The sequence below is a fragment of the Streptomyces camponoticapitis genome (assembly GCF_014646115.1).
GTDB lineage: Bacteria > Actinomycetota > Actinomycetes > Streptomycetales > Streptomycetaceae > Streptomyces > Streptomyces camponoticapitis.
This window is the reverse complement of sequence record NZ_BMMV01000016.1, coordinates 57,672-114,190: the sequence shown is the minus strand read 5'-3', so window position 1 is coordinate 114,190 and position 56,519 is coordinate 57,672. Positions and strand designations below refer to the sequence as shown.

The 56,519-nt window shown below is 71.4% G+C and carries 49 protein-coding genes, 1 tRNA gene, 1 pseudogene and 1 riboswitch (2 of these 52 cut by a window edge); of the genes and pseudogenes, 27 read left to right on the top strand and 24 right to left on the bottom strand.

Features of this window, described 5'->3' with window-relative positions:
* Positions 1-438 carry the 5' portion of a hypothetical protein gene (locus IEY79_RS23430; RefSeq protein WP_189109537.1) on the bottom strand. Its footprint begins 120 nt before the window's first position, so the window shows 438 of its 558 coding nt (coding positions 1-438); its start codon is at positions 436-438; the stop codon falls past the left edge of the window.
* 111 nt (positions 439-549) lie between these two features.
* On the opposite strand from IEY79_RS23430, the gene IEY79_RS23425 reads away from it, so the two are divergent.
* From IEY79_RS23425 to IEY79_RS23380, 10 genes are all read left to right on the top strand, one after another.
* Positions 550-1,239: a TetR/AcrR family transcriptional regulator gene (locus IEY79_RS23425; protein ID WP_189109536.1), complete on the top strand. Its 690-nt coding sequence runs from the start codon at positions 550-552 to the stop codon at positions 1,237-1,239.
* Positions 1,240-1,365: 126 nt separating this feature from the next.
* Positions 1,366-2,619: a cytochrome P450 family protein gene (locus IEY79_RS23420; RefSeq protein ID WP_189109535.1), complete on the top strand. Its 1,254-nt coding sequence runs from the start codon at positions 1,366-1,368 to the stop codon at positions 2,617-2,619.
* 140 nt (positions 2,620-2,759) lie between these two features.
* Positions 2,760-3,713: a LysM peptidoglycan-binding domain-containing protein gene (locus tag IEY79_RS23415; RefSeq protein WP_189109534.1), complete on the top strand. Its 954-nt coding sequence runs from the start codon at positions 2,760-2,762 to the stop codon at positions 3,711-3,713.
* A gap of 258 nt (positions 3,714-3,971) precedes the next feature.
* Positions 3,972-4,148, top strand: a riboswitch (cyclic di-AMP (ydaO/yuaA leader).
* Positions 4,149-4,151: 3 nt separating this feature from the next.
* Positions 4,152-4,835, top strand: a complete 684-nt coding sequence (locus tag IEY79_RS23410; protein ID WP_189109533.1) for a LysM peptidoglycan-binding domain-containing protein — start codon at positions 4,152-4,154, stop codon at positions 4,833-4,835.
* 314 nt (positions 4,836-5,149) lie between these two features.
* On the top strand, positions 5,150-6,436 hold the full coding sequence (gene eno / locus IEY79_RS23405; protein ID WP_189109532.1) for a phosphopyruvate hydratase: 1,287 nt from the start codon (positions 5,150-5,152) through the stop codon (positions 6,434-6,436).
* Between the two features lie 155 nt (positions 6,437-6,591).
* Positions 6,592-7,065, top strand: a complete 474-nt coding sequence (locus IEY79_RS23400) for an FtsB family cell division protein (RefSeq protein WP_189109531.1) — start codon at positions 6,592-6,594, stop codon at positions 7,063-7,065.
* Positions 7,066-7,089: 24 nt separating this feature from the next.
* A complete protein-coding gene (locus IEY79_RS23395; RefSeq protein ID WP_189109530.1) occupies positions 7,090-7,689 on the top strand; it encodes a DUF501 domain-containing protein in 600 nt (199 codons plus the stop codon).
* Positions 7,686-8,612 (top strand): Ppx/GppA phosphatase family protein, encoded by a 927-nt coding sequence (locus IEY79_RS23390; RefSeq protein WP_189109529.1) that lies wholly within the window; start codon positions 7,686-7,688, stop codon positions 8,610-8,612. The genes IEY79_RS23395 and IEY79_RS23390 overlap by 4 nt, the downstream gene beginning before the upstream one ends.
* A gap of 436 nt (positions 8,613-9,048) precedes the next feature.
* Positions 9,049-10,488 (top strand): NAD(P)/FAD-dependent oxidoreductase, encoded by a 1,440-nt coding sequence (locus IEY79_RS23385; protein ID WP_229701064.1) that lies wholly within the window; start codon positions 9,049-9,051, stop codon positions 10,486-10,488.
* Between the two features lie 271 nt (positions 10,489-10,759).
* Positions 10,760-12,052 (top strand): class I SAM-dependent methyltransferase, encoded by a 1,293-nt coding sequence (locus tag IEY79_RS23380; RefSeq protein WP_189109528.1) that lies wholly within the window; start codon positions 10,760-10,762, stop codon positions 12,050-12,052.
* A 128-nt stretch (positions 12,053-12,180) separates the two neighbouring features.
* Here IEY79_RS23380 and IEY79_RS23375 read toward each other — a convergent pair whose 3' ends face one another.
* Together IEY79_RS23375 and IEY79_RS23370 are read right to left on the bottom strand one after the other, a co-directional pair.
* Entirely contained in the window at positions 12,181-14,721 is a 2,541-nt protein-coding gene (locus tag IEY79_RS23375) for an ABC transporter permease (RefSeq protein WP_189109527.1), read from the bottom strand.
* Positions 14,722-14,919: 198 nt separating this feature from the next.
* Complete coding sequence (locus IEY79_RS23370; RefSeq protein WP_373292606.1) at positions 14,920-15,681, bottom strand: ABC transporter ATP-binding protein; 762 nt, start codon at positions 15,679-15,681, stop codon at positions 14,920-14,922.
* 436 nt (positions 15,682-16,117) lie between these two features.
* Here IEY79_RS23370 and IEY79_RS23365 point away from each other — a divergent pair.
* Positions 16,118-16,201: transfer RNA gene (locus IEY79_RS23365), tRNA-Leu, on the top strand.
* A gap of 445 nt (positions 16,202-16,646) precedes the next feature.
* Positions 16,647-17,528 (top strand): Bax inhibitor-1/YccA family protein, encoded by an 882-nt coding sequence (locus tag IEY79_RS23360; RefSeq protein ID WP_189109525.1) that lies wholly within the window; start codon positions 16,647-16,649, stop codon positions 17,526-17,528.
* A gap of 94 nt (positions 17,529-17,622) precedes the next feature.
* Here the strand turns inward: IEY79_RS23360 and IEY79_RS23355 are convergent, their stop codons facing one another.
* A complete protein-coding gene (locus tag IEY79_RS23355; protein WP_189109524.1) occupies positions 17,623-17,853 on the bottom strand; it encodes a DUF4287 domain-containing protein in 231 nt (76 codons plus the stop codon).
* 102 nt (positions 17,854-17,955) lie between these two features.
* Between IEY79_RS23355 and IEY79_RS23350 the strand changes: the two genes are divergently transcribed.
* A complete protein-coding gene (locus tag IEY79_RS23350; protein ID WP_189109523.1) occupies positions 17,956-18,300 on the top strand; it encodes a hypothetical protein in 345 nt (114 codons plus the stop codon).
* Here IEY79_RS23350 and IEY79_RS23345 read toward each other — a convergent pair.
* From IEY79_RS23345 to IEY79_RS23335, 3 genes are all read right to left on the bottom strand, one after another.
* The gene (locus IEY79_RS23345) at positions 18,284-19,366 is read right to left on the bottom strand and encodes a hypothetical protein (RefSeq protein ID WP_189109522.1); all 1,083 of its coding nucleotides are present in this window, start codon (positions 19,364-19,366) and stop codon (positions 18,284-18,286) included. The two genes, IEY79_RS23350 and IEY79_RS23345, sit on opposite strands and share 17 nt — an antisense overlap.
* Positions 19,367-19,763: 397 nt before the next feature.
* Positions 19,764-20,981: an acetyl-CoA C-acetyltransferase gene (locus IEY79_RS23340; RefSeq protein WP_189109521.1), complete on the bottom strand. Its 1,218-nt coding sequence runs from the start codon at positions 20,979-20,981 to the stop codon at positions 19,764-19,766.
* A 187-nt stretch (positions 20,982-21,168) separates the two neighbouring features.
* Positions 21,169-22,182, bottom strand: a complete 1,014-nt coding sequence (locus IEY79_RS23335) for an SGNH/GDSL hydrolase family protein (RefSeq protein WP_189109615.1) — start codon at positions 22,180-22,182, stop codon at positions 21,169-21,171.
* A 171-nt stretch (positions 22,183-22,353) separates the two neighbouring features.
* Here IEY79_RS23335 and IEY79_RS23330 point away from each other — a divergent pair, with 171 nt between their 5' ends.
* Positions 22,354-23,751 carry a cystathionine beta-synthase gene (locus IEY79_RS23330; protein ID WP_189109520.1) on the top strand — a complete coding sequence of 466 codons (1,398 nt, stop codon included), beginning with the start codon at positions 22,354-22,356 and terminating at the stop codon, positions 23,749-23,751.
* 375 nt (positions 23,752-24,126) lie between these two features.
* Here the strand turns inward: IEY79_RS23330 and IEY79_RS23325 are convergent, their stop codons facing one another.
* A complete protein-coding gene (locus tag IEY79_RS23325; RefSeq protein ID WP_189109519.1) occupies positions 24,127-24,552 on the bottom strand; it encodes a hypothetical protein in 426 nt (141 codons plus the stop codon).
* A 274-nt stretch (positions 24,553-24,826) separates the two neighbouring features.
* On the opposite strand from IEY79_RS23325, the gene IEY79_RS23320 reads away from it, so the two are divergent.
* The 3 genes and pseudogenes from IEY79_RS23320 to IEY79_RS23310 all read left to right on the top strand — a co-directional run.
* Complete coding sequence (locus IEY79_RS23320; RefSeq protein ID WP_189109518.1) at positions 24,827-26,425, top strand: aromatic amino acid ammonia-lyase; 1,599 nt, start codon at positions 24,827-24,829, stop codon at positions 26,423-26,425.
* Complete coding sequence (locus IEY79_RS23315) at positions 26,422-27,258, top strand: MurR/RpiR family transcriptional regulator (protein ID WP_189109517.1); 837 nt, start codon at positions 26,422-26,424, stop codon at positions 27,256-27,258. Before IEY79_RS23320 ends, IEY79_RS23315 begins: the two co-directional genes overlap by 4 nt.
* A 109-nt stretch (positions 27,259-27,367) precedes the next feature.
* A pseudogene (locus tag IEY79_RS23310) lies at positions 27,368-27,901 on the top strand (hypothetical protein); the annotation flags it as partial.
* A gap of 151 nt (positions 27,902-28,052) precedes the next feature.
* Here IEY79_RS23310 and IEY79_RS23305 read toward each other — a convergent pair.
* The 6 genes from IEY79_RS23305 to IEY79_RS23280 form a co-directional block, all read right to left on the bottom strand.
* Positions 28,053-28,427, bottom strand: a complete 375-nt coding sequence (locus tag IEY79_RS23305; RefSeq protein ID WP_189109516.1) for a hypothetical protein — start codon at positions 28,425-28,427, stop codon at positions 28,053-28,055.
* A 63-nt stretch (positions 28,428-28,490) separates the two neighbouring features.
* Positions 28,491-29,003: a roadblock/LC7 domain-containing protein gene (locus IEY79_RS23300; RefSeq protein ID WP_229701063.1), complete on the bottom strand. Its 513-nt coding sequence runs from the start codon at positions 29,001-29,003 to the stop codon at positions 28,491-28,493.
* Positions 29,000-29,803 carry a transcriptional regulator gene (locus IEY79_RS23295; protein WP_189109515.1) on the bottom strand — a complete coding sequence of 268 codons (804 nt, stop codon included), beginning with the start codon at positions 29,801-29,803 and terminating at the stop codon, positions 29,000-29,002. The genes IEY79_RS23300 and IEY79_RS23295 overlap by 4 nt, the downstream gene beginning before the upstream one ends.
* A complete protein-coding gene (locus tag IEY79_RS23290; protein WP_189109514.1) occupies positions 29,800-30,210 on the bottom strand; it encodes a roadblock/LC7 domain-containing protein in 411 nt (136 codons plus the stop codon). The genes IEY79_RS23295 and IEY79_RS23290 overlap by 4 nt, the downstream gene beginning before the upstream one ends.
* A 269-nt stretch (positions 30,211-30,479) precedes the next feature.
* The gene (locus IEY79_RS23285; protein ID WP_189109513.1) at positions 30,480-31,880 is read right to left on the bottom strand and encodes an APC family permease; all 1,401 of its coding nucleotides are present in this window, start codon (positions 31,878-31,880) and stop codon (positions 30,480-30,482) included.
* 136 nt (positions 31,881-32,016) lie between these two features.
* Positions 32,017-33,453 carry a type III PLP-dependent enzyme domain-containing protein gene (locus tag IEY79_RS23280; RefSeq protein ID WP_189109512.1) on the bottom strand — a complete coding sequence of 479 codons (1,437 nt, stop codon included), beginning with the start codon at positions 33,451-33,453 and terminating at the stop codon, positions 32,017-32,019.
* Between the two features lie 116 nt (positions 33,454-33,569).
* Here IEY79_RS23280 and hutU point away from each other — a divergent pair, with 116 nt between their 5' ends.
* The 4 genes from hutU to hutI all read left to right on the top strand — a co-directional run bounded on the left by hutU (position 33,570) and on the right by hutI (position 39,212).
* Entirely contained in the window at positions 33,570-35,243 is a 1,674-nt protein-coding gene (hutU, locus tag IEY79_RS23275) for a urocanate hydratase (RefSeq protein ID WP_189109511.1), read from the top strand.
* A gap of 149 nt (positions 35,244-35,392) precedes the next feature.
* Entirely contained in the window at positions 35,393-36,583 is a 1,191-nt protein-coding gene (locus IEY79_RS23270) for an allantoate amidohydrolase (protein WP_189109613.1), read from the top strand.
* Complete coding sequence (locus IEY79_RS23265; RefSeq protein ID WP_373292605.1) at positions 36,526-37,941, top strand: formimidoylglutamate deiminase; 1,416 nt, start codon at positions 36,526-36,528, stop codon at positions 37,939-37,941. Before IEY79_RS23270 ends, IEY79_RS23265 begins: the two co-directional genes overlap by 58 nt.
* Positions 37,942-37,958: 17 nt before the next feature.
* Complete coding sequence (gene hutI, locus IEY79_RS23260; RefSeq protein ID WP_189109509.1) at positions 37,959-39,212, top strand: imidazolonepropionase; 1,254 nt, start codon at positions 37,959-37,961, stop codon at positions 39,210-39,212.
* Between the two features lie 87 nt (positions 39,213-39,299).
* On the opposite strand, the gene IEY79_RS23255 is transcribed toward hutI, so the two are convergent.
* The 7 genes from IEY79_RS23255 to IEY79_RS23225 form a co-directional block, all read right to left on the bottom strand.
* Entirely contained in the window at positions 39,300-40,568 is a 1,269-nt protein-coding gene (locus tag IEY79_RS23255; protein ID WP_189109508.1) for a family 16 glycosylhydrolase, read from the bottom strand.
* A 158-nt stretch (positions 40,569-40,726) separates the two neighbouring features.
* Entirely contained in the window at positions 40,727-42,001 is a 1,275-nt protein-coding gene (locus IEY79_RS23250; protein WP_229701062.1) for a cytochrome P450 family protein, read from the bottom strand.
* Between the two features lie 11 nt (positions 42,002-42,012).
* The gene (locus IEY79_RS23245) at positions 42,013-43,239 is read right to left on the bottom strand and encodes a cytochrome P450 (protein ID WP_189109612.1); all 1,227 of its coding nucleotides are present in this window, start codon (positions 43,237-43,239) and stop codon (positions 42,013-42,015) included.
* Positions 43,240-43,354: 115 nt separating this feature from the next.
* Complete coding sequence (locus IEY79_RS23240; RefSeq protein WP_189109507.1) at positions 43,355-44,065, bottom strand: GTP-binding protein; 711 nt, start codon at positions 44,063-44,065, stop codon at positions 43,355-43,357.
* Entirely contained in the window at positions 44,043-44,402 is a 360-nt protein-coding gene (locus IEY79_RS23235; RefSeq protein WP_189109506.1) for a DUF742 domain-containing protein, read from the bottom strand. The genes IEY79_RS23240 and IEY79_RS23235 overlap by 23 nt, the downstream gene beginning before the upstream one ends.
* Positions 44,399-44,845 (bottom strand): roadblock/LC7 domain-containing protein, encoded by a 447-nt coding sequence (locus IEY79_RS23230; RefSeq protein ID WP_189109610.1) that lies wholly within the window; start codon positions 44,843-44,845, stop codon positions 44,399-44,401. Before IEY79_RS23230 ends, IEY79_RS23235 begins: the two co-directional genes overlap by 4 nt.
* An 8-nt stretch (positions 44,846-44,853) precedes the next feature.
* Positions 44,854-46,344 (bottom strand): ATP-binding protein, encoded by a 1,491-nt coding sequence (locus IEY79_RS23225; protein WP_229701061.1) that lies wholly within the window; start codon positions 46,342-46,344, stop codon positions 44,854-44,856.
* 536 nt (positions 46,345-46,880) lie between these two features.
* Between IEY79_RS23225 and IEY79_RS23220 the strand changes: the two genes are divergently transcribed.
* From IEY79_RS23220 to IEY79_RS23195, 6 genes are all read left to right on the top strand, one after another.
* Positions 46,881-47,945 (top strand): GNAT family N-acetyltransferase, encoded by a 1,065-nt coding sequence (locus IEY79_RS23220; protein ID WP_189109608.1) that lies wholly within the window; start codon positions 46,881-46,883, stop codon positions 47,943-47,945.
* 59 nt (positions 47,946-48,004) lie between these two features.
* Complete coding sequence (locus tag IEY79_RS23215) at positions 48,005-49,351, top strand: glycosyltransferase family 2 protein (RefSeq protein WP_189109505.1); 1,347 nt, start codon at positions 48,005-48,007, stop codon at positions 49,349-49,351.
* Positions 49,348-50,148 carry a polysaccharide deacetylase family protein gene (locus IEY79_RS23210; RefSeq protein ID WP_229701060.1) on the top strand — a complete coding sequence of 267 codons (801 nt, stop codon included), beginning with the start codon at positions 49,348-49,350 and terminating at the stop codon, positions 50,146-50,148. Before IEY79_RS23215 ends, IEY79_RS23210 begins: the two co-directional genes overlap by 4 nt.
* A 149-nt stretch (positions 50,149-50,297) precedes the next feature.
* Positions 50,298-52,214 (top strand): hypothetical protein, encoded by a 1,917-nt coding sequence (locus IEY79_RS23205; protein WP_229701059.1) that lies wholly within the window; start codon positions 50,298-50,300, stop codon positions 52,212-52,214.
* On the top strand, positions 52,211-52,591 hold the full coding sequence (locus IEY79_RS23200; RefSeq protein WP_189109504.1) for a hypothetical protein: 381 nt from the start codon (positions 52,211-52,213) through the stop codon (positions 52,589-52,591). Before IEY79_RS23205 ends, IEY79_RS23200 begins: the two co-directional genes overlap by 4 nt.
* Positions 52,591-53,673 carry a glycoside hydrolase family 26 protein gene (locus IEY79_RS23195; RefSeq protein ID WP_189109503.1) on the top strand — a complete coding sequence of 361 codons (1,083 nt, stop codon included), beginning with the start codon at positions 52,591-52,593 and terminating at the stop codon, positions 53,671-53,673. The genes IEY79_RS23200 and IEY79_RS23195 overlap by 1 nt, the downstream gene beginning before the upstream one ends.
* 18 nt (positions 53,674-53,691) lie before the next feature.
* Here IEY79_RS23195 and IEY79_RS23190 read toward each other — a convergent pair whose 3' ends face one another.
* The 3 genes in view from IEY79_RS23190 to IEY79_RS23180 are tightly spaced (each overlapping or abutting the next) and all read right to left on the bottom strand, a layout consistent with a single transcriptional unit that may run on beyond the window.
* Positions 53,692-54,768 carry a serine hydrolase domain-containing protein gene (locus IEY79_RS23190; protein WP_189109502.1) on the bottom strand — a complete coding sequence of 359 codons (1,077 nt, stop codon included), beginning with the start codon at positions 54,766-54,768 and terminating at the stop codon, positions 53,692-53,694.
* A complete protein-coding gene (locus tag IEY79_RS23185; RefSeq protein ID WP_189109501.1) occupies positions 54,765-55,709 on the bottom strand; it encodes a DUF6895 family protein in 945 nt (314 codons plus the stop codon). The genes IEY79_RS23190 and IEY79_RS23185 overlap by 4 nt, the downstream gene beginning before the upstream one ends.
* Positions 55,706-56,519, bottom strand: partial view of a DUF6895 family protein gene (locus IEY79_RS23180; protein WP_229701058.1) — the 3' portion only. It continues 194 nt past the right edge of the window; only the last 814 of its 1,008 coding nucleotides appear in the window; its start codon lies beyond the right edge, outside the window; it ends in the stop codon at positions 55,706-55,708. The genes IEY79_RS23185 and IEY79_RS23180 overlap by 4 nt, the downstream gene beginning before the upstream one ends.

Here is a 56,519-nt window from a genome sequence, read left to right as displayed (position 1 = left end):
GAAGCTCGCACCGGCCGGCACCGAGATGCCGCCGCTGAGGATCATGGCCCACTGGCCGCCCATCGGCCGGCGCGCGACACCCACGAAGAGCTGGACCAGACCGGAGACGATCGCCCACGCGCCCCAGACGCGCAGTACGTCGGCGACGCCCGAGGCGCCGGCGACCGCGATGCCGGCGGCGGCGAGCGAGCTGATGGCGATGTTGGCGTACAGGCCCTTGACCGGCCGGTCGGTGCGCGCCGACCTGGCATCGACGACGGCCGCGACCACGTCGAAGGCCGGGTAGAGGAACAGCAGCAGCCTCGCCCCGACGGTGAGGTCCGGGCCGGACACCAGCAGGAGCCCCGCCCACGCGGCGGCGAAGACGAAGCGGGCGACGTACAGCCGACGCAGGACGGGTGTGGCGTCGAGCTGCGTGGCGGAGGCGGTGGATGCCATGGGTTCTCCCTGAGGGTGAGGTAGAGAGAACGTTCTCTCTGTTGCTGGGGAGTCTGGCACACGCCTTCCCCGAAAGACAAGAGAGAGCGTTCTACCCCTACACTGGGGGGCATGGCACAGACGGAAGTCGGCACAGGAACCGGCAGGCGAGTCTCCGAGGCCCGCGAGCGGCTTCTGAGGACCGCCGGGCAGCTCTTCTACACGGAGGGCATCCACACGGTGGGCGTCGACCGTCTGGTCGCCGAGGCGAAGGTCACCAACGCCACCTTCTACCGCCACTTCCGCGGCAAGGACGACCTGGCCGTCGCCTACATCGAAAGCGTCGACCAGGCGATCCGCACCCAGATCGGCACCCTGACGGCGGCGGACGTGCCGACCGACAGCATCCTGCGGGGCATCGGAGCGTCCCTGGTCGAGCAGATCCGCTCGCCCGGTTACCGCGGCTGCGCCTTCCTCAACGCGGCGGCGGAGTTCCCCGACCCCGACCACCCGGTCCACGGCGCCGTCGTGCGACACCGCGAGTGGTTCCTCCGGACGATCACCGGACTGTTCGCCGAGATCACGGCCGCGGAGGCCGAGCACGCCGGACGGCACTTCGTCATGCTCCGCGACGGCGCGATGAGCGCGGGCTACCTCGGCGACCCCGTCCTGGCCGGCGAGACCCTGCTGCGCGGCATCGACGGACTGCTGCGTATCCACGCCGCCCGCGGGGTCGACGAACGCGCCCCCTCCGCGCCCGCCCGGACGACCCCGACGCCCACGCCGCTCGCCGACATCGAGTGCTCACCGCCCGGCACGTGACCACGCCCGAGGTCACCGCCTGGCGCGGCCCCCGGTTCCCGGACCGTGAGTGCCTGTGGGCCGAGATCTGCCCGGCCGGGCCGGACGGCCCGCGGGGCCGCTGAACCTGCCGGTTACTGTCGGGGCATGCACGACCTGCCCTCCGACACCCCCGCTCCCTCCCTCTTCACCTGGGAGTTCGCCACCGACCCCTACCCCGCCTACGCCTGGCTGCGTGAGCACGCGCCCGTGCACCGGACCCGGCTGCCGAGCGGGGTCGACGCGTGGCTGGTGACGCGGTACGCGGACGCCAGGCGTGCGCTCGCCGACCCGCGGCTGTCGAAGAACCCCGTGCACCACGCCGAACAGCCGCATGCCAAGGGGAAGACGGGGATCCCGGGGGAGCGCCGGGCGGAGTTGATGACGCATCTGCTGAACATCGATCCGCCCGACCACACCCGCCTGCGACGGCTCGTGTCGCAGGCGTTCACGCCCCGGCGGGTGGCCGAATTCGCACCCCGGGTGCAGGAGTTGACGGACGGGCTGATCGACGCATTCGCCGCGAAGGGGGAGGCCGACCTCATCCACGACTTCGCCTTCCCGCTTCCCATCTACGCGATCTGTGATCTGCTCGGCGTTCCCCGCGAGGACCAGGACGACTTCCGCGACTGGGCCGGGATGATGATCCGGCACGGCGGCGGGCCGCGGGGCGGGGTCGCGCGGTCGGTCAAGAGGATGCGGGGATATCTCGCCGAACTCATCCACCGCAAGAGGGACGACCCCGGTGACGATCTGATCTCCGGTCTGATCCGGGCGAGCGACGACGGCGAGCACCTCACCGAGAACGAGGCCGCCGCGATGGCGTTCATCCTTCTCTTCGCGGGGTTCGAGACGACCGTGAATCTCGTGGGGAACGGCGTGTACGCCCTGCTTCGTCATCCCGAGCAGCGCCGCCGCCTTCAGCGCTCCCTCGCCGCCGGCGAGACGGAGCTGCTCGCGACCGGGATCGAGGAACTGCTGCGCTACGACGGGCCGGTGGAGCTCGCCACCTGGCGCTACGCCACCGAGCCCGTCGAACTCGGCGGGCAGCGCGTCGCGGTGGGCGACCCCGTCCTCGTCGTACTCGCCGCCGCCGATCGCGACCCGGAACGGTTCGCCGACCCGGACCGGCTCGACCTGTCGCGGAGTGACAACAAACACCTCGGATACGGCCACGGCATCCACTACTGCCTCGGCGCGCCGCTCGCCCGGCTGGAGGGACAGACCGCGCTCGCCACCCTTCTGACGCGCCTGCCCGACTTGCGACTTGCGGTCGATCCATCCGATTTGCGGTGGCGTGGCGGGCTCATCATGCGTGGACTGCGCACGCTCCCGGTGCAGTTCACAGCGGTGCGTGACTGACTGATCGTCAGCACTGTGACTTTCACGTGATCTCCGCTGCATCGACTTGTGACAGGCGTTCGTGTGCGGCTACGTTCACGACGGTCCCAGCGGTCACGTGTTGGGATTCACGTTCCAGCAGTCTCACGGAAGGCAACCGCATGCGCTCCGGGAACGGCCGGCACCGTCGGCCCCGTCAGGCCCCCGCCCTTGTCGTCGCGGCAGGGGTGACAGGCTCGGCGATCGCCATCCCGCTGCTCGGCGCGACCGGCGCCAGTGCGGCCGACGCCTCCACCTGGGACCGCGTCGCCGAATGCGAGAGCGGCGGCATGTGGAGCGCCGACCTCGGCAACGGCTACTACGGCGGCCTCCAGATCTCCCAGGAGACCTGGGTGGACTTCGGCGGTACGGCGTACGCCCCCACCGCCGACCAGGCCAGCCGCAGCCAGCAGATAGCCGTCGCCGAGAAGATCCTCGCGGCGCAGGGCCCGAGCGCGTGGCCGACCTGCGCGCTGGTCACCGGGCTCACGGCGGACGCGGACGCGAAGGCCGACGCGGGCGCCGATTCGGCGGACGGCGAGGGCCGGGACGCCGGCGCGGACACGGCTCCGGACAGCGAGCCCGCCGACGAGTCCGCCGAGCCCGAGCCCGAGACGAGCGAAGAGGCCGTGCTGCCGCCCGCTCCCGAGTCGACGCCCTCTTCCGGGCAGTTCGGCCGCGACTCCGCGTCCGACGCCGGGGAGTCGAACACGGAGCCGAGCACGGAGGCGAGCGCGCAGCCCAGCACCGCCGCCACCGGCAAGGGCAAGCACCGCGGCGAGGCGGCCCCCGAGCCGAGCGAGCCGGCCGCGGCCGACGCCGAACCGGGCAAGGCCGACGACGAGCGCGAGAGCGGCCGTCACGCCTCACGCGGTGACAGCTCGGCGCGTGGTGACGCCGCCGCCGACGGCTCGTACACCGTCCGCGCCGGCGACAACCTGTGGGCCATCGCCGACGAGCTGAAGGTGGACGGCGGCTGGCCCGCGCTCTACCAGGCGAACCGCGAGGTCGTGGGCTCCGACGCGGACCTCATCGTGCCGGGCCAGACGCTCGATCTGACCGCGAAACAGGGGTAGTTAAGCGGGCTATGTCCGCATCTGCGTAAGTGAGACAAGCGTCTCTTCGCCCCAACTGATGCGATCTGCCCGGCAACTCACCCCCTTTCCGTTCCGACCTGCGTAAACAGAGGTTTCCTCGGGGCGGGATGGGCGAATCATCCCGGATGTTCCTTCTTTGAACATCCGGGATGTCTGTGTTTACGGTCTGAACCGCTCGCACCGCGGGCACCGTCGACCGTCACGCCGAATCCTGCCGTCGGTCGGGGGGAGTACTCGTCGCATCACGCGCCGAAGGCAGGAGCGGGGGACCCACAGGTAAGCGCCGGTCAGCACGGCCGGCTCGGGGTGGAGCCGTGCGCAGGGGGACGTGAAGACGTTCCCGGGTCGCACGGCCGGGCAACTCACTTGGCCCGAACCCGACAGCTCACCTCGCAGGCGTCGGTGAGGAGATCTCGCATGCTTTTTTCCAGCACGTCCGGCAAGGGCAAGCACCGTCGTCCGTCCAAGGCCGTCCGTTACGCCACGCTCGCCGGCATCACCGGTGCCGCTGTCGCGGCCCCGCTGATCGGCGCCACCTCCGCCTCCGCCGCCACCACCTCCGAGTGGGACGCCGTCGCCCAGTGCGAGTCCGGCGGCGACTGGTCGATCAACACCGGCAACGGCTACTACGGCGGACTCCAGTTCTCCGCCTCCACCTGGTCCGCGTACGGCGGCAGCGCCTTCGCGTCCAGCGCCGACCAGGCCTCGAAGTCCCAGCAGATCCAGATCGCCGAGAAGGTCCTGGCGGGCCAGGGCAAGGGTGCCTGGCCGAGCTGCGGCGTGGGCCTGTCCAACGCCTCGAACGACGCCGGCTCCGCCGGCTCCGCCCCGCAGGCCGCCCCCGAGCAGGCCCCGCAGGCCGCTCCGAAGGAGCGGTCCGCCCCGCGCGCCGCGCAGGAGCAGCCCGCCTCGCGCGGTGAGACGCGCGGTCCGGTCAAGAAGGGCGACGGCGAGTACAAGGTCAAGCCCGGCGACACCCTCTCCAAGATCGCCGAGACCAAGAAGGTCGAAGGTGGCTGGAAGAAGCTCTTCAAGCTGAACAAGGACATCGTCGAGAACGCCGACGAGATCTTCCCGGGTCAGCAGCTCCACCTGAGCTGACCCTTTCCCCCCTGAACCCCGGCACGGCGCGCCTCACTCCCCCCGGACGCGCCGGGCCGGGGTTCGGACGGTCCTCAGGCCGTGCGGCGGACCTGAGGCCATGGGCCGGACCACGCGGACCACGGACCACGTGGGCCGCGCCCGGCCCCCTCCCGCCCCCCACCCGACCCCTGGACATTCCAGGCCGAACGGGCATCGCGGACTCTTTTCGTCCCAGCGGGCGGGCATCTGCCGACCGCCGACCGGGAGCCGGTTAGGCTCATGCCGCAAGGCCGATGTGGCCCTGCACTCCAAGCGTCACATCCCAGAAGGAGATGCTCGTGCCGTCCATCGACGTCGTCGTAGCCCGGGAAATCCTTGACTCCCGAGGCAACCCAACGGTCGAGGTCGAGGTCGGCCTCGACGACGGCAGCACCGGCCGTGCTGCCGTCCCCTCCGGTGCGTCCACCGGTGCGTTCGAGGCCCTTGAGCTCCGCGACGGTGACCAGAACCGCTACCAGGGCAAGGGTGTCGAGAAGGCCGTCCTCGCCGTCATCGAGCAGATCGGCCCGGAGCTCGTCGGCTACGACGCCACCGAGCAGCGCCTGATCGACCAGGCGATGTTCGACCTGGACGCCACCCCCGACAAGTCCTCGCTCGGCGCCAACGCCATCCTCGGCGTCTCCCTGGCCGTGGCGCACGCCGCCTCCGAGGCCTCGGACCTGCCGCTGTTCCGCTACCTCGGCGGCCCGAACGCGCACCTCCTGCCCGTCCCGATGATGAACATCCTCAACGGCGGGTCGCACGCCGACTCGAACGTGGACATCCAGGAGTTCATGATCGCGCCGATCGGCGCCGAGTCGTTCTCCGAGGCCCTGCGCTGGGGCGCCGAGGTCTACCACACGCTGAAGAAGGTCCTGAAGGAGAAGGGGCTCTCCACCGGCCTCGGCGACGAGGGCGGCTTCGCGCCGAACCTGGAGTCCAACCGCGCCGCGCTCGACCTGATCCTCGTGGCCATCAAGGAAGCCGGCTACGCCCCGGGCAAGGACATCGCGCTCGCGCTCGACGTGGCGGCCTCCGAGTTCTACAAGGACGGCTCCTACGAGTTCGAGGGCAAGTCCCGCTCGGCCGCCGAGATGACCGAGTACTACGAGGAGCTCGTCGCCTCGTACCCGCTGGTCTCCATCGAGGACCCGCTCTTCGAGGACGACTGGGCCGGCTGGAAGGTCCTCAACGACAAGCTGGGCTCCAAGGTCCAGATCGTCGGCGACGACCTCTTCGTCACCAACCCCGAGCGCCTGGCCCGTGGCATCGAGGAGGGCTCGGCCAACGCCCTGCTCGTCAAGGTCAACCAGATCGGTTCGCTGACCGAGACCCTGGACGCCGTCGAGCTGGCGCAGCGCAGCGGCTTCAAGTGCATGATGTCCCACCGCTCCGGCGAGACCGAGGACGTCACGATCGCCGACCTCGCCGTCGCCACCAACTGCGGCCAGATCAAGACCGGCGCCCCGGCCCGCTCCGAGCGTGTCGCCAAGTACAACCAGCTGCTGCGTATCGAGGAGATCCTCGACGACGCGGCGGTGTACGCGGGCCGCAGCGCGTTCCCCCGCTTCAAGGACTGACCCGGGCAACCGGCCACCGGCCCAGCCGGCACCGCCAGTCGTGCGTACGTCCCCAGCCGCGGTCCCGTACCGTGTCCGGGGACGTACGCGCGTACAGAGGCAGTACGGCAGTGCAGAGGAACGGGGTACGCCGGGCCTCTGAGGGAGGCGGGACCATGGCCGCGAACCGGGACCGGTTCTCCACCGCGACCAAGATCAGGATTCTGGGCGAGCAGACCGCCGCCCGCGTCTACCGCTCGCAGACCCGCAGACAGGCCCGCCGCTCCCGGCTCACCGGACGCGCCGCCTTCCTGGTGCTCGTGGTCTGCTCGCTGATCGTGGCGCTCGCCTATCCGATGCGGCAGTACGTGTCGCAGCGGAGCGACATCGCGGAGCAGGAGCAGCTGACGCGCGAGGCCGCGAAGCGGGTCGAGGAGCTGCGGGACGAGAAGGCCCGACTCCAGGACGACGCGTACATCCAGCGGCTGGCGCGCGAGCATCTGCACTACGTGATGCCGGGGGAGACCGGCTACGTCATGGCCGACCCGCGGGCGGCCGAGGAGCACCGCACCGACCAGGGCGCGGCCGACCGGCCCTGGTACTCCAATCTTCTGGACGGCGTCGACAGCGCCGACCGGACGGACAGATAGACACCCAAGGAAACCGACGCAGGTATGCAAACGCCCCCTCCGCAGACCGAACGCACCGAACCCACCGAGGCGGACGTCGACGCGTTCAGGCAGCAGCTCGGCCGGCCCCCGCGCGGTCTGCGCGCCATCGCGCACCGCTGCCCCTGCGGGCAGCCCGACGTGGTGGAGACCGCCCCGCGGCTGCCGGACGGCACTCCCTTCCCGACGCTCTACTATCTGACCTGCCCGCGCGCGGCCTCGGCCATCGGCACGCTGGAGGCGAACGGTGTCATGAAGGAGATGACCGAACGCCTCGCCACCGACCCGGAGTTGGCCGCCGCGTACCGCAAGGCGCACGAGGACTACATCGCGCGGCGCGACGCCGTCGAGGTACTGGCGGGCTTCCCGAGCGCGGGCGGTATGCCGGACCGGGTGAAGTGCCTGCACGTGCTGGTCGGCCACTCGCTCGCGGCGGGCCCCGGAGTGAACCCGCTGGGGGACGAGGCGCTGGCGATGCTGCCCGAGTGGTGGCGCAAGGGCCCCTGTGTGATCCCGTTCACAAAGCCTGGAGAAGCCGCGCCCGCCGGCGACACCGAAGCCGACACCGCAGCCGCAACCGACGAGCACGCCGGGGGTACGGCATGACCAGGGTCGCGGCCGTCGACTGCGGGACGAACTCCATCCGCCTCCTCGTCGCCGACGCCGACCCCGCCACCGGCGAACTCGTCGATCTCGACCGCCGCATGACGATCGTGCGGCTCGGCCAGGACGTCGACCGGACGGGCCGGCTCGCCCCCGAGGCGCTGGAGCGCACCTTCGCGGCCTGCCGCGAGTACGCGGAGATCATCAAGGGCCACGGCGTGGACCGGACCCGCTTCGTGGCCACCTCCGCGTCGCGCGACGCCGAGAACCGCGACGACTTCGTCCGCGGCGTCCTCGGCATCCTCGGTGTCGAGCCCGAGGTGATCACCGGCGACCAGGAGGCGGAGTTCTCCTTCACCGGCGCCACCAAGGAGCTGACAGGCCGCACCGATCTGGCCGAGCCCTTCCTGGTCGTGGACATCGGAGGCGGCTCCACCGAGTTCGTCGTCGGGACCGACCGGGTCACGGCCGCGCGGTCGGTCGACATCGGCTGCGTACGGATGACGGAGCGGCACCGCCCGAGCAGTCCGGCGACCCTCGGCGAGATCACCGCCATACGCGGGGACATCGACGCCGCCCTCGACACGGTCGGGGAGAGCGTCCCGCTGGGCGACGCCCGTACGCTCGTCGGCCTCGCCGGGTCCGTGACCACGGTCGGGGCGATCGCGCTCGGCCTGACCGAGTACGACTCGGCGGCGATCCACCACTCCCGGATCCCGTTCGAGCGGGTCCAGGAGATCACCGGCATGCTGCTCACCGCCACGCACGACGAGCGCGCGGCGATCCCCGTGATGCATCCCGGGCGGGTCGACGTGATCGCGGCGGGCGCGCTGATCCTCCTGACGATCATGAAAAGGACCGGCGCGGAGGAGGTCGTCGTGAGCGAACACGACATTCTCGACGGCATCGCGTGGTCGATCGCCTGAGCGGGTGAACGGGGGTCGTCCTGGGGGTGTTCCCGGGCCGCCCCCGGAGCGCCTTTACGGGGGTTTTACGGGTGCTCTGCACCCCCTCCCTCACGCACCCCGGAACGAAGTTCGTGAAGTTCTTCACAAGGAAAAACGCCGGGTTGGGCGCACATCACTCCCCGGGGAGGCCCGACCCCGTTCCGACCCCCCTGCGCGGCCCGTCAACGGGTCGTTCCGGCGGCGTTGCGGGCGTATGAACCACCCGCTGGTCCACTCCCGCGAGATACCTCAAGGGCCAGCTCAGGGAGGGTGTGGAGTATCCCTCGGCGCCGTATGGTCCCGCTTCGGACAGATGATGTCGATCATGGGGGCCGCGCAGTGTAGCAGAGGTGGGGAAGGTGCTTGTGAAGGGGCTCACGAGCACCCCCTCCCAGGCAGGTGGATACTCGATGGCATGAGCACCACGGAGCGTCCCAGGATCCTTGTTGTAGGCGGAGGGTACGTAGGCCTGTACGCAGCTCGTCGCATTCTGAAGAAGATGCGCTACGGGGAGGCGACGGTCACTGTTGTCGACCCCCGCTCGTACATGACGTACCAGCCCTTCCTCCCCGAAGCCGCCGCCGGCAGCATCTCGCCCCGGCATGTCGTCGTACCGCTGCGACGTGTGCTGCCCAAGGCCGAGGTGCTCACCGGTCGGGTCACGACCATCGACCAGGACCGCAAGGTCGCCACCGTCTCGCCGCTCGTCGGTGAGGCCTACGAGCTGCCCTTCGACTACCTGATCGTCGCGCTCGGCGCCGTCTCCCGCACCTTCCCGATCCCCGGCCTCGCCGAGCAGGGCATCGGTATGAAGGGCATCGAGGAGGCGATCGGTCTCCGTAACCACGTGCTCGAACAGCTCGACAAGGCCGACTCCACGACCGACGAGGAGGTCCGCCGCAAGGCGCTGACCTTCGTCTTCGTCGGCGGTGGCTTCGCCGGCGCCGAGACCGTCGGGGAGATCGAGGACCTGGCGCGCGACGCCGCGAAGTACTACACGAGCGTCAAGCGCGAGGACATGCGCTTCCTGCTCGTCGACGTCGCCGACAAGATCCTTCCCGAGGTCGGCCCGAAGCTGGGCAGCTGGGGCAAGGAGCACCTGGAGAGCCGGGGCGTCGAGATCTATCTCAAGACCGGTATGGAGTCCTGCGTCGACGGCCACGTCGTGCTCGGCAACGGTCTGGAGGTCGACTCCAACACCATCGTGTGGACCGCGGGCGTCAAGCCCAACCCGGCGCTCGCCCGCTACGGTCTGCCGCTCGGCCCGCGTGGTCACGTCGACACCGACGCCAAGCTCCAGGTGCAGGGCACCGACTACATCTGGGCCGCCGGCGACAACGCCCAGATCCCGGACCTGGCCGCCCGCCGGGCCGGTGTCGAGAACGCCTGGTGCCCGCCCAACGCCCAGCACGCGCTGCGTCAGTCGAAGGTCCTCGGCGACAACGTGATCTCCGGGCTGCGGGGCTTCCCGCAGAAGGAGTACAGCCACGCCAACAAGGGCGCGGTCGCCGGTCTCGGCCTGCACAAGGGCGTCGCGATGGTCGTCGTCGGCAAGCTGAAGATCAAGTTCCGTGGCCGGCTGGCCTGGTACATGCACCGCGGCTACCACGGCATGGCGATGCCGACCTGGAACCGTAAGATCCGCGTCTTCGCCGACTGGACTCTCTCGGCGTTCCTCAAGCGCGAGGTCGTCTCCCTCGGCGCGATGGAGACACCGCGCGAGGAGTTCTACGAGGCGGCCAAGCCCGCCCCGGCGCGTCAGGCCGTCGCCCCGAAGACGGAGTCCGGCCCGGACCCGGAGTCGCAGCCGGGGGCCACGAAGGCCAAGGCCGGCACCAGCGTCAAGGCCTCCTGACCGCGCGCCGAGGCGCGTAGGCGCACGTACCGACCCGAAAGGGCCGCCCGCCATCCGTGGTGCGGGCGGCCCTTTCGCGTGCGCCCGGCGCTCAAGGTGGGTACGAGAAGGCACGCAAGGGTGCGCACCGGCTGATTTGGTCACAAAATACGTGGCAGGTGCAGCTATTTTTGCCCACCCATTGCGTGCTGTCGGGACTGCAACTCCGTCCCGGCGGTGTTTACGTATCTGTTGAGCATTTCTGGGATCCACCATCACGGAGGTGTGCGCCATGGCCGACGCCGCACTGCGGCTGACCACTCTTGCCGAGGAACTGCTGGGAGCCCCTCTCCCCGTACGTATCCGCGCCTGGGACGGCAGCGAGTCGGGCCCGCCCGGCGCGCCGACCCTCGTCGTCCGGCACCGCCGGGCCCTGCGCCGACTGCTGTGGAAGCCGGGAGAGATGGGACTCGCCCGCGCCTGGGTGGCCGGTGAGATGGACGTCGACGGTGATCTGTACGCCCTTCTCGACCGGATCGCCGGACTCCTCTGGGAACGCGGCGCCGAGGCGGAGGAGGGGGTGCACCCGCTGCGCGACCCGCGGATGCGCGCCGCCGGCAAGCGCCTCCTGGAGATCGCCGGCCCCTGGCCGCCGCCCCCGCCGCCTCCCGAGGAGGTACGGCGCAGAAGCGGCGCGCTGCACACCAAGCACCGGGACAGAGCCGCGATCAGCCACCACTACGACGTGGGCAACGACTTCTACGAGATGGTCCTCGGACCCTCCATGGTCTACTCCTGCGCCTACTTCGAGCACCCGGACTCCCCGCTGGAGGACGCGCAGCGCGACAAGCTCGACCTTGTCTGCCGCAAGCTCGGGCTGAAGGAGGGCGAGCGGCTGCTGGACGTCGGCTGCGGCTGGGGATCCATGGCCATGCACGCCGCGCGTGAGTACGGCGTCCAGGTCACCGGTGTCACGCTCTCCCGCGAGCAGGCCGCGTTCGCGCGCAAGCGCATCGCCGGCGAAGGCCTCACGGACCGGATCGAGATCAGGGTCCAGGACTACCGGGACGTCAGGGACGGCCCGTACGACGCCATCTCGTCGATCGGCATGGCCGAGCACGTCGGATCGGTGCGTTTCCGCGAGTACGCCGACGACCTCTTCGCCCTCCTCAAGCCGGGCGGCCGGCTGCTCAACCACCAGATCGGGCGCCGCCCCGAGAAGGACGAATCCAAGTACCGCATCGACGACTTCATCGACGCCTACGTCTTCCCCGACGGCGAACTGGCCCCGCTCGGCCGCACCGTCGGCACGCTGGAGGAGGCGGGCTTCGAGGCCAGGGACGTCGAATCCCTGCGCGAGCACTACGCTCTGACGCTCCGTCAGTGGGTGCGGAATCTGGAGCGGCACTGGCCCGAGGCGGTACGGGCCACCTCACCCGGCCGCGCCCGGGTCTGGCGCCTCTACATGGCCGCCTCGGCGCTCGCCTTCGAGCACAACAGGATCGGCGTCAACCAGATCCTGGCGGTGAAGCCCGCCGACTCCGGCGTCTCGGGTCTTCCGCTGCGCACCCGCAGCTGGCGCTGACACGAGTCACGGCGCACCCCGCCGCGCTCGCGACGCACGCGCTTCATCCATGCCGGCACGGCGAAGGGCCCCGCACCCGGGGGGGATGCGGGGCCCTGAGGCCGTGTCGCGCCGGCGCGGCGCCGGACTCACTCGGTCTTGATCGCCGTCAGCATGTTGAGCTTCGCCGCGCTGCGCGCCGGCCAGAGCGCGGCCAGCACACCCACGAGCCCCGCGAGGACCAGGAAGATCCCGATCCGCTCCCACGGCATGACCAGCGCGTACCCCGGGATCGACGAGCGGATCGTCTCGCCGATCGCCCAGGCCAGGAACGTGCCGAGCCCGACACCGATCACCGCGCCGAAGACCGAGATCACCACGGCCTCCAGCCGGATCATGCGCTTGACCCTGCGGCGGTCCAGGCCGATCGCCCGCAGCATGCCGATCTCCTGCTGACGCTCGAAGACCGACATCGCGAGGGTGTTGACGACACCGAGCACCGCGATGATCAGGGCCATCGCCAGCAGTCCGTACATCACGTTGAGCGCGGTGTTGATCATGCCGCCGAACATGTTCCTGATGTCCTGGCGGTCGTTCACGCTGATCGCCGGGTTGTCGCCCAGCGCGTCCACCAGGGCCTGCTTGTTGGCCTCGGTCATGCCGCCGTCCATCGCCACGTACACCTCGGGCGTGTGCGGGTCCGCCTCGTGCGGCCCCACCAGACCGGTGGAGATCATGACCGGTGAGATGAACTCGTTCTGCTCGTAGGTGGCGCCGACCTTCAGCCGCGCGGTCTTCTTGTCCTGGTACTCCACCGTGACGGTGTCGCCGGTCTTCCACCCGCGTGACTTGGCGGTCTCGGAGTCCACCGCGATCGCGTCACCGTTCAGCGTGCCCAGCGAACCGGTCACCGTCTTCACGGCGAGGACCCGCTCGATGTCGCCCGGGGTCACACCCGACGCGGAGGCTCCCTCGCCGTCGATCGTCAGCCAGGACGCGCGCTGCGGGGACGCCGCGCTGACACCCGGCGCCTTCTCCAGCGCCGTGACCGCCGACTCGTCGAGACCGCCGCCGCTGGCCATCGCGATCATGTAGTCGGCCTTGATGTTGTCCGTGGTCATCTTGTCGATGGCCTGGCCGAGCGTGACACCGATGGTGGTGAGGCCGGTGACCAGGGTGAGGCCGATGGCCAGCGCGGACGCGGTGGCGCCCGTACGGCGCGGGTTGCGCACCGAGTTCAGCCCCGCCAGCTTGCCCGCGACGCCGAACACCCGGTTCAGCAGCGGCTGTACGAGGGCGATGACCGGGCGCGACAGCAGCGGGATCAGCACGATGATGCCGACGAGCGAGAAGAAGGCACCGGCACCGATGATCAGCTTGCCGTCCTTCCCGACCGCGGCGCCCCCGATGATCCCCGCGGCGCCGATGAGCGTGAACACGGCGCCGATGGAGTTGCGCAGGACCAGCGACTTCATGGTGGCCACGGCGTGCACGCTGCTCATGGCCGCGACCGGCGGGATCTTCGCGGCCCGGCGGGACGGCAGCCAGGCGGCGATCAGGGTGATCACCACGCCGACACCGAAGGCGGCGGCGACGGCGACCGGGCTGATCACCAGCGGACCGGCGGGCACCTTCGCGCCGAACGAGCCCATGGCCGAGCGCAGTCCGACGGCGAGACCGACACCGAGGACGAAGCCGATGGCGGACGCGACGAGGCCCACGACCAGCGCCTCGGCCATCACCGAGCGCTTGACCTGGCGGCGCGAGGCGCCGACGGCGCGCAGCAGCGCCAGCTCCTTGGTGCGCTGGGCGACCAGCATGGTGAAGGTGTTGGAGATCAGGAAGATTCCGACGAAGAGCGCGATGGCCGCGAAGGCGAGCAGCATCTGGTTGATGCTGCTGAGCTCGTTCTCGATCTGCTTCGCCTGGTCGTCGGCGAGCTGCGTGCCGGTCTGGGCCTCGGCGTCCTCGGGCAGCAGCGGCTCGACCTTGCGGAGGATCTCCCGGTCGGAGGCGCCGGGCTCGGCGGAGACGGTCGCGTCCCGGAAGAAGCCCGGCTCCAGGTAGAGCTTCTGGGCGACGGAGGTCTCGAACAGCACCAGACTGCCGCCCGCGTTGACCGCGCCGTCCTCGGTGGTGAAGACACCGGACAGGTCGTACTCCTTCACCGGCCCGTTGGTGGCGACGCGCACGCGGTCGCCGACCTTGTACTCACCCCTGGACGCGGTGGACCTGTCGAGCGCGATCTGGCCGGCCTCCGTGGGGCCGGCGCCGTCGGTGAAGTCGTACGCGGCGTCCTTGCCGTCCGCGGCGGGGGCGAAGTTGGTGCCGGTGTTGGACCAGCCGTTGCCGATGAGCTTGCCGTCGGGGTCGGCCACGCCGGCGAAGCCGTCGACCCGGCCCGTGACGGTCCGGACGCCGTCGACGGCGGCGATCCGGTCCAGGGTCTTCGGACTGAGTCCGGGCTCCGGCTTCTTCCCGTCCGCCCCGGGCTCGTTGGTCTCGTAGGTGGAGACGGAGACGGCCACGTCCTTGTAGCTCTTGGCCGACTGCTTGTTGAAGGCGTTGCCGAGGGTGTCGGTGAAGACCAGGGTGCCGGAGACGAAGGCCACGCCGAGCATCACGGCGAGCACGGTCATCAGCAGCCGGGCCTTGTGCGCGAGCACGGTGCGCAGGGCGGTACGGAACATGGTGGGAGTCCAGACGAAGTGGGCAGGGCGAACGGACGGCTCGACCGGAGGCGTCGCGAGTGACGGACCGGGGGCCGGAGGACGGTGTGCCGGGTGGGCCGGAGAGCGGCAGGGCGGGACGTGCCGGGACGTCCTGGACGGACGTGCCGGGGGCGCGCGGGGCGGTGTGAGGGTGTCAGGGGCGCCGGGCGGCGGAGGTCAGCTCCTGCGGCCCTTGGCGTCGAAGGCCTTCATACGGTCGAGCACACCGTCGGCGGAGGGGTGCTGCATCTCGTCGACGATCCGGCCGTCCGCGAGGAAGATCACCCGGTCGGAGTAGGAGGCGGCCACCGGGTCGTGTGTGACCATGACGACGGTCTGGCCCAGCTCCCGTACGGAGTTGCGCATGAAGCCCAGCACCTCGGCGCCGGCCCGGGAGTCGAGGTTTCCGGTCGGCTCGTCGCCGAAGATGATCTCGGGACGGGAGGCCAGGGCGCGCGCCACCGCCACCCGCTGCTGCTGGCCGCCGGAGAGCGCGGTGGGACGGTGGTGGAGCCGGTCCTTGAGACCGATCATCGTGATCACGTTGTCGAGCCACTGCTTGTCGGGCTTACGGCCCGCGATGTCCATGGGCAGCGTGATGTTCTCCAGGGCCGTCAGGGTCGGCAGCAGGTTGAACGCCTGGAAGATGAAGCCGATCTTGTCCCGGCGGAGCTGGGTGAGCTGCTTGTCCTTGAGCTCGCCCAGCTCGGTGTCGCCGATGCGTACCGAGCCGCTGGTGAAGCTGTCCAGCCCGGCCACGCAGTGCATGAGGGTCGACTTGCCGGACCCGGACGGGCCCATGATCGCGGTGAACTCACCCTGCCGGAAGTCGACGGTGACCTGGTCGAGGGCGACCACCTGCGTCTCGCCCTGCCCGTAGACCTTGGACAAGCCGGAGGCATGGGCGGCCACGGCGCTGGCGCGGTGGAGGAGGGGCATGGTCGTCACGGGCGGGGCTCCTAGCGGGGAGGGTCTGGCGGATTGACTTCATCCTCTCCGCCGCACGGTCGCGGGTCGTCACCCCGCATGCCCGTTCCTGGGGCCATCTCGGGTCGGACCGGAAGGGCGCTCCGTCCTCCTCCGGTATGACGTCGACCCTGACTCAAGTACTCCCGTCATCTCCCGGTCGCACCGGCGACGCCTGTGTGGGATCCGTGTGCGGGGAGTGGCGAATAGTAGACAGAGAGCGGCGACTTTCCGTCATATCGCAAGGTCCGTATCAAGACCTTCGTCCTGCTTCCGGCATGTGCCGATGGCGTGTTACCAGGGCTGACACTCCCTCAGGTGCCAATAAAATCAGACAGGATCGGCTGAGTACTCGGCCGTCCGAGGGGTCCTCCCGGATAGGCTCGTGAGCCAACGCGGAGCCGCGTACGCCCGGATGGTGGAATGCAGACACGGCGAGCTTAAACCTCGCTGCCCCAATTGGGGCGTACCGGTTCAAGTCCGGTTCCGGGCACACTCTCTGAACGCGTGCTGACCTGCGAAGATCGATTCACCCCCAACTTTTTGCCTCTGGGGCACAATACTGCTGAAACGTGCCTGCAGGTTGCCATCTGCGACCAACTCTTCGCAGAAAGAGCACTCTTGACGAATAGTCAGCTGAAAAACGCGGTGAATCCCCAGCTCAAGCCCCATGATCACGTTGTCGAGTGCGCGTCAAACAGTTGATTCGAGACCTCCGGCGCCCCGCCGCCGAAGGAGTACCGCGGGGCCGTCGCGAGGGTCCCGGAGGGTCGCGGAACCGCCACCGGGCGGTGCCCCGGGCAGCCCTGGCGGCCCGGGGCCGGAACCCGTCGCGTCACGATCGAGGAAAGATCCTCCCAGGGCACTAGGGTGTTCCTTTTGCTCCCGCATTACTCTTGTGCCAAGGCCGCGCAGGGTGGCCGCCATGGAGGAGTGAGATGAGGAGCAGCAACCCGGTCTTCTCGCGACGGGGCTTCAGTCGCGACAACGGCCAAGCGGGCTTCAACGCGGCGCCGCAGGCCGGGGGCCCCGCCGTAGGCACGCAGAACCCGTACGCGACCAATCCGTACGCGGCCAACCCTTACGCCCCGCAGACGGACGGTCAGTACGGCGGCCCCCAGGCGCCCGCCCGCGCCGGGGTCATGACGATCGACGACGTGGTGACGCGCACCGCGTCCACGCTCGGTACGGTCGTCCTCACGGCTGTCCTGGCCTGGGTCCTGCTCCCGGTCGACGAGAGCAACCTCGGCAAGTCGTACGGCATCGCCATCGGCGCGGCCCTCGTGGCCCTGGTCCTCGCGCTGGTCCAGTCGTTCAAGCGCACGCCGGTCCCGGCGCTGATCCTGGGCTACGCCGCGTTCGAGGGCGTCTTCCTCGGCGTGATCAGCAGCGCGGCGAGCACGTACCTCTCGCCGGGCGTGGTCGTCCAGGCCGTGATGGGCACGATGGCGGTCTTCGCCGGTGTGCTGTTCGCGTACAAGATGCGCTGGATCCGCGTCACGCGCCGCTTCTACGGCTTCGTGATGGCCGCCGCGATGGGCTTCGTGCTCCTCATGGTCGCCAACCTGCTGTTCAGCGTCTTCGGCGGCGGTGACGGCCTCGGCTTCCGCAGCGGCGGCCTCGGCATCCTCTTCGGTGTGATCGGCATCATCCTCGGCGCGTGCTTCCTGGCGCTCGACTTCAAGCAGGTCGAGGACGGCGTCACGTACGGCGCGCCGCGCGAGGAGTCCTGGATGGCGGCCTTCGGCCTCACCATGACGCTCGTCTGGATCTACCTGGAGATGCTGCGGCTCTTCTCGATCCTGAGCGGCAACGACTAGGGCGCGTAACGGCTCGCACGACGAAGGGGTCCACGGGCGACAGCCCGTGGACCCCTTCGTCATCGGTGGTCGTCGTAGGTGGCGGCCGGTGTGGTCAGCCCAGACGGCGGGCGGCCCGCCTCAGGTCGTGCTCGTGGATGATCGCCTTGGCGTGCCCGTACGCGAGGTCGTGCTCGCCGCGGAGCCAGGCGACCTTCTCGTCGAAGCGGACGAGGGCGGGACCTTCGTCGACGGCGCGGAGCCAGTCGGAGATCTCGCGGCCGGTGCACTGTGGGATACGGGACAGCAGGTTGCGGTGGGTCTCTTCGGAGAAAACAAGGGACATCGGCGCCTCCGAGGGCAGCTCGCGCGTACTGGTCCTTCACGTCACCGTGCCTGAGCGTTCGCCCGTTGGCAACAGTTCGGGGGAGGCGCGTAGGGTCGCGGCGTGCTTGATACGACGCGTCTGACAGCCGCCGTGGACCGATTCGCCGACCGGCTGCGGGCGGCCCCGCAGAGCAGGTTGCAGCGCGGTGCCGCCGCCGAAGGGCTCGCTCTGGCCAGGGAATTGTCCGTACGTGCCCAGCGCATCGAGGACTCGGAGCGCGGCCCGGACGGCGGCCCGGACGAGCCGCCGAGAATCATGCCGGACGCCGGCGTCTTCGTTGTCGCCGATCAACTCACCGTCGCGGCGGGTGACTTGGCCGAGGCATTGAGAACGGCCCCGTCCGTTCCGGAACTGGACGAGGCCGTGCGGGCTGTCGAGCGGGCGGTGGCTAGAGCGAAGCTATGACCCGGTCGGCGAGGATGTAGATGTGGTCGTCGGCGGGGACGTCCTCGTCCTCCGTACCGGTGTTCTCCGCGCCCGTGCCGTCGCACGCGCCGGCGGGCACGCCGCACGAGAACGTGAGGGCGTACGCCCCCGAGATGCCCGAGCCGCCCAGCAGGAACGGCGTACCGCCGTCGCGCAGCGCTCCCGCGAGGCGCTCCGCGGTCTCGCGGTGGCCCGGGGTCATGCAGAGCGTCGTACCGTCCGTGAAGACGTACACGTCGAGCGTGCCCAGCGGGCCGGGGCGGACGTCGGCCAGCGCGGTACGGGCGTCGGCCAGCTCCTCCAGCCGCGCGACCGTGCGTTCGTGGTCGGTGACGACCGGCGTGCGGACCGGCACGAAGTCCGGGTGCGAGGGGTGCCTGCGGCGGGCGGCGGCCAGCTCCGGCGAGTCCTCGGCGAATTCACCGACCTCGCTGACCTCACTCACCTCGCTCAGCTCGGGCAGCCCGTCGAAGTTCCCGTACTCCCCGAGGTCCTCCAGGTCGTCGTACTCGCCGAGCTCCGCGGCGTCGGCGTTGTCGCCCAGGTCGGCGCGCTCGCGCAGCTCGGCGAGTTCCGCCAGCTCCGCGAGGTCGTCGTAGTCGTCGTCGGCGGCTCGGCGGGCGCGGTCGGCACGGTCGAGGGCGTCCAGGTCCAGCGCCTCCAGACCCACGAAGTCGGCCTGGCGCGGCACGTAGAACGGTCCGTCGTCGGGGCCGGGGCCGGTGAGGCCGCCCAGCAGCGACGGCGCGTCGCTCGCGTCGCGGGCCTCCTGCGCGGCCCAGAAGGCACGCGCCTCGGCCAGCTCCCGCTCGCGCTCCTCGGCCAGGGCCTCTGCCACCGCGAGCCGTATGTCCTCGGTGGACGCGGCGGCGGGTGCCGGTTCGCCGGAGCGTGCCTGCGGTACGGCGGCGCGGCCGCCCTGGTTGGCCAGGGACAGTTCGCCGCGCAGGGCGGAGACCTCTCGCCGCAGCCCGTGTGCGGCGTGCAGGGCGGCGACGCCCACGGCCGTGGCGGCGGCCGTGGTGAGCAGCAGGGCAATAGACATGGCGCTCACTGACTTACTCCCGGTCTTCAATGGTCCCCCGACTTCCTACATCAGCTTGTCGTGGGGGCGCGCACGTCGGCAGTGCATTACGTCATGAATTGGACAGGTCTTTCGACCTTACGATCAGCCCCATTACCGCCGCGACCAGCGTAAATGGGTCTCCCCCAGCAGGTAGGTCACATCCTGGGGGAGATTGAGTCACGACTGGAGCTCGACCGGGTTCAGCTCAGCCGCTCGGTCTCCGCGCGGGCAGGTGCGGCCCTCGTACCTCGGGCCGCCCCTACCCTCCGCTCCGGCTCAGCTCAGCCGCTCGGTCTCTTTGGTCGCGTTCGCTTCGCCACCGCTGCGGGCAGGTGCGGCCCTCGTACCTCGGGCCGCCCCTACCCTCCGCTCCGGCTCAGCTCAGCCGCTCGATGACCATCGCCATGCCCTGGCCACCGCCGACGCACATGGTCTCCAGGCCGAACTGCTTGTCGTGGAACTGGAGCCCGTTGATGAGCGTGCCCGTGATCCTCGCACCCGTCATACCGAAGGGGTGGCCGACGGCGATGGCGCCGCCGTTCACGTTCAGCTTGTCGAGGTCGACACCCAGGCCCTGGTAGGAGGGGATGACCTGAGCCGCGAACGCCTCGTTGATCTCCACCAGGTCGATGTCACCGATGCCCAGGCCCGCGCGGCCCAGCGCCTGCTTGCTGGCCTCGACCGGGCCGTACCCCATGATCTCCGGCGAGAGGGCGGAGACGCCGGTGGAGACGATCCGGGCCAGCGGGGTCAGCCCCAGCTCGCGCGCCTTGGTGTCCGACATGATCACGAGCGCCGCCGCGCCGTCGTTGAGTGGGCAGCAGTTGCCGGCCGTGACCAGTCCGTCCGGGCGGAAGACGGGCTTGAGGCCCTGGGTGCCCTCCAGGGTGATGCCGGCGCGGGGGCCGTCGTCCTTGGCGACCACCGTGCCGTCGGGGGTCGTGACGGGGGTGATCTCGCGCTCCCAGAAGCCGTTCTTGATGGCTTCCTCGGCGAGATTCTGCGACCGCACGCCGAACTCGTCCATCTCCAGGCGCGTGATGCCCTTGATCCGGGCCAGATTCTCGGCGGTCTGGCCCATCGCGATGTACGCGTCGGGGAGCAGACCGTCCTCGCGCGGGTCGTGCCAGCCCACGCCTTCGGAGGCCGCGACGGCGGCGGTACGGGCCTCGGCCTCGGCGAAGAGGGGGTTGTGGGCGGGCGCGCCGTCGCTGGAGCCGTTGACCGAGCGGGACACCATCTCGACACCGGCCGAGATGAAGACGTCGCCCTCGCCCGCCTTGATGGCGTGCAGCGCCATGCGGGAGGTCTGGAGCGAGGACGAGCAGTAGCGGGTGATGGTGCAGCCGGGCAGATGGTCCATCCCCATCTGTACGGCGACGATCCGGCCCAGGTTGTGGCCCTGCTCGCCGCCGGGGAGACCACAGCCGAGCATCAGGTCGTCGATGTCGTGCGGGTCGAGCTCGGGGACCTTGGCGAGCGCGGCCTGAATGATGGTCGCGGTCAGGTTGTCGGGCCGCAGCTCCTTCAGGGAGCCCTTGAAGGCCCGGCCGATGGGGGAGCGGGCGGCAGAGACGATCACGGCTTCGGGCATCACGGCTCCAGTGGCGGGTGCGGTACGGCGGGAGTGCCGTCTTGTGAAGTTACCCGCACGTACGGCGCGGGGTCACCCGGCCCGTCGTGTGACGAGGGCCGCAGTCCGATTTTCGCCCCCCGCCGGGCGCGGACCCGGGGCCGGTCCGCCGGCCGGGCACCTCGCGGTCGGCGCCCGGCGCGCACGGTCAGATGCGGTGGGCCCCTTCCTTCGAGGGCGGCGGGGGCGCGGCCGGTTCCGTCTGGGTCGGCTCCGCCTCCGGCAGACGCCGCCGCCTGCGGTGCTTGAGCAGGGCCCAGGGCGCGCGTGCCCCCGTGACCTCCGTGCCCGCCTCCGCCGCGGCCGCCGACGCCGCCTTCGCCACCGTCAGCATGTCCTCGTCGCGCGCCGAGTCCAGATGGTCCGTCTCCGGCCACAGGCCCAGCACGGCGCAGAGCGTCGGCAGGACGGCCATCGCCGCCGTCGCGTACCCCTCCGCCGACGGGTGGTAGTTGTCGGCGCCGAACATCTCGCGGGGGTTCGCCTCGAACTCCGGCCCCAGGAGGTCGCCGAGCGAGACCGTACGGCTGCCCTGTTCGACCGCCACGATCGTCTGGGCCGCCGCCAGCTGCCTGCTCACCCGGCGGGCCAGCCACCGCAGCGGCTGGTACACCGGCTCGATCGTCCCCAGGTCGGGACACGTGCCGACGACGACCTCCGAGCCCGCCGTCCGCAGCCGCCGTACCGCCGCCGCGAGATAGCGGACCGAGGCGGTCGCCGACATCCGATGGGTGACATCGTTCGCGCCGATTATGATCACGCAGACGTCCGGGGCCGGGAACGCGTCCGAGAGCAGCTGCGTCACCTGCCGTTCCAGATCGTCCGACTGGGCGCCCGGCAGCGCCACGTTCCGCAGGTCCACCGGGCGCTCCGCCACCGCCGCCAGGCCCGAGGCGAGAAGCGCCCCCGGAGTCTGGCCCGCCCGCCGCACGCCCTGCCCCGCCGCCGTGGAGTCGCCGAGGATGCCCATCCGCAGGGGGTCGGTGTGTCCGTACGCCAGCCCGTACCACCCGTTGCCCCGGGGCGGGATCGGCGCCCTCCCGCCGCCGACGGACCGCTTCGCCAGCTGGACCTCGGCCAGGACGAGCCCCACTCCGGCCGCACCGATCAGACCGACGCTCCCACCGCCGAAGGCGGCGCCCGCCGCGATCCGCCGTGCCACTCTCGCTCTTGACACAGTCGGGGTCACCTCCCTGTAGCCATTCACACCCTGTAGCTGTTCATACACAGCAATAAGACCAGCAAGAGGTAATTGCCCCGTAACGGCCGTGGCCCAATCTCTTACGCCTGCGCATACGCTGGCCGGACCATCACGGAGACCCCGGAGACAACGGTGCAATTCCACGACTCGATGATCAGTCTGGTTGGCAATACCCCGCTGCTGAAGCTGGGCAATGTGACCTCGGGCATTCAGGCGACAGTTCTTGCCAAGGTCGAATACTTCAATCCGGGCGGTTCGGTGAAGGACCGGATCGCCCTGCGCATGATCGAGGCCGCGGAGGAGAGCGGCGAACTCCGGCCCGGCGGCGCCATCGTCGAACCGACGAGCGGCAACACCGGCGTCGGGCTGGCGATCGTGGCCCAGCAGAAGGGCTACCACTGCATTTTTGTCTGCCCCGACAAAGTCTCCACGGACAAGATCAATGTGCTGCGGGCGTACGGCGCGGATGTCGTCGTCTGCCCCACGGCGGTCGACCCCGAGCACCCCGACTCGTACTACAACGTCTCCGACCGGCTGGTGCGCGAGACGCCGGGTGCCTGGAAGCCGGACCAGTACAGCAATCCGAACAACCCGCGCTCGCACTACGAGACCACCGGTCCCGAGCTGTGGGAGCAGACGGACGGGCGGATCACCCACTTCGTCACCGGCATCGGCACGGGCGGCACGATCAGCGGCACCGGCCGGTATCTGAAGGAGGTCAGCGAGGGACGCGTCAAGATCGTCGGCGCCGACCCCGAAGGCTCCGTCTACTCGGGCGGCTCGGGCCGCCCGTATCTGGTCGAGGGCGTCGGCGAGGACTTCTGGCCGAGCGCGTACGACCCGACCGTCACGGACGAGATCGTGGCCGTGTCCGACAAGGACTCCTTCCAGATGACGCGACGCCTCGCCAAGGAGGAGGGTCTGCTGGTCGGCGGCTCCTGCGGCATGGCTGTCGTGGCGGCGCTGCGGGTCGCCGAGGGGCTCGGCCCGGATGACGTGGTGGTCGTCCTGCTCCCCGACAGCGGCCGGGGCTACCTCAGCAAGATCTTCAACGACGAGTGGATGAACGACTACGGCTTCCTGGAGCAGGCCGGGGACGCCCCGCGCGTCGGTGACGTCCTGCGGTACAAGGAGGGCAGTCTCCTTCCCTCGCTCGTCCACATGCACCCCGAGGAGACGGTCGGTGAGGCGATCGAGGTCCTGCGCGAGTACGGCGTCTCGCAGATGCCGATCGTGAAGCCCGGCGCCGGTCACCCGGACGTGATGGCGGCCGAGGTCATCGGCTCCGTCGTGGAGCGCGACCTGCTCGACGCGCTCTTCGCCCGGCGCGCGTCGCTCGGAGATCCCCTGGACAAGCACATGTCGGGCCCGCTGCCGCAGGTCGGCTCGGGCGAGCCGGTGGCGGACCTGATGACCGCGCTGAGCGGTGCCAACGCCGCCGCCGCGGCGATCGTGCTGGTGGAGGGGAAGCCGACGGGTGTGGTGAGCCGGCAGGACCTGCTCGCGTTCCTCGCGAAGGACGCCAAGTAGGCGGTGCCCGAGCGGGCCCCGAACGGGCCCGCGACCCCCGCGACGGGTGCCCGGTCGGGCCCCCGCGGGCGGCTTCGTGAAAGTGGTACCGGCGTGACATCTACGCGCAGTACGCGCTTAACACGGCTCGGCCACAGTAGTTCTCGTCGGCGTCAGTGATCTCCGGAGCGGCTCCCGGACCCATGGACGCCACCGGGAAGCGGTGCCGGTACTGACCCGGCCCGGGACCCTCGCGGGGACCGCCGTCGTCCCGCCCTCCGGAAACGGGGGTGCGGCGGTCCCCGCCACATCTCTCTCCCGCGACGTTCCGCGACGTTCCACGACGTCACAGGACGGCCGGTCCGCCCGCGGACCGGCCGTCCCGCTGTCGCGGGGTCAGTCCTCCCAGTCGGAGGACTGCTTGGGCCGGTCGGTGCGCCGGCGTGACCAGGGCATCCCCCCGGACACATGAGCCACGTTCACGCCGACGATGCCGAGCCAGGCCACGCAGAGCCCGGCGAAGTCCGCCTGCACGACGGCGATCGCGGACAGCGGGATGGCGAGCACCAGCGAGATGATGCCGAAGCCGTACCGCTCGGCGAAAGACTCCTCCGTACTGCGCGGGCGGGCGCCGCGGGCGACGACCATCTGCTGTTCGGCGAGCTGACGCCGGACACGGCGATCGGTCGTGTGGTCGAGGCGCTGATCGAGCTTCTCCAGGAAGGACTCGATGAGCGCGGACTCGTACTCGGGCCCCAGCTCTCGGCGGGCCTGAAGGGTGGCGTCGAGCTCTTTCTTGAGCTCAGGGTCGCGGGCTTCCATGGCGACAACGGTACGAAGGCATGGGCCCCCGGTCAGTGGGGCTATCCCCCCTCTTTGCCTCCAGGGCACCTGACTCCTCGCCCCCACGGCCCCTGATCGCGGGTCGGGCCCCGTTCGTCACGCCTCCCGGCCGCAATGATCGCTAATCTCATGACATGAGCAATGGCCCCGTCCTGGAGACCCGGCGGTGCGCTCCCACGTGTCGTACGTTTCGTACGCCACGCGCGCCGGCGATCGGCTGAACGGATTGCCACGTTCCGAAGGGGTGCCCCATATGGCGGACCATGTGCCGTACGAGTCGCGGTACGACCTGCCGGACGACCCCGCCGCCGTACGGCCCGCCCTCGTCGTCCTCGACGGCCAGAGCCTCCCTGTCGCCGACATCGTCCGGCTGGCGGAGGGGACCGCCCGCCCCGTGCCCGGCACCGACGCCATGAAGCGCGTCGAGCAGTCCTGGCACACCGCGCGTGAACTCGCCGCCTCCGGCCGGGTCTACGGCCGCTCCACCGGCGTCGGCGCGAACCGTACCGAGGCCGTCCCCTCCGACGCCGCCGCCGACCACGGACTGCGTCTGCTGCGCAGCCACGCCGGCGCGATCGGCCGTCCCCTGCCCGCCCGCGAGGTCCGGGCCATGCTCGCCGTCCGGGCCAATCAGCTTCTCGCCGGGGGCGCCGGACTGCGCCCCACCGTCATCACCGCCCTCTGCGACGCCCTGACCGCCGGCGCGCACCCGGTCGTCAACGAGTTCGGCTCCGTCGGCACCGGCGACATCGCCGCCCTCTCGCAGCTGGGCCTCGCCCTCGTCGGAGAACACCCCTGGCAGGGCGGCCGGGCACCCGAGCCCCAGCCACTCGACAACAACGACGCCCTCGCCCTCATCAGCAGCAACGCCCTGACACTGGGTCAGGCCGCCCTCGCGCTGGACGAGTTGGGTCGGCTCATCGCCGCCACCGAACTCGTGGCCGGGCTCTCCCTGCTCGCCGTGGACGGCAGTTACGAGGCGTACGCCGAACCGGTCCACGCCGCGCGCCCGCACCCCGGTTCGTACGCCGTCGCCACCCGGATGCGGCACATCCTCGGCGCCCCCGAACGCCCCACCCCGCCGCTCGGCCGTATCCAGGACCCGTACGGCTTCCGCTGCGTCCCCCAGGTCCACGGACCGGCGCGGGACGCCGCCGGCGCACTGGAGAGCGCGCTCGCCGTCGAGATCAACTCCGCCGCCGAGAACCCACTGATCTGTCCGGGCACCGACGACGACCTGGTGCCCGCCGCGTACCACCACGGCGGCTTCTACCTCGCCCAACTCGCGCTGGCGCTGGACCACTTCAGACTCGCCGTCGTCCAGACCGCGAGGCTGTCCACCTCCCGGCTCTCCGCGCTGAACGAGCCCGCCTTCACCCGGCTGCGGCCCTTCCTCGCCGACTCCGAGCCCGCGAGCTCCGGCGTGATGATCCTGGAGTACGCGGCCGGGGCCGCCCTCGGTGACCTGCGCGCGTTCTCGGCCCCGGCCTCGCTCGGGCACGCGGTACTGTCCCGTGGCGTGGAGGAACAGGCCAGCTTCGCGTCGCTGGCCGCGCTCCAGACACTGCGGGCGTGCGAGCCGTACCGTCTCGTCGTCGGCTGCGAACTCGTCGCCGCCGTAAGGGCGTTGCGCCAGCGTGGCCTCAGGCCCGAGGCCGGTCTGCCCGTCGGCAGAGCCTTCGCCCTGGCCGAGTCCGTACTGGAGGCGGAGATCGCCGACCGGCCACTGACCGATGATGTGACGGCCGCGGCTCGGCTGCTCGACGAACTCGCCGCCACGGCCGACGACATGACACGTACGGGCCCGGTGGGTGGCACCGGCATGACAGGCACGACGAGGGGGATCGCGTGAGCGACAGTCCGGCCGCCCGGCTCCAGGAGCTCTTCGAGGGCCACCGGCTCACGCCCACCCAGCGGCGTATCGCGCACAGCATGGTGCGCCGGGCCGCCGACGCGCCGTTCCTGTCCAGCGTCGAGCTGGCGGAACTCGCCGGGGTCAGCCAGCCGTCGGTGACGCGGTTCGCCGTCGCGCTCGGCTTCGACGGCTACCCGGCGCTGCGCAAGCACCTGCGGGACGTCGCGCCCGCCGACCGGGGCGCGGGCGAGTCCGAGTACAACGAGTACCAGCAGGCCGTACACGCCGAGTTGGAGAACCTGCGGCAGCTGGCCGACCTGCTCGCCGACCCGGATCCCGTCGAGCGGGCGGGCCGCGTCCTGGCCGCGTCCACCCCGCTGCTCGTCCTCGGTCTGCGCGCCGCCTCCGCCCAGGCCAAGGGTTTCGCCTACTTCGCCGCCAAGGTCCATCCCGACATCCGGCTCCTCGACGAGGGCGGCACGATGCTCGCCGACCGGATCGACGCGGCGCGGCGCGCGGGCGCGAGCGCCCTGCTCTGCTTCGCGCTGCCGCGCCATCCCAAGGAGGTCGTGGAGGCGCTGGACTACGCCCGTGGGGCCGGGCTGTTCGTGGTCACGGTCGCCGACTCGGCCTTCGCGCCCGTCGCCGCCCACAGCGACCTGCTGATCCCGGCGGCCGTCGGCACGGGCCTCGCCTTCGACACCGCGTGCGCGCCCATGCTGCTGGGCCGGGTGCTGCTGGAGGCGATGTGCGACGACCTGCCGGACGCGCAGGCGCGCCTGGAGGAGTTCGACGGGCGGGCGGCCTCCCGGGGCCTCTTCGTCGAATAAGTTCGCCCGTTCTCAGGAAAAGCTCAGGAAACGCCATTAATCTGCCCGCCAAAACTTCTGTGAAGAGGAGGCGGCCGTGGGACGCGGAGGGCAGCAGTCGCTGGCGCGGGTGGCGGTGATCGTGAGGGCCGGTGCGGCCCCGATGTGGTGGCTCGGGGTCCTGGCGGCGGGGATCGGGGGGTTCATCCCCGGACTGACCGGACGCCGGGTCGGGCTGTACGCCGGGGTGGCGCTGTTCGTGCTGAGCGCGGCGGCCGTCGCGCTGGTGCGGCGAGGGCGGTACGGCGGCTGGGCCGAAGCCGCGTCGCGCGCGGCGAAGTTCGACTATCTCCAGGACCGCGCGGTGGCCCTGCGGGTCTGGCGGCGCGCCCATGTGTGGTGGCTGGTGGGCGCGTTCGTCGCGGCGGTGGCTCTGTCGTTCGCCGTACCGATCGCGGGTGGCGCCGCCCTCGCGGGCGCCGGAGCCGGGCTGTGGCTCAAGGCCGTACTGCTGGGCCGCGGTGAGCGCGCGAGCGGGGAACTGCTCTGGGTCCGTACCGACTGGGCCGGGCGCGGCAGCCCCGTCGGCAAGAAGGTCAAGGGGTTCCGGACGACCGGACTTGAGGCGGGGGACGCCGCACCGGGTGGGGCGCGGCGGCCCCGCGACGAGCGGGCCGGGCAGGCCAGGAAGGCCAGGCGGGGGAAGAAGGCCCAGGCGACCCGGGAGCCCGGGGCGGCCGATGGTGCCAAGGGTGCCAAGGGTGCCAAGGGTGCCAAGGCCGGTAAGGCCGCCGAGCCCGCCCCGGCGACCCCCGTCACACCTCCAGTGCGTTCTCGATCTTCTTGAGCTGGTGTCTGGCCATCGCCAGATTCGCCCGCTGCTTGTCCAGCGCCACATAGAGGAACAGACCGTTGTTTCCACGGCCCTTGAGCAGCCGGATCAGGTGGTACTGGCCGCCGAGGGTGATCAGGATGTCCTCGATCTCGTCCTTCATCCCCAGCATCTCCATGGTGCGCACCTTGGCCCGCACCACATCGGTGTTCCCGGCGGCGGCGACCGTCAGATCGAGGTCTTTGCCGCCGCCGATGGTGCCGAGGGCCATGCCGCTGGTGTAGTCGACGAGGGCGGCCCCGACGGCGCCTTCGATGGAGGTGGTGGCTTCTTTGAGAGCCGCTTCGGTGTTGGCCATGAACGTCGCACTTCCTTTTCGTCTCTGGGTCGCTCGGGCGGGTGTTCTGCTCGGGGTCATGGATCAGGCGTTCTCCGGTCGTTCGAGGGAGCCGGCGAGCGCGCCGTCCACGAGTGAGCCGATCCGCGCGCCGGACCGGCGTGCCTCCAGATGGAGCCGGCCGACATTGATCCGCGGCTCGGCGAGCACGGTGAGGACGGCGGAGCCGCCGGCGGCGTACGTGGCCACGTAGCCGCGCTCGCCCCTGATGAGCAGTTCGCGGAAGCCGCCCTGGCCGGTGCTGTCGGTCAGCCGCAGGGAGACGCCGAGTGCTGCGGCGGTCAGGGCGGCGATGCCCTCGGGTTCGACGCCGGTCGCGACGCCGGTCGCGAGGCCGGTCTCGGGGCCGGCCCCCGCGCCGGCTGCCGCGCCGGCGCCCGAGATCTCCTCGGCGAGGACGAGACCGTCGGTGCTCGCCGCCAGCGCGCCGGTGACCTGGGGAAGACGGGCGCGCAGGCGCCGTAGCTCCCCGAGGACTTCGGCCTCCGCCGTCATCAGCTGTCTCCTCTCGCCGCGCAGCCGCAGGGCGCGTCTCACAGGCTTGCCTCCAAGGCGTCACGGAGCCGGCGGAGCAGCCCGATGTCGGGGTCGGAGACCTCGGCGATCCAGCCGGGCAGGACCGGACGGGCGTCCCGCGGGGGATCGGGAGGTGTGCCGACCAGCCCGGCCGCCGCCAGCCGCCGTACCTCAAGGAGGGTGTGGAACGCGGGACGGCCCAGGGCCCAGGCGATGGCCGCCGGGGTTCGTACGCCGTCGGCCAGCTCCAGCAGCGCGCGCTGGCGGTGGGTGACCGACTGGCCGGGCGCGGGGGCGCGGGGCACCACCGGCGAGGTGTCGACCGCCGGGTACGGCCAGACCTGGTCGAGCAGTTCACGGCGGCGCCGGGTCTCGCGTTCGACGGCCGCCGCCGGGACGGGTCGCACCGGACCGATCCAGTGCGCGACGCCGTACCGGAACCGGGTGGGGCCACTGCCCGGCGCGAGCGCGAAGAACGCGGCGTCGTACAGCGCGCCGAGATGGCAGATCTCCAGTTCCCCGCCGCCTATTCGGCCGCTGTCCACCAGGAAGCGCCCTACCGCGCCGCGGGCTCCGGCCTCGTCGACCGCCCGTTGCCAGCCGTCGCGCGGCAGCCGGCCGCCGGTGGTGAGCAGGGTGTCGATGCCGGGCGCGACGGGGCTCTCCGCGTGGACGACGCGGCCTTCGGAGAGATAGAGCGTGCCGTGGTCGCGCAGGAGGGCGCCGGTGGCGCGTTCGTCCGCCAGGCGGACGAGCATGGGCGAGACGGGGGAGACGGTGGGCGCGGAGGAGGCGGCGCGGGCCGCCGTGTCTGCGTTCATGCCAGTACCAGCCGTTCGGCGAGCTGTTGGAGCCGGAGCCGCGCGAGAGCGAGATTCCCGGTGTCGCGGTCGAGCCACAGATGGAGGAAGACGCTGCTGTCGAAGGTCGTCTCGACGAAACGCAGCACGTGGTAGCCGGTGCGGGTGGTGACGATCAGGTCCTCGACGGGCGGGCCCTTCGCGTTCCCGGCCTCGGGCCGTATCCGCTCGGCGGCGGGCGCGAAGGCGGGGTACTCGGCGGCGACCCGGGCCAGTTCGGCGGTCTCGGTCGCGGTCGTCTCGTGATCGCCGTTGGGCGACTCGCCGGCCGTACCGAGCGCGAGACCGCTGGTCCAGTCGACGATCGCGGCTCCGCGAGCGCCGGGCAGGGCCATGATCTCGTGCAGGCATGCGTCGATTCCGGGCACGCGGACTTCCCTCCCAGCCGATCGTGAGTAGGCACCGTCGTGCGGCAGTGACGGCGAGATTACGCAACGTTCGTACCGTGGAAGGGATTTCGGGCAATTTCCATCGGAACATGCCCCGCGGCGCTAGGGTCGGCGCACGGAACGGCTCGGCACGGCCCGGGGCGGTCGCGCGTGCCGTCCCGTAGCCGTGCCCGTAGCCGTGCCCGTAGCCGTGCCGTGGCCGTTCGCACGGCCGTTGTGTGTGGTCGTGTGACGTCCGGTGCGACGTACTACTTGGTCACGTCGCCGCCCGCCTTCGCGTGCTCCTCCGAACGCGCCTTCAGTACCAGCTTGTTGACCGCCCACAGCGCGATTCCGATCGCCAGCAGCACCCCGGCCCGGATGTAGACGTCGGCGGCGCGGTCGGCCAGCGGACTGGCCAGGACCAGCGCGGTGATCGCGCCCAGTACGGGCACGATCGTCGGCGCGCGGAAGTGCCGGTGCTCGACCCGGTCGCGGCGCAGCACCAGCGCGGCGACGTTGACCACGAAGAACACGCACAGCAGCAGGAACGACGTCGTGTCGCCCAGCCCCTGGATCTCGCCGGTCGACACCAGCCCGATGGCGAGCAGCGCCACGAAGACGATGCCCACGACCGGCGTACGGCGTGCGGGGAGCACCCGGCCCATGGCCTTCGGCAGGATGCGTTCGTTGGCCATGCCGTAGCAGAGCCGCGAGGCCATCATGATGTTGATCAGCGCGGAGTTGGTGACGGCGAAGAGCGCGATCAGGGCGAAGAGCTTCGGCGGGAAGTCGACGCCACCGGCCTTCACCACTTCCAGCAGCGGGCCGCTGGAGCCCTCCAGGGTCTTGTAGTCCACCAGGAGGGACGAGACGAGGGCGACCAGGATGTAGATGGTGCCGGTGACCGCGACGCCGATGAAGATCGCGCGCGGGAAGGTCCGCGTCGGATCCTTGGTCTCCTCGGCCATGTTGACCGAGTCCTCGAACCCGACGAACGCGAAGAACGCGAGCGCGGTCGCGCCCAGCACGCCGGTCATCAGGGAGAAGCCGGTGCCGCTCGCCTCGAAGTCGGTGAGCCGCGACGGCTCGCCGTCACCGGTGAGGACCGCGTACGCGCCGATGCCGAGGATGATCGCGAGGCCGCTCAACTCGACGAGGGTGAGCACCACGTTGGTCTTCACCGACTCCGAGACACCGCGCAGATTCAGCGCCGCGAGCGCGACGATGAACGTGATCGCGACCAGGGTCGGCGGGATGGCGTCGGTGAACTCCGACAGATAGTCGCCGCTGAACGCGCGCGCCGCGGCGCTCGCCGACGACAGGCCCGAGCACATCACCATGAAGGCGACGATGAAGGTCAGGAAGGGGACCTTGAACGCCTTCTGGGTGTAGAGCGCGGCGCCGGCGGCCTTCGGGTACTTGCCGACGAGTTCCACGTACGAGGCCGCCGTCAGGATCGCGACGACGAAGCCGATGGCGAACGGCACCCAGAGCGCGCCGCCGACCTTGCCCGCGACCTGGCCGGTGGTGGCGTAGATGCCGGTGCCGAGGATGTCGCCGATGACGAACAGGATCAGCAGCTTGGGGCCGAGGGCGCGTTTGAGTTCGTGTTTGTCTTCGGCGGGTGCCGGTGTGTCCGCCGCCGTGGGTGTTTCCGGTGTGGGCATGCGATGACCTCCCCCGTTTGATGGTGGGAGATGTTCTGCCCGGTGCGGCGGCGGAGATTCCTGGCGGTCCGCTGATCGGTCGGCCGGTCGGCCGGTGGGCCCCGGGCCGGTCTGTCGGCCCTGGTCCCCGGGGCGGTCAGTCCCGTACGAGCGCGTCCGGATCCCCGCCGCCCGACTCGGCGACGATCTCCGCCACCGTCTGCGCCGGCCGTACCGTGGCGAACCGCACCGCGCCCGGCGTCGTGCCCGCCGTCGCCGTGAAACCGTGGACGCCGGGCCGGGCCAGGCTGTTGTACGCGTAGTGGTTGGCGAAGTAGTACGCGCCCGTGTCCAGCGCCGCGACGACATCGCCTTGGGCGAGCAGCGGCAGGGGCCGGTCCGTGGCCAGCACATCGCCCGCGAAGCAGGCCGGGCCCGCGATGTCCTGGTTGACGTCGGGGCCGCCCTTGGGCCGGCCCTCGGCGTCGTACGCCGCGATGCGCAGCGGCCACGACTCCGGGTTGTAGACGGTACGGGTGGCGATCTGCACGCCCGCGTGGGTCACGGCGATGGGCCGGCCGCCGGCGGACTTCGCGTACTCGACCCGGGCCAGGACCGTGCCGTGCTTGGCGAGCAGGGAGCGGCCGAACTCGGTGACGAGCCCGTAGCGGCCGTCGAACAGGCCGGGGACGGTGGCCTTCAGCAGACGGGCGTAGTCGGCGTAGGCGGGGGTCTGCTCGTCGGAGGAGAAGTTGACCGGGAGGCCGCCGCCGATGTCGATGGTGTCGACCTGCTGCCGGCCCGCCGCCGCGTTGATCTCCTCGGCCAGCTCGTGAACGGTCCGCACGCCCTCCGCCATGAGGTCGAACGGCACGCCCTGGGAGCCGGAGTGGGTGTGCAGCCGGGTCAGCCAGGGCCGGTCCAGGAAGGCCTGGACGACCCAGGCGCGGGCGCCCTCGTCGCGCAGCGCGACGCCGAACTTGGACGTCGCCGTCGCCGTGGACAGCGCGCCGATGGAGCCGCTGCCGGTCTGCGGATTGACCCGTAGGCCGATCGGGGAACGGGTGAGCGCGGAGTGCGGGAGGCCGTCGAGGCGGGTGAGCTCCTGGGGGTTGTCGGCGTTGACCGCGATGCCAAGGGAGAGTGCCTCGCGCAGTTCGGCCGGGGTCTTGGCGGGGGAGTCCAGGACGGTGCGCTCGGGCGCGATACCGGCGGCGCGCGCGATGCCCAGCTCGCCGGGGCTCGCGACCTCGGCCCCGATGCCCTCGTCGCGCAGCAGGCGCAGGACGGGCACGAGGGGTGCGGCCTTGACGGCGAAGGCGTGCAGCACACGGGTGTCCGGGGCGGTGACGGCGGCGAAGGCCGCGTGCAGCGCCGCGGCGGAGGCGCGGATGCCCGTCACGTCGAGGAGGGCGACGATCGGGTCGGCCTCGGTGAGCAGCCCCCGCTCGACGGCGGCCCGTACGGCGAGATCGCGCCGGGCGGCGGCTTCCCTCGCCGCCTGCGGACCCGCGTGGCCGGTGCCGTCTTCTCCGCGGCTGTCCTCGCTGTTGTCCTTGCCTGTCTCTTCGACCGTGCCCGTGTCCTCGATCATGCGTGTCAGCCAATCATCCGGCCGCCGGTTGCTCCACTGTTGACTACATCTATTCAGGCCCCGAGTATGTGAATAGATCAGCCAACAGTGGAGCAGTGACGGAGGAGGCACCCGCCATGTCAGGACCCCGACCCGTACGGGCACCGCGCGGTACGGAACTGAGCGCCCTGGGATGGCAGCAGGAAGCCGCCCTCCGCATGCTCCAGAACAACCTCGATCCCGAGGTCGCCGAACACCCCGACCAGCTCGTCGTCTACGGCGGCACGGGCAAGGCCGCGCGCGACTGGCGCTCCTTCGACGCGATGACGCGCACGCTGCGGACGCTGAAGCAGGACGAGACGATGCTCGTCCAGTCCGGCCGCCCGGTGGGTGTGATGCGGACCCACGAGTGGGCGCCGCGCGTACTGATCGCCAACTCGAACCTCGTCGGCGACTGGGCCAACTGGGAGGAGTTCCGCCGCCTGGAACAGCTCGGTCTCACCATGTACGGCCAGATGACCGCCGGCTCCTGGATCTACATCGGCACGCAGGGCATCCTCCAGGGCACCTACGAGACGTTCGCCGCCGTCGCCGCGAAGAAGTTCGGCGGCACGCTCGCCGGGACGATCACGCTGACCGCCGGGCTCGGCGGGATGGGCGGCGCGCAGCCGCTGGCCGTGACCATGAACGACGGGGTCGCGATCTGTGTCGACTGCGACCCGCGCGCCATCGACCGCCGTATCGAGCACCGCTTCCTGGACGTGCGGGCGGACTCCCTGGAGCACGCGCTCCAGCTCGCCACCGAGGCGCGCGACGCGCGCAGGCCGCTGTCGATCGGGCTGCTCGGCAACGCGGCGGAGCTGCTGCCCCGGATGCTCGCCGAAGGCGCGCCGATCGACATCGTCACCGACCAGACGTCGGCGCACGACCCGCTGGCGTATCTGCCGCTGGGCGTCGACTTCGACGACATGGCGTCGTACGCCGCCGAGAAGCCCGCTGACTTCACGCTCCGCGCCCGCGAGTCCATGGCGCGGCACGTGGAGGCGATGGTGGGCTTCATGGACGCGGGCGCCGAGGTCTTCGACTACGGGAACTCCATCCGGGGCGAGGCCCAACTGGCGGGCTACGAACGGGCGTTCGCGTTCCCCGGCTTCGTACCGGCCTACATCCGGCCGCTGTTCTGCGAGGGGCGGGGGCCCTTCCGCTGGGCCGCCCTGTCCGGCGAGGCGTCGGACATCCACAAGACGGACCAGGCGATCCTGGACCTCTTCCCCGAGGACGACTCGCTCCAGAACGCGTCCCTGCACCGCTGGATTAAGATGGCCGGCGAACGTGTCCACTTCCAGGGCCTGCCCGCGCGCATCTGCTGGCTCGGCTACGGCGAGCGCGACAGGGCGGGCGAGCGCTTCAACGACATGGTGGCGAGCGGCGAGCTCGCCGCGCCGGTCGTCATCGGCCGCGACCACCTGGACGCCGGATCGGTGGCGTCCCCGTACCGCGAGACCGAGGCGATGCTCGACGGCTCGGACGCGATCGCCGACTGGCCCCTGCTGAACGCCATGGTGAACGTCGCCTCCGGCGCGACCTGGGTCTCGATCCACCACGGCGGCGGAGTCGGCATGGGCCGCTCGATCCACGCGGGCCAGGTGACGGTCGCGGACGGCACGGAACTGGCCGGGGAGAAGATCCGCCGCGTCCTGACGAACGACCCGGGCATGGGGGTCATCCGCCACGTCGACGCGGGCTACGACGCGGCGACGACGGTCGCCACGGAGCGCGGCGTCCGCATCCCGATGCGGGAGAGCGAGTGACCGCCACGCGAGGCCCGGCCCCGTCCCGGGACAACGGCCCGGCCTCCGCCCCGGCCTCCGCCCCGGCCTCCGCCCCGGCCTCCGCCCCGGCCTCCGCCCCGGCCTCCGCCCCGGCCGGGGGCGGCTCCGGCGCGGTCTCCTTCCAGGAGATGTGGCGGGAGCTCGCGCCCATCGGGCGGGACCCCGGCAGCCGGGGCTACCGGCGGTATGCCTGGAGCGGGGCCGACCGGGAGTGCCGGGACTGGTTCCGGGCGCAGGCCGAGGCGCGCGGGCTCGCCTACGAGAGCGACCGGAACGGGAACCAGTGGGGCTGGCTCGGCGACCCGGACGCGGGGGACGCCGTCGTCCTCGGGTCGCATCTGGACTCCGTGCCCGACGGTGGGGCCTTCGACGGGCCCCTCGGCGTGGTGTCCTCCTTCGCCGCGCTCGACGAACTCCGCCGCAGGGGAGCGGAGTTCACCCGGCCCGTCGCCGTCACCAACTTCGGAGACGAGGAGGGTGCCCGGTTCGGGCTCGCCTGCGTCGGCTCCCGGCTCACCGCCGGGCAGCTCACCCTGGAACAGGCGCACGCCCTGCGTGACGGGGAGGGCGTCCCGCTGCCGCGCGCCATGGAGGCGGCCGGATACGACCCGGACGCCATCGGGCCCGACCCCGAGCGCCTCGCCCGCGTCGGCGCGTTCGTCGAACTGCACGTCGAGCAGGGGCGCGCGCTCGACCTGACCGGTGACCCCGTCGGTGTCGCCTCCTCCATCTGGCCGCACGGCCGGTGGCGCTTCGACTTCCACGGCGAGGCCAACCACGCGGGCACCACCCGCCTCACCGACCGCCGCGACCCGATGCTCACCTACGCCGAGACGGTCCTCGCCGCCCGCCGCGAGGCCGCACTCGCCGGTGCACTCGCCACCTTCGGCAAGATCGCCGTCGAGCCCAACGGCGTGAACGCCATCCCCTCCCTCGTACGCGGCTGGCTCGACTCGCGCGCCGCCGACCAGGCCACCCTCGACACCGTCGTCACCGCGATCGAGGCGGCGGCCCACGAGCACGCCGAGCGCGCGGGCATCGATCTGCGGGTCGTACGGGAGTCCTTCACGCCCGTTGTCGAGTTCGCCCACAGCCTGCGCGACGAGATCGGCGGGATCCTCGGCGGCAAGCTCCCCGTGCTCGGCACGGGCGCCGGTCATGACGCGGGTATTTTGTCCGGATCCATTCCGACCGCCATGCTGTTCGTACGGAACCCCACCGGCGTCTCGCACTCCCCGGCCGAGTTCGCGGCCGAGGACGACTGCGTGGCCGGTGTCCTGGCACTCGCCGACGTACTGGAAGGGCTGGCGTGCACGTGACCACGTACTGGCTGGAGCACGCCTGGCTCGACACCCACGTCGAACCGGCCGTGACCGTGACGGTCGCGGACGGCCGCATCACCGAGGTCCGCACCGGGGACGACACCCCGCCCGCCGGTGCCACGGCCCTGCGCGGACTCACCCTCCCCGGCCTGGCCAACACCCACTCGCACGCCTTCCACCGCGCGCTGCGCGCCAAGGTCCAGGTCGGCTCCGGCACCTTCTGGACCTGGCGCGAGATGATGTATCAGGTCGCCTCCCGGCTCACCCCCGAGACCTACCACGCGCTCGCCCGCGCCGTGTACGCCGAGATGGCCCTGGCCGGCATCACCTCCGTCGGTGAATTCCACTATCTGCATCACGCTCCTGGCGGAACGCCCTACGACAATCCCAACGCGATGGGCGAGGCGCTGATCGCCGCCGCCGACGAGGCCGGGATCCGGATCACTCTCCTGGACACCGCCTATCTCTCCTCCGGCATCTCCAAGCGGCGCGGCGGCAAGCCCCCGGACCGCCACCAGGTCCGCTTCTCCGACGGCACCGCCCACGCCTGGGCGGAGCGTGTGTCCGCCCTCGGGGACCGCTACACCAAGGACGACGACCATGTGCGGATCGGCGCCGCCGTCCACTCCGTACGCGCCGTGCCCTCCGAGCAGCTGTCGACCGTCGCCGAATGGGCCGAGGCCCGGGGGACCCCGCTCCATGTCCATCTCTCCGAACAGACCGCCGAGAACGACGCGTGCCTGGCCACCCACGGCCGCACCCCCGCCCAGCTCCTGGCCGACCACGGGGTCCTCGGCCCCCGCACCACCGGCGTCCACAACACCCACCTCACCGACGAGGACATCGCCCTGCTGGGCTCCTCCCGCACCGGCACCTGTATGTGCCCCACCACGGAACGCGACCTCGCCGACGGCATCGGCCCCGCCGCGCGGCTCCAGCACGCGGGCTCGCCCCTGTCGCTGGGCAGTGACAGCCACGCCGTGATCGACATCTTCGAAGAGGCCCGCGCCATGGAGCTCAACGAGCGGCTGCGCTCCCGCGTCCGGGGCCACTGGACGGCCGCCGCCCTCATCTCCGCCGCCACGGCGGACGGCCACGCGGCCCTCGGCAGGCCCGACGGCGGCCGGATCGAGCCCGGCGCTCTCGCCGACCTCGTCACGATCGCCCTGGACTCCGTCAGAACAGCGGGGCAGGTACCGAGACTGGGCGCCGAGACGGCCGTATTCGCCGCGACGTCCGCGGACGTGCGTCACACGATCGTGGGCGGCCGCCATCTCGTACGAGACGGGGAGCACACCCTGATCCCCGACGTGCCCGGAACCCTCGCCCGGTCCATCGCGGCCGTACGCGGCTGAAGGAGAACGCCCCCACGATGACGCCCGCCACCACGCCCCCCGGCACGCCCGCGAGCACCCCCGCGGGACCACCCGTCCAGCCGAGCGCCCCCACGGCCGCCCCCACCACCGCCATCACCAACATCGCCGCTCTGGTCACCAACGACCCCTCCCTCGGTGACGGATCCCCCATCGGTCTGATCCAGGACGCGGCCGTCGTCATCGGCGGCGACCGCGTCGTCTGGGTCGGTGAGTCAAGCAAAGCACCCGCCACTGACAACGCCGTCGACGCCGGCGGCCGGGCCGTCGTCCCCGGCTTCGTCGACTCCCACTCCCACCTCGTCTTCGCGGGCGACCGCACCCAGGAGTTCAACGCCCGCATGTCGGGCCGCCCCTACTCGGCCGGCGGCATCCGCACCACCGTCGCCGCGACCCGCGCCGCCACCGACGAGGCGCTGAGCGCCAACGTGGCCAGATATCTCGCCGAAGGCCTCCGCCAGGGCACCACCACGCAGGAGACCAAGTCCGGCTACGGCCTCACCGTCACCGACGAGGCGCGCTCGCTGCGCGTCGCGGCCCGGCACACCGACGAGGTCACCTATCTCGGCGCCCATATCGTCGCGCCCGAACTCGCCGATGATCCCGCCGCCTACGTCGACCTCGTCACCGGCGACATGCTCGACGCCTGCGCCCCGTACGCCCGTTGGATCGATGTCTTCTGCGAGAAGGGCGCGTTCGACGGCGACCAGGCCCGCGCGATCCTCACCGCGGGCCGGGCGAAGGGCCTCCAACCACGCGTCCACGCCAACCAGTTGTCGTACGGCCCGGGTGTCAGGCTCGCCGTCGAGATGGACGCCGCTTCCGCCGACCACTGCACCCACCTCACCGACGAGGACGTCGACGCGCTCGCCAACTCCCGTACGGTCGCCACGCTGCTGCCCGGCGCCGAGTTCTCCACTCGTGCCGAGTGGCCCGACGCCCGCCGGCTGCTCGACGCGGGCGCCACCGTCGCGCTGTCCACCGACTGCAACCCGGGCTCGTCCTTCACCTCGTCGATGGCGTTCTGCATCGCCCTGGCCGTACGCGACATGGGGATGACACCCGACGAGGCGATCTGGTCGGCCACCGCGGGCGGGGCCGCCGCTCTGCGCCGTACGGACGTCGGACGCCTCACGCGCGGCGCGACCGCCGACCTCGTCGTGCTCGACGCCCCGAGCCATGTCCACCTCGCCTACCGGCCGGGCGTGCCGCTGACCTGGGCGGTCTGGCGCGCCGGCGAACGCCTGCACTGACCGGGCCGCCGGGAGAACGGCGAACCCCGGCCGCGGGCAAGGGACTTGCCGCGCGGCCGGGGTCCGTGGACGGACAGAGCCGCGGTGTTACGCGTTCACCGACCACTTCTGGTTGGCCGCGCCCGTGCATGTCCAGATCTGCGCCCGTGCCCCGTTGACCGAGGCACCGCCGGTCACGTCCAGGCACTTGTTCGCCTGGATGTTCACCACGTCGTTCGCGCCCGACACCGCCCAGCGCTGGTTCCCTCCGCCGGAGCAGTCCCAGAGCTGGAGCTGCGCGCCGTCCGCGGTGCTGTTGTCCTTCACGTCCAGGCACTTGCCGAGCGCCCGCAGGGAGTCGTTGGCGCCCCTCGTCCACTGCTGCGCGCCGGAGCCGTTGCAGTCGTAGAGCTGAACAGGCGTCCCGTTGGCGGAACTCGCGCTCGCCACGTCCAGGCACTTGCCGCCGAGACCGGTGATCGAACCGCCGGTGCCGCCACCGCCGTCCGTCGTGACCCGCACGTAGTCGACGGTCAGGGTGCTCGGGAACGGCGTGCTGCTGTTCGGGTCACCGGGCCAGTAGCCGCCGACCGCGAGGTTCAGGATCAGGAAGAACGGCTTGTTGAACACCCATTCCCGGCCGCCCAGATCGGCGGGCGTACGGGTCTGGAAGACGTTGCCGTCGACCGACCAGCGGATGGAGTTGGGCGACCAGTCGATCGCGAAGGTGTGGAAGGCGTCGGCGAACGCCTGGCCGCCGGGGAGGCTGTAGCCGGCGCCGATGCCGCCCGAGCCCGAGTAGCCGGGGCCGTGCAGGGTGCCGTGCACGGTGTTCGGCTCGAAGCCGACGTTCTCCATGATGTCGATCTCGCCGCTGGCGGGCCAGCCGACGTCGCCCATGTTGTTGCCGAGCATCCAGAACGCGGGCCACATGCCCTGACCGCGCGGGATCTTCATCCGTGCCTCGACGCGGCCGTACTGCGCGGTGAACTTGCCCGCCGTGTTGAGCCGGGCGGAGGTGTACTCGCACCGGCCGTACCAGCACTGGTAGTTGCCCGGGTTCTCCTTGCGGGCGGTGATCACGAGGTTGCCCTGGCCGTCGAGGCGGGCGTTGTTGTTGCCGGCCGTGTAGTACTGCCGTTCGTGGTTGTTGACGTTGTCGCCGGTCTCGATCTGCCATCTACTGCCGTTGACGGCCGATCCGGCGGGACCGTCGAAGTTCTCGTCGAAGGTCACGGCGGCGGCGGCCCTGGTGCTGTTCACGCGGGGTTCGGGGGCGGTCGGCGCCGCTCCGGCGGGCACGGCCGTGGCGACGCTCGTACAGCAGAGAAGAGCCAGGGCGTACAGCGTCACACGACGCCGCAGGGGGGTTCGCACAGGTCATCACTTCACTTCTCATGGAGTCATGTACATGACATTCAGGACTTTTGAGCCCGGGGCTGAACGCAGTTATTTCAATACTTGATTTAAGGGAGGGTGGGAGGGGCCGTCAAGGAGTTGGTATGGACCAAAGTTCCTGAGGGCTCGTCACCCGACTACCCGAGCGTGACCGGCAGTCGCTGCACACTGTTGCCCACGAAGCTCGCGTGACGCGGCAGTTCCGCCTCCGTGACCGCGACGTCCAGGTCCGGGAACCGCGTGAACAGCCGCTCCAGCGCGATCGTCGCCTCCATCCGGGCCAGCGACGACCCCAGACAGAAGTGCGCGCCGTGCCCGAGTGACAGATGGCGGGCGGCCGAGCCCGTGGCGTACCTGGTGACGTCGAACTCCGCCGCGTCGTCCCCGTGCGCGGCCTTGTCGCGCCCTGCCGCCGAGTAACCCGCCAGCACCGGCGTGCCCTTCGGGATCACGGTGCCGTCCACCGTCAGGTCCCGGGTCGGGTAGCGGAACGGGAAGAAGCTCACCGGGCTGTCCCAGCGCAGGGTCTCCTCGACCACGTCCGACCAGCTCGCCTTGCCGTTCTGGACCAGTTCGAGCTGGTCGCGGTGGCGGCACAGGGCGCGCACCGCGTTGGTGATCAGATTCAGCGTCGTCTCGTGCCCGGCGATGATCATCAGCAGCAGTGTCCCGATGAGTTCGTGCCCGCTCAGCCGGTCACCGTCCTCGTCGCGTACGGCGATGAGCGCGCTGGTCAGATCCTCGCCGGGATTCTCGGTACGGGAGGCTGCCACCGCGCTCAGTACGGCCACGATGTCCCGGTTGGCGGCCATCGCGTCCTCGGGGGAGATGTCCGTCGCGACGATCTGGTTCGACAGATGGTGCAGCTGGTCCTGGAACTTCTCGTCCACGCCCAGCAGTTCGCAGATCACCCCCATCGGCAGCGGCAGGGCGAAGTCCGCGCGGAGATCGACGATCCGGCCGTCCTTGGATTCCGTGGCCGCCAGACCGTCCAGCAGCTCCGCCGTCACCTCCTCCACCCGGCCGCGCAGGGCCTCCACCCGTCGCGACGTGAACGCCTTGCTCACCAGCGACCGCAGCCGCCGGTGGTCGTCGCCGTCCGCCGTCGTCATGCCTTGAACGGTCGCGAACGTCTTCAGCGGCCAGCCGTCCGGTATCCGCCCCTCCCGCAACGCCGTGAAGTGCGCCGCGCCCTTCGCGACATCGGGATGCGACAGGAACTCCTTCAGCGCGTCGTGTCCGATGACGGCCATCGCCTCGACCTCGCCGGGCAGTACGACGGGGGCCACCGCGCCCCGCGCGAGCAGAGTGGCGTTGGCGGCGTGCGGGCAGCCACCGGACGGGTCCATCCGGTACGGGGCCTGGGCCGCGGCGTCGGCCAGGTCGGCGGAGGGATCGGGCTTGGCGCTCATCGGGGCTCTCCTCAACTCCGCGGTGCCTGCGGTCCACGCGGCAACTGCGGTTCGGTGAAGCGGACGGGAAGGGCCGCCAGGCCCTTGCTCCAGGGCGATTTGATCCAGGCCAACTCGGCCTCGGGCACCGCCAGTTCGAGATCGGGCAGCCGGTGCCTGATGGTGTCGACCGCGGTACGCGTGATCAGCCTCGCCGGATCCTGGGCCGGGCAGGTGTGCGGCCCGGCCCCGAAGGCCAGGTGCGAGCGGTTGCCGACGACGGGCGTGCCGTCCTCCGGCAGGATGTCGGGGTCGGCGTTGGCGGCGGCCAGGCCGAGGATCAGCATGTCCCCGGCCCGCACCTCCTGACCGCCGAACCGCAGGTCGCGGGTGGCGTACCGGGCGGGGAAGTTCTGCGTCGGCGGGAAGCGCCACAGCACCAGGTCCAGCGCGTCGTCGACGCTCAGATGACCACCGCTGAGCGAGGACCGGAACGCCGGGTCGCACAGCAGGATGCGCAGGGTGGTGGCGATCCAGTTCACCGTCGTCTGGTTGCCCGCGACGAACATCACCACCAGGTTGTGCAGCACCTCCTCGTCCGTCAGCCGCGCCGGATGGTGCAGCAGCGCGGATGTGACGTCGTTGCCGGGACGGCGGCGCTTCTCCTCGATGAGGGCGAGCAGGATCGATCCCATCCGCTTGCTCGCGTCGGCGGAGTCGGCGTTCGCCACGACCAGCCCCGCGATGGCCTTCACCAGCTCCCTGCCCGTCGGCTCGTCGAGTCCGAGCAGGCCGGTGATCACCATCAGCGGCAGCTTGCGCGCGTAGTCCGAGACGAGGTCCGCCTCCTTGCGGTCGGCGAATTCGGTGATCAGCCGCTCGGACAAGGCCCGTACGCCGCGCCGCAGTTCATGTCCGTTGATCCGGGAGAGCGCGTCCGACACGGCCGCCCGCATCCGGCGGTGCTGCTGCCCGTCGGCGAACAGCAGCGCCGGGCGCCAGCCCACCATCGGCAGGATCGGTGAGTCCTCCGGCACCCGGCCCTCGCGCAACTGGCGCCAGCGGCGCGGGTCGTGGGAGAAGTCCTGCTCCTCACGGCTCAGCCGTACGAGCTCACGGTGGCCGAGCACCAGCCACGCCTCGATACCGGGCGCGACGGCGACGGGCGCCACCGGGCCGTGCTCGGCGCGCAGTCGCTCGTACAGGCGCGGCATCATGTCGCCGTCGAGCTGCTCCCCGAAGATCGGCGTCGCCGCCATGCGGCCGGCGACCGGACAGCCCCCGGCCCGGGGCTCGGCTCCGTCTCCGGACGAGGCTCCGGCTCCGGCTGACGCTGCGGCTTCGGCCGCGGGTGTGGTCATGGGGACTCCGTCGTCATGAGGACTCGGCGGCGAGGACGAGATGGCGTACGAGTGCGATCAGCGCCATGACGGACGACCGCTCGTCCCGCGCGTCGCAGGAGACCAGGGGTGTCTCCGGCAGCAGGTCGAGGGCCGCGCGCAGTTCGCCGTCGCTGTGCCGGGGGCTGCCGGGGAAGACGTTGACCGCGACCGCGAACGGCAGCCCCAGGTCCTCCAGATGGCCGAGCGCGTCGAACGAAGCGGTCAGATCACGGGTGTCCACCAGGGCGAGCGCGCCGAGCGCGCCCCGCGCCAGATCGCGCCAGGCGGGGAGGAAGCGCTGCTGCCCCGGCGTACCGAAGAGATAGAGGACCAGCTCGCCGTCGAGCGTCATCCGCCCGAAGTCCAGGGCGACGGTCGTCGTGGCCTTGGCCTGGTCGGGGGGTACGTCGACCGAGGCACCCGCCTGGGTCATCACGGCCTCGGTGCTGAGCGGCTTGATCTCGGAGACCGTACCGATGAGCGTCGTCTTGCCGACGCCCAGCGGTCCGACGACCATGATCTTCGCCGCGCCGGAGACGCTGGAGCTCACGTACTTGCCGGAAGCGGCGTCACCGGGGGAGACCGGCTCGTACGCCTGCGACGGCGCGTACGGGTCGGAGGGCGGGTCCGGCGGGACGTCGGACGACGCCGCCGTTTCCGGCGCCTCGGGCGCGGTGGCCTCAGAGGCGGCTTTCGAGGCCATGGAGGACCTTTCTCAGCATGGTCACATCGGCTCGTTCGGCCGGCGGTATGGGTGGGCGGGTCACGATGAGCCCCCAGTCGATCAGGTCGGCGAGCAACACCTGCACCACGGAGGGCGGTTGGCCGAGATGGGCCGACACCTCGGCCACCGACAAAAGGCCCTGACAGTGTGTCAGGATCGTTCGGTGTTCCGGCTGGAGAGTCGCCGGCGGGACCGCTGCCGCGGCCACCACCAGCGACTCCCAGGACAGTGGTTCGACTCCGGCGTCCGCCCTGCCACCGGTGATCACGTACGGGCGTACCGCCGACATGGTCCGGTCGTCGGGGCGCTCCGTCATGACGACGGGCTCACCGGATCCCGGGGATGGCTGCTCAGGTGGCTGCCGATCTTGACGACCAGCAGTTGCATCTGCTGGGCCACCAGGCCCACATCGGCGTCGGTCTCGGTCGCGGCGCCCAGCTGGGCGCCCACCCCGGCCGAGGTGAAGAGGACGAAGCCCTGGTCGGACTCCAGCATCAACTGCCGTACGTCGGCGCCGCCGCCGAACAGCAGCCCCGCGGTGGAACGCCCGGTCATGGTGAGCGCGGCGGAGGCCGCCGCGAGCGATTCGGCCTCGGCCACGCTCAGTTCGGACACCGGGCCCCTCAGTCCCTCGGAGGACGCGTGGCCGAGCCGCAGGCCGTCCTCCGAGACGACCACGGCGTGGCGGACCCCCGGGATCTCGGTCAGCGGGCGGAGCATCCACCCGAGGTCCGGGAGTCGCGAGATCGTTCCGGTCACTCTTCCGGTCACTGCCGGCCTCCGTCGTGTTGGTCGGGCACTTCGGTGTCCTGGACGGCCGCCGCGCGGCCACGACGGGAGCCGGACACCACGCTGGTGATCGACGCACGTGCCGCTTCGGGGGTCCAGGAGGGGTCGGGCTGTGCTTGCGGCTGCGATGCCTGTGGTGCCTGTTCCCGGGTCCGCTCCCTCTCCCGCGCGGTGGCGGGGACGGCGGACGGGTTCCGTCGTCTGCTGCGGCGGCGCGGCAGCCCGGCGGGCCCGTCCTCACCGCCGACGGCGGCGGGCCGTTCGTGCTCACGGTCCCCGTCCGGCGAGGCCCCGGCCGAGGACGCCTCCCCGGCCGTTCCCCTGCCTGCCGGTGCCTTGCCCGAGGACGCCTTCCCCGACGACGCCCGGTCGCGGGCCGGCACCGGCGGAAAGTGCGACAGCGGTTCGGTCAGCAGCCGGTGCGGTACGAAGGTGACGGCCCGGGTCCCGCCGTACGCGGACGCCCCCGTCAGCTCCACGTTGAAACCCATCTCCCGGCTCCAGCGCCCCACGCACGCCAGTCCCAGGCGCGGTACGGCCCCGAGCCGCGTCAGGTCCAGATCATCCCTGAGCTGCGACATCGCCTGCTGGAGTACGTCCGGCGGCATACCGAGGCCCGCGTCGTCGATCTCCACGACGGCTCCCGCGCCGACTTCCCGGATCGTCACGATCACCTGGGTGCGGGAGGGCGAGAACACGGTCGCGTTCTCCAGGAGTTCGGCGATGGCGTGCATCAGGCCCTCGACGGCGGGCGGCACCACGAACAGTGTCTGTCCGCCGTGCACCTCTACCCGCCCGAACTCCACGATCCGCGACTGCGCGCCGCGCACGCAGTCGTACAGCGAGACCGGCTGCGACTCGCGCCTGGCCGGCCAGATCCCGCACATCACGAGGAGCGTCTGGGCCTTACGTGTCATCTGCGAGGCCGCGTGGTCGGCCTTCATCACGTCCGCCATCAGCCGCGGGTCGTCGATGGCGCGCTCCACCTGGTCGAGCACCTGCTGCTGCACCGTGGCCATCGCGTGCATGTTGCGGGCGACCGACTCGAAGGCCGTCTGCACCGAGTCGCGCAGCCCGCGCTCGCGCCGTACGGCCTCGTCCGAGCCCAGCGCGGCGACCACCGCCGCCAGCGCGCGTGCGAAGTCCTCGCCGGTGTCGGCCTCGGGCGCGACCGGTCCGGGTACACCCTCCAACCGCCGTCCGGTGCGCACCCGTTCGGCGATGGCGGGGACGCGTACCGCCGCCAGATGGGCCACTTCGGCGGCCCGCGCGGCGGCGGTCCGCCGCTCCCGGTCGCGCTCGGCGCGCTCCGCGCCCAGCTGCCGGTGCAGCGTGATCACCCAGGCGAGCAGCAGCACGGCGAGGGCCGCGCAGCCACCCGCGAGCGCCTGCCGCCACTCCGCCGAGGAGCCCTGGCCGATCAGCAACGCGGCGACGCCGGCGGCCACCAGGACCGCGAGCCACCGCACGGCCCTTCTGCCCCGTCCGTCCACCGGACGGCTCAACACGGCGACCCCGACACGACAGGCGCTGATACGGCGAACACGGAGACCGGGCCCCTTCCAGGACTTGTCGGACACGTCGGGCTCCCGATGGGGTGATCGCGAGCAACCAGATCCTACGAGCAATGTGCCTGCTGCGGGCGGGAGTTGCTCAACTCCTGTCACACGGCGACACGAGTCGGGCACGACCCGCACACGCGTACGGCGGGCCTGCCGGACGTTCGGGCTGGCCGTGCGCGTGAACCCGTCCCGCACACGGGCCCCTCTGGCCACCATCGGCCACATGTACAGGTCCCTCCACCATGTCGGTCGCGTTTCGTATCCGTCATGACATGGCGGACTGGCCCTGTACCGGATCGATTTGGGCCGGTACCGTCCTGTTCTGCGTGTGCTCGTCGGGGGGACGGCCGCGGGAACGGCCGACAGGGACGGGCCCGAGCGACCGGGGGGTCGAGTTGAGCGAAGTACGTGTACGTGGTGCTGCCGCGGCCCGCATCCGTGTGATGCGGCCGGGGGAGCTGGACACGGGGGAGATCGACCGCTGGCGGGAGTTGCGGGCGCTGTCCGGCGCACCCGCCAATCCGTTCATGGAGCCCGAGTTCACTCTCGCCGTCGGCCGTGTGCGGCCGGGCGCGCGGGTGGCCGTCGTCGGAGACGGAAGCGGCGCGCCCGGGGGCTTCTTCCCTTACGAGAGAGGCCCGTTGGGGCAGGGCCGTGCGATCGGGTACGGGGTGTCCGACAGCCAGGGAGCGGTACTGAGCCCCGAACACACCCTCACGGCTGGGGAGTTGCTGCGCGCCTGCTCGCTCACCAGCTGGGAGTTCGACAACCTCGAAGCGGACCAGACGCTGTTCGTGCCCGAGGCCGCCGAGGAGTTCGACTCCCCGGTCATCGACGTCGGTCAGGGGTACGGGGCGTACGAGGCGGTCCTGCGCGCCGGATCGCCCAAGTTCTTCCGTACGACCACCGCCAAGGAACGCAGACTCGCCCGCCAGGCGGGTGAGGTCCGCTTCGTCTTCGACGAGCGCGACCCGGCGGCCCTGCGCACGCTGATGGAGTGGAAGTCCGCCCAGTACCGCAGGACGGGCCGCCGCGACCGGTTCGCCAAGGAGTGGATCAGCGCGCTGGTACGGCGGTTGGCCGCCGACCGCACGCCCGGCTGCTCCGGCGTCCTCTCCGTGCTGTATGCCGGGGACCGCCCGGTCGCCGCGCACTTCGGGCTCCGCTCGCGGACGGTCCTGTCCTGCTGGTTCCCGGCGTACGACACCGACTTCGCCAAGTTCTCCCCCGGCCTGATCCTCCATCTGCGGATGGCGGAGGCGGCGGCCGGCGCCGGGATAGCCCTGCTCGACCTGGGCAGAGGCGCCGCCGAGTACAAGGACGCGCTCAAGACGGGTGATCTGCGGGTGTACGAGGGGGCCTCGGTACGGCGCGGGCCACGGGCGGCCCTGTACCGGCTGAGCCGTGAGCCCTCGCGCCGCGCGCACAGCTTCGTGAGGAACCGGCCGAAGCTGGCGGGATACGCGCAGCGTGCCCTGAACCAGGTGGGCCGCCTCCGCGACCGGTGACCCGGCCTCTCCCGCGTACCACTTGTCCGTCGTTCCCACTGCCCACGAGCGGAGGCAGGATGCCCCACCGTCCCAGCACGTCGTCACGACCACCCTCGCGATCGCTCCTGCGTGACGTCGGCGTCGCCGACCTGGACCTGGACCTGGACCTGCCTCCGGAGGCCCCGGACCTCGCCGCCGAGAACCTGAGCCCCGCTCCCGGCAAGGCCGACGTCCTGTCGCTGACCCCGGCCCCCGGCGGACCGCCCCTCCACGCGGGTCCCGTCTACGCGCTCGTACGGCTCCGGGGCCGCCCCGTCGCCACCGTCCTCACGACGGTCCCGGACGGCGCCGACCCCGCCGAGGCGCTGACGGCGGCCTTCCTCGCCCAGTACGGCGAGGGCGCCCAACACCCGCCGCCGGCAGGCCCGTCGGCCGGAGAGCTGCCCCGTACGACAGTCGTCGTCGCCACCCGCGAGCGCGCCGGCCAACTCCGCCGGGCGCTCGACTCGCTCCTCGCCCAGGACCACCCGGACTTCCGTGTCGTGGTCGTCGACAACGCGCCCGCGACGACCGCCACCCGTGAACTGATCGACTCCCGCTACGCGGGCCGCGTCACCTACGTCCACGAGCCCGTGCCCGGACTTGCCGCCGCACACAACCGGGGCGTCACCGCCACCCACAGCCCCGTCGTCGCCTTCACGGACGACGACGTCGTCGCCGACCCGGGCTGGCTCTCCGCGCTCACCGCGCCGTTCGCCGCCGACCCCCGCACCGGCTGTGTCACGGGCCTGATCCTCCCCGCCCGCCTGACCACCCCCGCGCAGGTCCTCCTGGAGAGCCACGGCGGCTTCGCGAAAGGCTTCGCGCCGCGTCTCTACGACCCGGCCGCACCGCCCGCCGACGAGCCGCTCTTCCCGTTCACCGCGGGCAGCTTCGGATCCGGCGCCAACATGGCCTTCCGCGCGTCCGCGCTGCGCGCCGTCGGCGGCTTCGACCCCGCCACCGGCACCGGCACACCCGCCAAGGGCGGCGACGACCTCTACGCGTTCGTCCGGATCCTGACCGCGGGCCACCGCCTGCGGTACACACCCGGCGCGCTGGTCTGGCACCACCACCGCGAGACCTGGCAGGACCTGCGGAACCAGGCGTACGGCTACGGCGCCGGCCTCACCGCCTACCTCACCGCCGTCCTCTGCCGCCACCCGGCGCTCCTGCCCTCCCTGCTGGCGAAGCTGCCGCGCGGCCTCGCCCACGCGCGGGCCATCACCGCCCACCGGGAGGAGCCGAGCGCGACGGGGGCGGGCACTCCCGGGGCGCACGGCACTCAGGGCCACCCGTGGCCGCGCACCCTGTCCCGGCTGGAGCGCAGAGGCATGCTGTACGGCCCGCTGGGCTACGCGAGGGCCCGCTGGGGGCGACGATGACGCCGTCAGGGGCCATCCCCGTGCTGCTCTACCACGCGGTGATGGACGACCCGCCCGCCTGGATCGCCGAATTCACCGTCACACCAAGGCAGTTCACCGACCAACTGGACGCGGTCGTGGCCGCGGGCCGTACCCCCGTTTCCGTCAGCGCTCTCGTCGACGGGCTGACGGGGGGCGCCCCGCTGCCACCCCGGCCCGTGGTCCTGACCTTCGACGACGGATTCGCGGATCTGCCGGGACCGACGGCCGAAGCGCTCGCCGAGCGCTCGCTGCCCGCCACCGCGTATCTCACGACCGGTGCCATCACTCCGGGCCTCGGCAGCCTGCTGCCACCCGCGCCGATGATGACCATCAAGCAGGCGCCGTCGCTGGAGCGGTACGGCGTGGAGGTCGGCGCGCACACGGTCACGCACCCGCAGCTGGACACCCTCCGCGCGCCCCGACTGGACCGTGAGCTGAGGGAGTCCAAGGCGGCGCTCGAAGACGTACTGGGCCACGAGGTCGCCCATCTCGCCTATCCGCACGGCTACAACAGCCGCGCCGTACGGGGGGCCGCCCGCGGGGCCGGGTACGCGTCGGCCGTCGCCGTACGCCACGCCCTCAGCTCCGGCACGGACGAACCGTTCCGTATCTCCCGCCTCATCCTGCGCCGCGGCCACACGGTGGCGGACGTGGAGGCGTGGATGGCGGGGGAGGGGGCGCGGGCGGCGCCGTTCCCCGACTCGGCGGCGACGGTGGGCTGGCGCCTCTACCGCAAGGCCCGCGCGGCCGTCGGGGGACCGCGGTTCGCCGGTTAGCCAACGCTGTCCGCCGGTTGGGCAACGCCGTTCGCCGGTTGCGCAACAGAGATGCACAAGAGCCACGCAAAAGCGCAGACAGTTCATATAATTCGCTGAAGGGGACAGCGGCGTGACGGCCGCGACACAGGGGTGGGGGGAGTCGCACCGTGCAACCACGCGTGCCCGCGCCGGACCTGGCCCAGCCTCGGACCGAGGCCGAGGCCCCGCCACCGACGCGACCACCCCCACCCCGGCCCCGCCGCGCGCTGGCACGGCTCTTACGGCCCCTGCGGCCTCAACTCCTGTTCTCCTGGCTGCCGTTGCTGGCCGGGGCCGTCCTGTGGGTCTACGCGCTGCCGCGCATCGGCTTCCGCTCCATGGGCGACTACGGGCTCCTCGACCGTTTCCCCGTCGCCTTCTACGTCGCCCTCGCCCTTCTCACCTGCGGATTCCTGGCCGCCCCGCGCCGCGCCGGAACCGCGCCGTGGTGGCCCGCGGGCTACTGCGTCGCCCTTCTCGTCGCGCTCAAGGCACCGCCCGCCGTGCTGTACGACTCCGTGCGCTACCCGTGGGCCTCCAAGCACGACGCCGTCGTCAACCAGCTCCTGCTCAACGGCGAACTGCGCCCCAACGGCGCCCTGTCGGGCAACATGTCCGCCTACGACCAGTGGCCCGGTTTCTTCACCCTCACCGGCGGGCTGGTCCGCGCCTTCGGTGTGGAGAGCGCGGCGGTGTTCCTCAACTGGGCCCCGATCGCGCTCGGTCTGCTGATGATGCCGGTGCTCGTGCTGCTCTACCGCACCTTCACCGAGGACTGGCGGCTGGTGTGGACCGCCGTGTGGATCTTCCAGCTCGCCAACTGGGTGGGGCAGGACTATCTGGCGCCGCAGGGCTTCGCCTATCTGCTCCATCTGGCCGTGATCGCCGTCGTGCTGCGGCACTTCGTGCTGCCGGGGTCGGCGGGCAGGCTGCGCGACCGGTCGTACCTCGACCCGGCGTCCGCCGCGGTGCCGCCGCCCACCGGCACCCGGCAGCGCGCCGTCTGCGTGGCCGTCCTCGCGCCGCTGATCCTGGCCGTCAACGCCGCGCACCAGCTCACGCCGGTGATGCTCTGCGTCTCGCTGTTCGCCCTGACCCTCACCCGCCGCTACCGCAACTACGGACTGCTGGCCGTCGCCGCCCTGATCATGCTGGCCTGGGACCTGACCATGGGCCGGCCGCTGTTCGTCGAGACCCTGGGCACCCTGCGCGACTCGCTGGGCGAGCTGACCGAGAACTCACGCGCCGGATACGCCGGTGAACTCACCGGCCCCGGCCCCGAACTCGCCGGTCGCGCAAACGTGCTGATGGTGCTCGCCGTCGCCGCGCTGGCGGGCGCGGCCCTGCTGCTGCGGCGCCGGCTGGTACGCGGCGCGCTGCCGCTGCTGCTCGTGTCCGTCGCACCCGTCCCGCTGTTCGTCGTCAACGACTACGGCGGCGAAATGCTCTTCCGGGTCTATCTGTTCGGGCTGCCCGGCGCCGCGTTCTTCGCGGCGGCGACGCTCGTGCCCGCCGTCGGCGACGCCCGGCACGGACTCCGCCGACGGGCCGCCGCGCTCACGCTCCATCTCGCGCTGCCCGTCGCGCTCCTCGCGCTGCTGGCCGGCTTCCTGCCCTCGTACTACGGCAAGGAGAAGATGTACTACACCCCGCCCGCCGAGACCGCGCTCGTCACCCGCGCGATCGACCGGGCGCCCGACGGTGCGCTGATCCTCGCCACCACCGGCTCCTTCCCGCAGGCGCTGCACCGCTACGACCGCGTGGAGCACTGGTTCTTCGCCGAGCAGGAACTCCCCGAGAACGAGCGGATGCTGGCGGACCCCGCCCGCTATCTGGCCGACCGGATCCCGCCCGGCACCGACGCGTACGTGATCCTCACCCGCACGCAGGACATCTACGCGGCCGGTGAGGGGCTGCTGCCACCGGGCGGCTTCTCCACCCTGCGGTCGCGGCTCAGCGTCTCGCCCCTCTTCCGGGTGGTGGAGGTGCACACGTACGGCATCGTCCTGCGGTACCGGCCGGACGCGGAAGGTGAGAGCCCATGACGTGGGATCATTTACGGCTCCGACTGCCGCTGGCCCTCGCCGGCTGGGGCGCGCTCGCCGTGACCGCCCTGCCCGGTGGTTCACCACTGCGCTGGGTCCCAGTGCTGCTCTTCGTCTGTTTCGGACCCGGTCTCGCGCTTCTCCACCCGCAGCGCGGCACGCTGCGCCCGGCCGCCCGTATCGAGGCCCTCGCGCTCGCGGCCCCGCTCAGCCTCTCCCTCGCGGTCACCGTCTCCACCACGCTCTTCCTGGTGCGCGGCTTCTCCGCGACGGCCTTCCTGGTGACGCTGGCGGCGATCACGACCGTGGCCGCCGCCCTGCCGGGGCTGCCCCTGCCCGCCGCGACGTGGGGCGCGGCCGGCCGGAGAGAACGCTGATGGCGCCGCGGCTGAGCGACGTCGAGAAGCAGGCGTACACGGTGATCGTCCTGGTCGCCGTCGGGCTGCTCATCGCGGGGATCGGCATCTGGGCCACCGAGTCGGACGGGCCGGTGGACAGCTGCGCCGCCACGGACCGGCTGGAGCCGCCGTGCGGCGCGTGGTGGGGGGCGTACGTCCCGTACGCGGAGGACGGCCCGGCGGAAGGCTCGCTCACCAGGGCGGTGTACGCCTTCGAGAAGAAGATCGGACGCAGGCTCGACCTTGTTTACAACTACCACGACATGTCGAACACCGAACTCGACGGACAGCTCCTCACCCCCGACGAGCGGGAGCTGGGCGAGGACCGGATGCTGATGCTGGCCTGGGAGTCCACGGTCTGGCGTGAGCCGCACCACGCGAACTGGACGGAGGACCAGCTGGGCTGGGCGAACATCGCCGCCGGGAAGCACGACGAGGAGATCATCGATCCGCAGGCGCGCCGCATCAAGGAGTACGGCGAGGAGCACGGCAAGCGGATCTTCCTCTCCTTCGACCAGGAGGTGGACGCCCGTATCAAGGAGGGCGCGGGCACCCCTGGGGAGTACGTCGCCGCGTACCGCCATCTCCGCGACCGCTTCGAGGAGTTGGGCGTCGACAACGTGGTGTGGGTGTGGACGGTCTCCGGCTATCTGGGCAGCGCGGACCAGATGAAGGCGCTGTATCCGGGGGACGACTACGTCGACTGGATCGGCATGGACCAGTACAACTACTTCCTCTGCCACGACACGACCGACTGGAAGGACTTCGAGCGCAGTCAGCGCCCCACCTATGACTGGCTGCGGGCCAACGTCTCGTCCGAGAAGCCGCTGATGCTGGCGGAGTTCGGCACCGTGCCCGACCCGGCGGACCCCGCCCGACAGCGCGACTGGTACGCGGGCATCCCCGAATCGGTGCGCACGATGCCGGAGGTGAAGGCCCTGGTGCAGTGGAACAGACCGGTGCCGGGCGACAACTGCGATCTGACCGTCAACGAGGGCCCGGGGCTGGCGGGTTACCGCGAGGCGGGCCGGGACGACTACTTCCGGCAACCGCCGCCGTAGGGCGGCACGACCCGGCTCTCAGCCGCCGAACAGCACCTCGTACGCCGTCGGCACGAATCGGTCGGCCCGCCGGAACCTCCGTGTCGCCACCGCGGCCACCGCCGTCCCCGTCCCCGGACAGAACCCGATGAACGCCTGCTGCCCGCTCGTCGCCCCGCAGTGGAAGTACGCCGGACCGTTCTCGGTCGGATGCTGGAACCAGGTCAGGGTGTGCGTGTGCGCCTTGCCCATTCCGCGCCGCAGCACGGGGCGGCGCACCGCGTGCAGCGCGTGCGCCAGCGCCGGTGTGCGTTCGGGCCGCAGATGCGCCTCCAGGAAGGTGAGCAGGTCGTGCGGCGTGGCTCGGACCGCGCCGGCCGCCGCGAAGCCGCCGATACGCAGCGGGGGCACCTCGCTGACGCCGTCCCCGGCGTGCCCGATCGCGTCGGTCGCCGTGCCGGCGCCACGTGTCGAGGTGGCGGACAGACCGAGCGGCACCAGCACCTGTTCCTCCATCAGCGCGTCCCAGCTCGTGCGGGTGGCGCAGGAGAGCGCGTGCCCGAGCACGGAGACGCCGAAGTTGGAGTAGTGCCAGCGCCTGCCGGGCCGGTGGCGCGGTCGCGCGCGCAGGAACGCGTCGACCACGCGATGCGCCGGATATCCCGCGAACGGATTGGTCGCCCAGTGCGGCAGCGCCTGCCGGTAGAAGTCGCGCGGCAGGGCGGGCAGCCCGGACGTGTGGGTGATCAGATGGCGCAGTGTGATCGGCGCGACGGGCGGCGGCCGGTGTCCGAGACAGTCCGCGGCGGAGTCCTCGTACGCGATGTGGCCGGTCCGCGCGAGCCGGGCCAGGAGCAGACCGGCGAACGGCTTGGACGCGGAGCCGATCTCGTAACGCAGCCCCTCCGCGCCGGGCGAGGCGCGGACGGTGCGACGGCCGTGCACGGAGACGGCGAACACGACCTCCGGCGCTTCGACCGCGCGCACGGCCGCGTCGAGCCGTTCACGCGGCGTACCGGCGACGGCGGGGCGCGCGGCCGGCGTGACCTCCCGCTCGGGCCGCGCGGACGGTGTGCCGCCGCCGTCCTCGGCCTCGGTGAGCTCGTGCCCGCTCATGACGCCACGGGCGCCGTCAGACGTGCCATGGCGCGCGAGGTGGCCAGTACGGAGGCGAAGGCGGCGACCAGGGTCGGGTGGTAGACGATGTCGAACACGTCGTCGCGGCTCCCCTCCGGCATCTCCCGGACGGCGGGCATCGCGCCGTCCGGCTGCTGCGCGGCGGCGAAGCCGCGCCACGCGCGCTCGTCCAGGGTCGGTTCGGGCAGACAGGCGTCCACGACGAGCAGTTCGCCCAGCAGGTCCCAGCGCTTCAGGTCCAGCCAGTCGTCCAGCCACACCGGCAGCCAGAGGGCGAGATAGTCGGCGATGTGCGGCGGAAGCCCGGCCGGATTGCGGCCCCAGCCGGTCAGATGGAAGACCGTGTGGGTGATGTCGTACCCGATGTGGCCCTCGACGGTCCACGGTTCGGGCGTACGCGCGAGCCAGGTACGGGCGGTCGCCTCGTCGACCGGAGTGCTCGGCGCGAGCCCGAAGCGCTCCTCGTACGTGGAGATGCCCAGCCGCCGGACGGGCAGCACCTCCAGGGCGGCCCAGCTGCCGAGCCGGTGGTTGAGGTGCGCGGCCCGCTCGGTCTCCGGTTCCTGGTAGCCCATCTCCTTGAACGGCAGATACACCTCGAAGGGGATGGGCGAGATCGGCTCCTGGCGCCGGCCGCGCGCCAGCATCCGCCCGCCGTCGAGGGCGTCGCGCCACAGGTGGTCCATCAGGCCGCGGGCGAGGGAGGCCTGTCGTGAGCCGGCCACCCCTTCCCGGAAGAGGATCTTGCAGATCATGGCGGCCTCGCCGATCGGCTTGAAGCGCTCCAGGAAGCCCACTTCGGGGTCGGCGTCCGGTTCGAGACGGAAACCGGCGCGGTTGGTGTGCAGCCACTCCATCGCGTGCGCGCCGACGCCGTGGACGAGCCGCACATGGTCGGCGCTCGTGTTGTCCGTCGTCATGCGACGCCTTCCTGTGCGGTGGCCGGGAGGGGGTCGGTGAGTGTGGCGGCGAACGCCGCCAGCAGTGTGGAGTGGTAGCAGTGGGCGAAGTCCCTGGCAGGCTCGTGAGGACGCCCCAGACCGGTCTCGGGGAGGCCGCCGGCCGCGTCCTGGACTTCGGTGATCCGCGCCCACGCGGCCTCGACCGTGCCCCCGAGGTCCCCGTCCCGGTACGAGGGAGCGCCGGGAAGACATCCCGCGACGGCGAGCAGTTCACAGCCCAGGTCCCACTGCTCCGCGTCCAGACAGGTGTCCAGCCACGGGGGGAGCCAGACCTCCAGATACCCGGCCAGGTCGGCCGGCATCCGGTGCCGGGCGTTGCCCCAGTCGGTCAGGTGGAAGACGACGTGCGTCAGCCCGTAGCCCGCCGTCCGCTCGAACGTCCACGGCTCGGGCAGCCCGCCCAGCCAGGTGCGCGCGAGCGCGGCCGAGGGCTCCCCGGACGGCGGAAGGCCCACCCGGCGCTCGGAGTTGAGCACGCCCAGACGCCGGTTCGGCTCCTGCTCGATCCGCTCCCAGCCGCGCGTGCGCCGCACCGTCGCGGCCAGTTCCTCGAAGCCCGGGTGCCGCAGACCGGCGGCGGCGAACGCCGCGTAGATCTCCAGCGGATACGTCGCGAAGGGCTCTTCCCGCAGCAGGTCGAGGAAGAGCCGTCCCTGCCGGGTCTGGTCCCACGCGAAGTCCAGCAGCTCCGACGCCTGCCGGTGGCGGCCGGAGCCGGGCCGGCTGTGCGCCCGCATCGAGAAGGCGAGCTGGCCCAGTTCGCCGAGC

Bases quoted from the DNA above. Each gene is read 5' to 3' on its own strand.
- IEY79_RS23425 (WP_189109536.1), top strand. From the start codon at position 550: ATGGCACAGACGGAAGTCGGCACAGGAACCGGCAGGCGAGTCTCCGAG.
- IEY79_RS23420 (WP_189109535.1), top strand. From the start codon at position 1,366: ATGCACGACCTGCCCTCCGACACCCCCGCTCCCTCCCTCTTCACCTGG.
- IEY79_RS23415 (WP_189109534.1), top strand. From the start codon at position 2,760: ATGCGCTCCGGGAACGGCCGGCACCGTCGGCCCCGTCAGGCCCCCGCC.
- IEY79_RS23410 (WP_189109533.1), top strand. From the start codon at position 4,152: ATGCTTTTTTCCAGCACGTCCGGCAAGGGCAAGCACCGTCGTCCGTCC.
- eno (WP_189109532.1), top strand. From the start codon at position 5,150: ATGCTCGTGCCGTCCATCGACGTCGTCGTAGCCCGGGAAATCCTTGAC.
- IEY79_RS23400 (WP_189109531.1), top strand. From the start codon at position 6,592: ATGGCCGCGAACCGGGACCGGTTCTCCACCGCGACCAAGATCAGGATT.
- IEY79_RS23395 (WP_189109530.1), top strand. From the start codon at position 7,090: ATGCAAACGCCCCCTCCGCAGACCGAACGCACCGAACCCACCGAGGCG.
- IEY79_RS23390 (WP_189109529.1), top strand. From the start codon at position 7,686: ATGACCAGGGTCGCGGCCGTCGACTGCGGGACGAACTCCATCCGCCTC.
- IEY79_RS23385 (WP_229701064.1), top strand. From the start codon at position 9,049: ATGAGCACCACGGAGCGTCCCAGGATCCTTGTTGTAGGCGGAGGGTAC.
- IEY79_RS23380 (WP_189109528.1), top strand. From the start codon at position 10,760: ATGGCCGACGCCGCACTGCGGCTGACCACTCTTGCCGAGGAACTGCTG.
- IEY79_RS23375 (WP_189109527.1), bottom strand. From the start codon at position 14,721: ATGTTCCGTACCGCCCTGCGCACCGTGCTCGCGCACAAGGCCCGGCTG.
- IEY79_RS23370 (WP_373292606.1), bottom strand. From the start codon at position 15,681: ATGCCCCTCCTCCACCGCGCCAGCGCCGTGGCCGCCCATGCCTCCGGC.
- IEY79_RS23360 (WP_189109525.1), top strand. From the start codon at position 16,647: ATGAGGAGCAGCAACCCGGTCTTCTCGCGACGGGGCTTCAGTCGCGAC.
- IEY79_RS23355 (WP_189109524.1), bottom strand. From the start codon at position 17,853: ATGTCCCTTGTTTTCTCCGAAGAGACCCACCGCAACCTGCTGTCCCGT.
- IEY79_RS23345 (WP_189109522.1), bottom strand. From the start codon at position 19,366: ATGTCTATTGCCCTGCTGCTCACCACGGCCGCCGCCACGGCCGTGGGC.
- IEY79_RS23340 (WP_189109521.1), bottom strand. From the start codon at position 20,981: ATGCCCGAAGCCGTGATCGTCTCTGCCGCCCGCTCCCCCATCGGCCGG.
- IEY79_RS23325 (WP_189109519.1), bottom strand. From the start codon at position 24,552: ATGGAAGCCCGCGACCCTGAGCTCAAGAAAGAGCTCGACGCCACCCTT.
- IEY79_RS23320 (WP_189109518.1), top strand. From the start codon at position 24,827: ATGGCGGACCATGTGCCGTACGAGTCGCGGTACGACCTGCCGGACGAC.
- IEY79_RS23305 (WP_189109516.1), bottom strand. From the start codon at position 28,427: ATGGCCAACACCGAAGCGGCTCTCAAAGAAGCCACCACCTCCATCGAA.
- IEY79_RS23295 (WP_189109515.1), bottom strand. From the start codon at position 29,803: ATGAACGCAGACACGGCGGCCCGCGCCGCCTCCTCCGCGCCCACCGTC.
- IEY79_RS23285 (WP_189109513.1), bottom strand. From the start codon at position 31,880: ATGCCCACACCGGAAACACCCACGGCGGCGGACACACCGGCACCCGCC.
- IEY79_RS23280 (WP_189109512.1), bottom strand. From the start codon at position 33,453: ATGATCGAGGACACGGGCACGGTCGAAGAGACAGGCAAGGACAACAGC.
- hutU (WP_189109511.1), top strand. From the start codon at position 33,570: ATGTCAGGACCCCGACCCGTACGGGCACCGCGCGGTACGGAACTGAGC.
- IEY79_RS23270 (WP_189109613.1), top strand. From the start codon at position 35,393: ATGTGGCGGGAGCTCGCGCCCATCGGGCGGGACCCCGGCAGCCGGGGC.
- hutI (WP_189109509.1), top strand. From the start codon at position 37,959: ATGACGCCCGCCACCACGCCCCCCGGCACGCCCGCGAGCACCCCCGCG.
- IEY79_RS23250 (WP_229701062.1), bottom strand. From the start codon at position 42,001: ATGAGCGCCAAGCCCGATCCCTCCGCCGACCTGGCCGACGCCGCGGCC.
- IEY79_RS23245 (WP_189109612.1), bottom strand. From the start codon at position 43,239: ATGGCGGCGACGCCGATCTTCGGGGAGCAGCTCGACGGCGACATGATG.
- IEY79_RS23240 (WP_189109507.1), bottom strand. From the start codon at position 44,065: ATGGCCTCGAAAGCCGCCTCTGAGGCCACCGCGCCCGAGGCGCCGGAA.
- IEY79_RS23235 (WP_189109506.1), bottom strand. From the start codon at position 44,402: ATGACGGAGCGCCCCGACGACCGGACCATGTCGGCGGTACGCCCGTAC.
- IEY79_RS23220 (WP_189109608.1), top strand. From the start codon at position 46,881: ATGCGGCCGGGGGAGCTGGACACGGGGGAGATCGACCGCTGGCGGGAG.
- IEY79_RS23215 (WP_189109505.1), top strand. From the start codon at position 48,005: ATGCCCCACCGTCCCAGCACGTCGTCACGACCACCCTCGCGATCGCTC.
- IEY79_RS23210 (WP_229701060.1), top strand. From the start codon at position 49,348: ATGACGCCGTCAGGGGCCATCCCCGTGCTGCTCTACCACGCGGTGATG.
- IEY79_RS23200 (WP_189109504.1), top strand. From the start codon at position 52,211: ATGACGTGGGATCATTTACGGCTCCGACTGCCGCTGGCCCTCGCCGGC.
- IEY79_RS23195 (WP_189109503.1), top strand. From the start codon at position 52,591: ATGGCGCCGCGGCTGAGCGACGTCGAGAAGCAGGCGTACACGGTGATC.
- IEY79_RS23190 (WP_189109502.1), bottom strand. From the start codon at position 54,768: ATGAGCGGGCACGAGCTCACCGAGGCCGAGGACGGCGGCGGCACACCG.
- IEY79_RS23185 (WP_189109501.1), bottom strand. From the start codon at position 55,709: ATGACGACGGACAACACGAGCGCCGACCATGTGCGGCTCGTCCACGGC.